General features: G+C 62.8%; 50 protein-coding genes, 2 tRNA genes and 1 riboswitch (1 of these 53 cut by a window edge). Of the genes, 19 read left to right on the top strand and 33 right to left on the bottom strand.

What is annotated here, in order from left to right; all coding sequences use genetic code 11:
- Positions 1-21: 21 nt before the first annotated feature.
- Complete coding sequence (gene pdeM / locus ASD52_RS13865) at positions 22-747, top strand: ligase-associated DNA damage response endonuclease PdeM (protein WP_025425829.1); 726 nt, start codon at positions 22-24, stop codon at positions 745-747.
- 36 nt (positions 748-783) lie between these two features.
- On the opposite strand, the gene ASD52_RS13860 is transcribed toward pdeM, so the two are convergent.
- The 5 genes from ASD52_RS13860 to ASD52_RS13840 form a co-directional block, all read right to left on the bottom strand.
- Positions 784-1,362 (bottom strand): dihydrofolate reductase family protein, encoded by a 579-nt coding sequence (locus tag ASD52_RS13860; RefSeq protein WP_025425828.1) that lies wholly within the window; start codon positions 1,360-1,362, stop codon positions 784-786.
- 203 nt (positions 1,363-1,565) lie between these two features.
- On the bottom strand, positions 1,566-1,802 hold the full coding sequence (locus tag ASD52_RS13855; protein ID WP_025425827.1) for an Lrp/AsnC ligand binding domain-containing protein: 237 nt from the start codon (positions 1,800-1,802) through the stop codon (positions 1,566-1,568).
- 184 nt (positions 1,803-1,986) lie between these two features.
- Positions 1,987-2,790 carry a TIGR02186 family protein gene (locus ASD52_RS13850; protein ID WP_025425826.1) on the bottom strand — a complete coding sequence of 268 codons (804 nt, stop codon included), beginning with the start codon at positions 2,788-2,790 and terminating at the stop codon, positions 1,987-1,989.
- Positions 2,790-3,716, bottom strand: coding sequence for a sulfite exporter TauE/SafE family protein (locus ASD52_RS13845; protein WP_025425825.1), 927 nt, complete (start codon positions 3,714-3,716; stop codon positions 2,790-2,792). Before ASD52_RS13845 ends, ASD52_RS13850 begins: the two co-directional genes overlap by 1 nt.
- A 247-nt stretch (positions 3,717-3,963) precedes the next feature.
- On the bottom strand, positions 3,964-7,752 hold the full coding sequence (locus tag ASD52_RS13840) for an SEL1-like repeat protein (protein WP_057224645.1): 3,789 nt from the start codon (positions 7,750-7,752) through the stop codon (positions 3,964-3,966).
- A 434-nt stretch (positions 7,753-8,186) separates the two neighbouring features.
- Between ASD52_RS13840 and ASD52_RS13835 the strand changes: the two genes are divergently transcribed.
- From ASD52_RS13835 to ASD52_RS13820, 4 genes are all read left to right on the top strand, one after another.
- Complete coding sequence (locus ASD52_RS13835) at positions 8,187-9,983, top strand: acyl-CoA dehydrogenase C-terminal domain-containing protein (RefSeq protein ID WP_025425823.1); 1,797 nt, start codon at positions 8,187-8,189, stop codon at positions 9,981-9,983.
- A gap of 170 nt (positions 9,984-10,153) precedes the next feature.
- The gene (locus tag ASD52_RS13830; RefSeq protein ID WP_025425822.1) at positions 10,154-11,362 is read left to right on the top strand and encodes an acetyl-CoA C-acetyltransferase; all 1,209 of its coding nucleotides are present in this window, start codon (positions 10,154-10,156) and stop codon (positions 11,360-11,362) included.
- A gap of 2 nt (positions 11,363-11,364) precedes the next feature.
- Positions 11,365-11,775, top strand: coding sequence for a YbaY family lipoprotein (locus tag ASD52_RS13825; RefSeq protein WP_057204262.1), 411 nt, complete (start codon positions 11,365-11,367; stop codon positions 11,773-11,775).
- An 11-nt stretch (positions 11,776-11,786) separates the two neighbouring features.
- Entirely contained in the window at positions 11,787-14,003 is a 2,217-nt protein-coding gene (locus tag ASD52_RS13820) for an FAD-dependent oxidoreductase (protein WP_025425820.1), read from the top strand.
- 120 nt (positions 14,004-14,123) lie between these two features.
- Here ASD52_RS13820 and ASD52_RS13815 read toward each other — a convergent pair whose 3' ends face one another.
- Positions 14,124-14,408 (bottom strand): GIY-YIG nuclease family protein, encoded by a 285-nt coding sequence (locus tag ASD52_RS13815; RefSeq protein ID WP_025425819.1) that lies wholly within the window; start codon positions 14,406-14,408, stop codon positions 14,124-14,126.
- A gap of 690 nt (positions 14,409-15,098) precedes the next feature.
- Complete coding sequence (locus ASD52_RS13810) at positions 15,099-15,983, bottom strand: DMT family transporter (RefSeq protein ID WP_025425818.1); 885 nt, start codon at positions 15,981-15,983, stop codon at positions 15,099-15,101.
- Between the two features lie 300 nt (positions 15,984-16,283).
- Here ASD52_RS13810 and ASD52_RS13805 point away from each other — a divergent pair, with 300 nt between their 5' ends.
- The gene (locus ASD52_RS13805; RefSeq protein WP_225906201.1) at positions 16,284-16,868 is read left to right on the top strand and encodes a threonine transporter RhtB; all 585 of its coding nucleotides are present in this window, start codon (positions 16,284-16,286) and stop codon (positions 16,866-16,868) included.
- Positions 16,869-16,894: 26 nt separating this feature from the next.
- Here the strand turns inward: ASD52_RS13805 and ASD52_RS13800 are convergent, their stop codons facing one another.
- On the bottom strand, positions 16,895-17,368 hold the full coding sequence (locus ASD52_RS13800) for an SRPBCC family protein (protein ID WP_025425816.1): 474 nt from the start codon (positions 17,366-17,368) through the stop codon (positions 16,895-16,897).
- Between the two features lie 136 nt (positions 17,369-17,504).
- Here ASD52_RS13800 and ASD52_RS13795 point away from each other — a divergent pair, with 136 nt between their 5' ends.
- A complete protein-coding gene (locus tag ASD52_RS13795) occupies positions 17,505-18,014 on the top strand; it encodes a helix-turn-helix domain-containing protein (protein WP_025425815.1) in 510 nt (169 codons plus the stop codon).
- Positions 18,015-18,017: 3 nt separating this feature from the next.
- Here the strand turns inward: ASD52_RS13795 and ASD52_RS13790 are convergent, their stop codons facing one another.
- Positions 18,018-19,106, bottom strand: coding sequence for a calcium:proton antiporter (locus ASD52_RS13790; protein ID WP_025425814.1), 1,089 nt, complete (start codon positions 19,104-19,106; stop codon positions 18,018-18,020).
- Positions 19,107-19,289: 183 nt separating this feature from the next.
- Here ASD52_RS13790 and ASD52_RS13785 point away from each other — a divergent pair, with 183 nt between their 5' ends.
- The 4 genes from ASD52_RS13785 to ASD52_RS13770 all read left to right on the top strand — a co-directional run bounded on the left by ASD52_RS13785 (position 19,290) and on the right by ASD52_RS13770 (position 22,193).
- Positions 19,290-19,934: a helix-turn-helix transcriptional regulator gene (locus ASD52_RS13785; RefSeq protein WP_025425813.1), complete on the top strand. Its 645-nt coding sequence runs from the start codon at positions 19,290-19,292 to the stop codon at positions 19,932-19,934.
- A gap of 13 nt (positions 19,935-19,947) precedes the next feature.
- Positions 19,948-20,778 carry a thermonuclease family protein gene (locus ASD52_RS13780; protein WP_025425812.1) on the top strand — a complete coding sequence of 277 codons (831 nt, stop codon included), beginning with the start codon at positions 19,948-19,950 and terminating at the stop codon, positions 20,776-20,778.
- A gap of 93 nt (positions 20,779-20,871) precedes the next feature.
- On the top strand, positions 20,872-21,282 hold the full coding sequence (locus ASD52_RS13775; protein WP_025425811.1) for a tellurite resistance TerB family protein: 411 nt from the start codon (positions 20,872-20,874) through the stop codon (positions 21,280-21,282).
- 98 nt (positions 21,283-21,380) lie between these two features.
- The gene (locus ASD52_RS13770) at positions 21,381-22,193 is read left to right on the top strand and encodes a sterol desaturase family protein (RefSeq protein WP_025425810.1); all 813 of its coding nucleotides are present in this window, start codon (positions 21,381-21,383) and stop codon (positions 22,191-22,193) included.
- Between the two features lie 87 nt (positions 22,194-22,280).
- Here the strand turns inward: ASD52_RS13770 and ASD52_RS13765 are convergent, their stop codons facing one another.
- From ASD52_RS13765 to ASD52_RS13755, 3 genes are all read right to left on the bottom strand, one after another.
- Complete coding sequence (locus ASD52_RS13765; protein WP_038575856.1) at positions 22,281-23,114, bottom strand: transporter substrate-binding domain-containing protein; 834 nt, start codon at positions 23,112-23,114, stop codon at positions 22,281-22,283.
- Between the two features lie 185 nt (positions 23,115-23,299).
- Positions 23,300-23,374, bottom strand: a tRNA-Gly gene (locus tag ASD52_RS13760).
- A gap of 80 nt (positions 23,375-23,454) precedes the next feature.
- Positions 23,455-24,552, bottom strand: coding sequence for a 2'-deoxycytidine 5'-triphosphate deaminase (locus tag ASD52_RS13755; RefSeq protein ID WP_025425808.1), 1,098 nt, complete (start codon positions 24,550-24,552; stop codon positions 23,455-23,457).
- 74 nt (positions 24,553-24,626) lie between these two features.
- A riboswitch (SAM riboswitch) is annotated at positions 24,627-24,705 on the top strand.
- A 44-nt stretch (positions 24,706-24,749) separates the two neighbouring features.
- Between ASD52_RS13755 and ASD52_RS13750 the strand changes: the two genes are divergently transcribed.
- Entirely contained in the window at positions 24,750-25,934 is a 1,185-nt protein-coding gene (locus ASD52_RS13750) for an O-succinylhomoserine sulfhydrylase (protein ID WP_057204268.1), read from the top strand.
- A gap of 42 nt (positions 25,935-25,976) precedes the next feature.
- Here ASD52_RS13750 and ASD52_RS13745 read toward each other — a convergent pair whose 3' ends face one another.
- A complete protein-coding gene (locus tag ASD52_RS13745; RefSeq protein WP_025425806.1) occupies positions 25,977-26,591 on the bottom strand; it encodes a CDP-alcohol phosphatidyltransferase family protein in 615 nt (204 codons plus the stop codon).
- Positions 26,592-26,702: 111 nt separating this feature from the next.
- Between ASD52_RS13745 and apaG the strand changes: the two genes are divergently transcribed.
- Positions 26,703-27,095 carry a Co2+/Mg2+ efflux protein ApaG gene (apaG, locus tag ASD52_RS13740; RefSeq protein WP_025425805.1) on the top strand — a complete coding sequence of 131 codons (393 nt, stop codon included), beginning with the start codon at positions 26,703-26,705 and terminating at the stop codon, positions 27,093-27,095.
- Positions 27,096-27,101: 6 nt separating this feature from the next.
- On the opposite strand, the gene ASD52_RS13735 is transcribed toward apaG, so the two are convergent.
- From ASD52_RS13735 to ASD52_RS13725, 3 genes are all read right to left on the bottom strand, one after another.
- Positions 27,102-28,091, bottom strand: a complete 990-nt coding sequence (locus ASD52_RS13735; protein ID WP_057224642.1) for an Hsp33 family molecular chaperone — start codon at positions 28,089-28,091, stop codon at positions 27,102-27,104.
- Between the two features lie 346 nt (positions 28,092-28,437).
- Positions 28,438-29,355 (bottom strand): ornithine carbamoyltransferase, encoded by a 918-nt coding sequence (gene argF / locus ASD52_RS13730; protein WP_025425803.1) that lies wholly within the window; start codon positions 29,353-29,355, stop codon positions 28,438-28,440.
- Positions 29,356-29,484: 129 nt separating this feature from the next.
- Positions 29,485-30,684: an aspartate aminotransferase family protein gene (locus ASD52_RS13725; RefSeq protein WP_025425802.1), complete on the bottom strand. Its 1,200-nt coding sequence runs from the start codon at positions 30,682-30,684 to the stop codon at positions 29,485-29,487.
- 421 nt (positions 30,685-31,105) lie between these two features.
- Between ASD52_RS13725 and ASD52_RS13720 the strand changes: the two genes are divergently transcribed.
- Positions 31,106-31,627, top strand: coding sequence for a GcrA family cell cycle regulator (locus ASD52_RS13720; RefSeq protein ID WP_025425801.1), 522 nt, complete (start codon positions 31,106-31,108; stop codon positions 31,625-31,627).
- 168 nt (positions 31,628-31,795) lie between these two features.
- Here ASD52_RS13720 and phoB read toward each other — a convergent pair whose 3' ends face one another.
- The 7 genes from phoB to phoR all read right to left on the bottom strand — a co-directional run bounded on the left by phoB (position 31,796) and on the right by phoR (position 39,778).
- Positions 31,796-32,479, bottom strand: coding sequence for a phosphate regulon transcriptional regulator PhoB (phoB, locus tag ASD52_RS13715; protein WP_025425800.1), 684 nt, complete (start codon positions 32,477-32,479; stop codon positions 31,796-31,798).
- A 303-nt stretch (positions 32,480-32,782) separates the two neighbouring features.
- Entirely contained in the window at positions 32,783-33,493 is a 711-nt protein-coding gene (phoU, locus tag ASD52_RS13710; RefSeq protein WP_025425799.1) for a phosphate signaling complex protein PhoU, read from the bottom strand.
- Between the two features lie 56 nt (positions 33,494-33,549).
- On the bottom strand, positions 33,550-34,365 hold the full coding sequence (gene pstB / locus ASD52_RS13705; RefSeq protein ID WP_025425798.1) for a phosphate ABC transporter ATP-binding protein PstB: 816 nt from the start codon (positions 34,363-34,365) through the stop codon (positions 33,550-33,552).
- Positions 34,366-34,378: 13 nt separating this feature from the next.
- On the bottom strand, positions 34,379-35,701 hold the full coding sequence (gene pstA, locus ASD52_RS13700; RefSeq protein ID WP_025425797.1) for a phosphate ABC transporter permease PstA: 1,323 nt from the start codon (positions 35,699-35,701) through the stop codon (positions 34,379-34,381).
- Entirely contained in the window at positions 35,698-37,182 is a 1,485-nt protein-coding gene (gene pstC, locus ASD52_RS13695; RefSeq protein WP_057204270.1) for a phosphate ABC transporter permease subunit PstC, read from the bottom strand. Before pstC ends, pstA begins: the two co-directional genes overlap by 4 nt.
- Positions 37,183-37,277: 95 nt before the next feature.
- On the bottom strand, positions 37,278-38,312 hold the full coding sequence (locus tag ASD52_RS13690; RefSeq protein ID WP_025425795.1) for a substrate-binding domain-containing protein: 1,035 nt from the start codon (positions 38,310-38,312) through the stop codon (positions 37,278-37,280).
- 194 nt (positions 38,313-38,506) lie between these two features.
- Positions 38,507-39,778, bottom strand: coding sequence for a phosphate regulon sensor histidine kinase PhoR (phoR, locus tag ASD52_RS13685; protein WP_025425794.1), 1,272 nt, complete (start codon positions 39,776-39,778; stop codon positions 38,507-38,509).
- Between the two features lie 131 nt (positions 39,779-39,909).
- On the opposite strand from phoR, the gene ppk2 reads away from it, so the two are divergent.
- On the top strand, positions 39,910-40,806 hold the full coding sequence (gene ppk2, locus ASD52_RS13680; protein ID WP_025425793.1) for a polyphosphate kinase 2: 897 nt from the start codon (positions 39,910-39,912) through the stop codon (positions 40,804-40,806).
- A 161-nt stretch (positions 40,807-40,967) separates the two neighbouring features.
- Here ppk2 and ASD52_RS13675 read toward each other — a convergent pair whose 3' ends face one another.
- Positions 40,968-42,131 (bottom strand): hypothetical protein, encoded by a 1,164-nt coding sequence (locus tag ASD52_RS13675; RefSeq protein ID WP_057224641.1) that lies wholly within the window; start codon positions 42,129-42,131, stop codon positions 40,968-40,970.
- 415 nt (positions 42,132-42,546) lie between these two features.
- On the opposite strand from ASD52_RS13675, the gene ASD52_RS13670 reads away from it, so the two are divergent.
- From ASD52_RS13670 to ASD52_RS13660, 3 genes are all read left to right on the top strand, one after another.
- Complete coding sequence (locus ASD52_RS13670; protein ID WP_025425791.1) at positions 42,547-43,557, top strand: nitronate monooxygenase family protein; 1,011 nt, start codon at positions 42,547-42,549, stop codon at positions 43,555-43,557.
- A gap of 78 nt (positions 43,558-43,635) precedes the next feature.
- A tRNA-Thr gene (locus ASD52_RS13665) sits at positions 43,636-43,711 on the top strand.
- Positions 43,712-43,828: 117 nt separating this feature from the next.
- Complete coding sequence (locus ASD52_RS13660; protein WP_025425790.1) at positions 43,829-44,179, top strand: hypothetical protein; 351 nt, start codon at positions 43,829-43,831, stop codon at positions 44,177-44,179.
- Between the two features lie 75 nt (positions 44,180-44,254).
- Here the strand turns inward: ASD52_RS13660 and ASD52_RS39980 are convergent, their stop codons facing one another.
- Both ASD52_RS39980 and ASD52_RS39975 read right to left on the bottom strand, forming a co-directional pair.
- Positions 44,255-44,977 (bottom strand): MFS transporter, encoded by a 723-nt coding sequence (locus ASD52_RS39980; RefSeq protein WP_051509152.1) that lies wholly within the window; start codon positions 44,975-44,977, stop codon positions 44,255-44,257.
- The gene (locus ASD52_RS39975; RefSeq protein ID WP_057224639.1) at positions 44,977-45,333 is read right to left on the bottom strand and encodes an MFS transporter; all 357 of its coding nucleotides are present in this window, start codon (positions 45,331-45,333) and stop codon (positions 44,977-44,979) included. Before ASD52_RS39975 ends, ASD52_RS39980 begins: the two co-directional genes overlap by 1 nt.
- 360 nt (positions 45,334-45,693) lie before the next feature.
- On the opposite strand from ASD52_RS39975, the gene ASD52_RS13645 reads away from it, so the two are divergent.
- Positions 45,694-46,917: an alpha/beta hydrolase gene (locus tag ASD52_RS13645; protein ID WP_244494167.1), complete on the top strand. Its 1,224-nt coding sequence runs from the start codon at positions 45,694-45,696 to the stop codon at positions 46,915-46,917.
- Positions 46,918-46,956: 39 nt separating this feature from the next.
- On the opposite strand, the gene ASD52_RS13640 is transcribed toward ASD52_RS13645, so the two are convergent.
- The 7 genes from ASD52_RS13640 to ASD52_RS13610 form a co-directional block, all read right to left on the bottom strand.
- A complete protein-coding gene (locus ASD52_RS13640) occupies positions 46,957-47,649 on the bottom strand; it encodes a response regulator (protein ID WP_025425788.1) in 693 nt (230 codons plus the stop codon).
- Positions 47,646-50,342, bottom strand: a complete 2,697-nt coding sequence (locus ASD52_RS13635) for a sensor histidine kinase KdpD (protein ID WP_025425787.1) — start codon at positions 50,340-50,342, stop codon at positions 47,646-47,648. The genes ASD52_RS13640 and ASD52_RS13635 overlap by 4 nt, the downstream gene beginning before the upstream one ends.
- Before the next feature lie 45 nt (positions 50,343-50,387).
- A complete protein-coding gene (gene kdpC, locus ASD52_RS13630; protein WP_025425786.1) occupies positions 50,388-50,957 on the bottom strand; it encodes a potassium-transporting ATPase subunit KdpC in 570 nt (189 codons plus the stop codon).
- A 2-nt stretch (positions 50,958-50,959) separates the two neighbouring features.
- Complete coding sequence (gene kdpB / locus ASD52_RS13625) at positions 50,960-53,086, bottom strand: potassium-transporting ATPase subunit KdpB (RefSeq protein WP_025425785.1); 2,127 nt, start codon at positions 53,084-53,086, stop codon at positions 50,960-50,962.
- Positions 53,087-53,097: 11 nt separating this feature from the next.
- Positions 53,098-54,807 (bottom strand): potassium-transporting ATPase subunit KdpA, encoded by a 1,710-nt coding sequence (gene kdpA / locus ASD52_RS13620; protein WP_057204271.1) that lies wholly within the window; start codon positions 54,805-54,807, stop codon positions 53,098-53,100.
- A gap of 450 nt (positions 54,808-55,257) precedes the next feature.
- Positions 55,258-56,418: an AI-2E family transporter gene (locus tag ASD52_RS13615; protein WP_025425783.1), complete on the bottom strand. Its 1,161-nt coding sequence runs from the start codon at positions 56,416-56,418 to the stop codon at positions 55,258-55,260.
- Positions 56,419-56,698: 280 nt separating this feature from the next.
- A protein-coding gene (locus ASD52_RS13610) for an MFS transporter (RefSeq protein ID WP_025425782.1) crosses the window boundary here: on the bottom strand, positions 56,699-57,046 show its end. Its footprint extends 876 nt past the window's final position; only the last 348 of its 1,224 coding nucleotides appear in the window; the start codon falls outside the window, past its right edge; it ends in the stop codon at positions 56,699-56,701.

Genomic DNA, 57,046 nt, shown 5'->3' with positions numbered 1-57,046 from the left:
ACAAGGACGGTGAAGAGACGCATGCACAGGCTCGCTCACGCACTATCGGCTCCGACAGACGGCACGGCGGCTTCCGCGCGCGCCATCGTCCACGGCGTCGAAGCGGTCTGCGATCCGCTCGGCAGCCTCTATCTGCCGGAGACGAGAACGCTTGTCGTTTCCGATCTGCATCTCGAGAAGGGATCGGCCTTTGCCCGGCGCGGCATGATGCTGCCGCCCTACGACACCCTTGCCACCTTGCGCGTGCTCGAAGCGGCGATAACCCGCCATGACCCCAGATTGGTCATCAGCCTCGGCGACAATTTCCATGACCGGGTCGGATCCGCGGCGATGCCCGATACCTTCCGCCACATGATCGCCGCGATGGCGATGGGACGGGAATGGGTCTGGATCAATGGCAATCACGACCCCGATGGCGCCTCGGGTCTGCCCGGCATATCGCTGGACGAATTCCGACACGCCGGCCTCACCTTTCGTCATGAACCATCGAGGGGCGAGGCATCGGGGGAAGTTGCCGGCCACCTGCACCCGGCAGCGACGGTCGTCCGGCGCGAGAAATCGGTGCGCCGCGCCTGCTTTGCTACCGATGGGAAACGGCTGCTGATGCCGGCCTTCGGCGTCACCACCGGCGGCCTCGATCTGCGCCACCGGGCAATGACCGGCCTCTTCGATCGCGCCAAGCTGGTCGCCCACATGCTTGGTCGCGATCGGATCTACTCGGTCCGCTTCACAAACCTGATCGCCTGAGGCGCACCGGACTTCACGCCGGCGACGTTCGGTGTTTCAGGCCGCAACAGGTTGCGGCGCGTAACGCAGGATCACGCTGCCGGTAGAAAGCGGTCGCGCTTCCAGAAGCGCCATCGACATCGCGTTTTCGGCACTCTTGAAGAACGGCGTGCCTTTGCCAAGCCGGAGCGGAACGACGCACAGCATGATCTCGTCGATCAGATTTTCCGGCAGCAATGAATCGACCAGTTCGGCACTGCCGAAAATATAGAGGTCTTTCGCGGCTTCCTGCTTCATCCGCCGCAGTTCGCCGGCGATATCGCTGACGACACGGCTGTTGTTCCATTCTGCCCTATCCATCGTTCGCGATGCGACGATCTTTGGCAGAGCGTTCATATAGGTCTTGACCTCGCCCTCCTCCTCGGTCGTCGACCAATAGGCGGCCATGCCTTCGTAGGTCACGCGACCGAAGACCAGCGCCTCGGTCTTTTGTCCAAACTCACGGCTGAGTTCGTCTAGTTCAGGACCCCAGGCACTGTTGTGGAAATCGAGATCCCATTTCTTCGCGCCTTCGAAGTAACCGTCGAGCGTCACCAGATTCCAGACGATGAGTTTTCCATTTTTCCGCTCTTTCAAAACTGGCTGCATAATTGAAGCAGTTTGACGATATCAAACTGATATCAAATTGCAAGCAGTTTTGACCTTCGGAAAAATCGAACAGCCGTGGGTGCTCCGCCGACGGGCTGTGCAATGATCGCGGATTGTTTTCGTACAGCGCGAGAGGCGTGCCTCACCGTCGAGCGTGAGGCCTGCCGGGTAAAGCGGGGCCGCCCGCTAGCTCAGAACGCGTTGAAGGTCAGCGTCGTCAGCGAGCGGGAGATGCCCGCAACCGTGGCAATGTTGTCGTTGATGAACTTGCCGATGTCCTGGCCTTCTTCGATGTAGATCTTGAGCAGGAGGTCGTAGTCGCCGCTCGTCGAATACATTTCCGAAACGATCTCCTTGCGGTAGATCTCGTCGGCAACCTCGTAGGTCTTGCCGGGAGCGCACTGCAACTGGACGAAAATCGCTTTCATGGAGTTTCCTCTGGTTCTGCCTTGCAGCGCCGCGCGACAAGAATGACGCGCTAAGGCCGCTGCAACGCTTTAAACTGCTGCATCGTTTTCTCCTTAAATCGATTCCGATTTAAGGAACTATTCAGTAGGCCTTCTTTACCCGTCCGGCGCCCAAAAGGGAACGTCGGCCGATTGCCGCCGAGGACTATTCCTTGCGGAAGAGCAGGCTCGCGCCCCAGCCGGTGATGACAGCGAGCAGCACGGCAAAAACGCCGTAGAACAGCGGCTGCCCATGCGCCGTCTCGGTGATCACCTGCTCCAAACCCGTCTTGACCACGCGCAGCGGCAGCGCCTTGGCGGCGACGAAGGTGCCGTCGCGGAAGAGATAGGCGCGCACAACATGCACCCCGTTCGGCACGTTGGCAGGCAGGCGCACCGACGCCTTGAACAGGCTGGAGCTGATGAACTGCACACCACCGGGATCGCGCTCATAGACGCCGCTCGTCTCGCGGATGCGGCGGAAGGCATTGCGGAACTCGCCGAGATTGCTGCCGTCGCCGACGAAGCCGAGGGGCACAAGCCGCATGTGGTCGACCCCGATGCCCATGTTGCCCATTTCACCCGGTGGGGCGATCGTCTCGATGTCACGCGTGCTCGACAGCGAATAGGATTCCGGCACCAGCTCGAAGGTCATGGAGCTGGTGTTTACCCAGATTCCGAAGACGCGTTCCTTCTTGCGCACCGTCGCATTATCCTTCGGCCCCTCGAGCGAAACGATGATGTTGTATTTGCCCTGCGCCAGGAGATTGGGATTGAAACCGTCGACCGCGCCGAAGATCGTCAGATCCGCGCCGCGGAAATCCGAGGTGATGGCGATCTCGTCGGTCGAGATGCCGATCTCCAGCTTCTCGGTGAAGTCGTTGGCGTTCTCGTCCTGCAGCTGGGCACTGGCCGGAGCGGCGAAGGAGAGCGTCAGGGCTGCGAGGGCGATATTGATGAGGCGGCGCATCAGAAGCCGAACCCCGCTGACACGACCGAATAGATGTCCTTCGGCGGAATGACGAGTTCGATTGCCAGACGAATGCCGACGGCAAGCACCAGCAGCGCCAACAGCGCGCGCAGCTGCTCGCCGCGCAGCTTCTGGCCGACCCGGACGCCGTATTGCGCACCGACGACGCCGGCAATCATCAGCACGAAGGCGAGCACGATGTCGACGGTATAGTTGGTCGAGGCCTGGACGATGACCGTGTAGGCGGAGACGAAGATGATCTGGAACAGCGAGGTGCCGACAACCACATTGGTCGGGATGCGCAGGAGGTAGATCATCGCCGGGACCATGATGAAGCCACCGCCGACACCCATGACCGACGTCAGGACACCGATGCAGAAGCCGAGGGCAGCGACGGGAATGACGCTCAGATAGATCTTCGATTTCTTGAATCGCATCTTCAGCGGCAGCCGGTGAACCCAGTTGTGCTGCCCGGGACGGCGCAGCGGCGTCGCCTGGTTCTTGGCCGCCTTGCGCATGGCGCGCACGCTCTCCCACAGCATCAGGCTGCCGACCGAGCCCAAAAGCACGACATAGAGCAGCGAGATGACCAGATCGAGCTGACCGACGCGACGCAAGAGCGAGAACAGCCAGACGCCGACCGTTGCCCCGGCAAGGCCGCCGCACAGAAGCACCGTGCCGAGCTTGATGTCGATCGTGCCGCGCCGGAAGTGGGTGATGGCACCCGAGATCGAGGAGGCCACGACCTGGTTGGCGCCGGTCGCAACGGCAACCACGGGGGGAATGTTGTAGAAGATCAGGAGAGGCGTGATCAGGAACCCGCCACCGACGCCGAACATGCCCGATAGAAAGCCGACGGCCGCACCCATGCCGAGGATGATGAGTATGTTCACCGACAACTCTGCGATGGGCAGATAAATCGTCACGCCGGACCTCAATATGCCAACGGCCCGCGGTGCGGGCAAAAAACGTCACAGTGGCAAGTAATTCACCACGGAGGGGGGATTATCTCTGAAAGCCGACACCCCTCCCGAGGGCGAGGTGGCATAGGCTTCCGTCATGCGCTCCTGGGCCGGAGCTGTCAACCTTTTCAGCCACATGGCGTACAGCTTCGGCTCCGCGAACCGTGTCACCCGGTTCTGCGGCTTTATTGCGGCGGCAGACCCTGCCGGATCAGGAATTGCGCTTGAGCAATTCCTTCACCAGCTGGTCGGTGATTTCACCGGTCGGCTCCTGGCCGACGGATGTCTGGAAGGCCTTGATCGCGGCAACCGTCTTCTTGCCCATCTGGCCGTCCGGCTTGCCGGCGTCGAAGCCGTTATTGTTGAGGATCGCCTGGATGTTGCGAATGGCCTTGCTCATGTCGATCGAGGCGGTCTTGTTGGCCGGTCCTACCCAGGCATCCGGCACGTCGACCGTGTTCGCCTTGGCGTCGACCGCCTGCGGCTTCCATGCGTCGGCCTTGGCCTTGGCGCTCGAAAGTTGCTCGGGCTTCATCGCCTTGGCCACGTCGTCGCGCTTGGCCGCAGCATCCATGTCGCCCTCGCGGGCGGCGGCGGAAAACCACTTGTAGGATGCTTCAAGATCCTGCGGCACGCCGTTGCCGCGGGCATAGAGGACAGCCAGATTGAACTGGCTGTCGCGGATGCCGAGCTCGGCTGCCTTGGCAAACCATTTCGTCGCCTCGGCGAAATCCGGCGAGCCATCGCGGCCGCTGGCCAGCATGACCGCGAGATTGTGCATGGCGCTGGCATTGCCCTGCTCGGCGGCCTTCAGGTAGAGAACCTTGGCCTTGGCAGCGTCGCGCGTCAGACCCGAGCCTTTCTCATACATGCTGGCGAGCCGGTATTCGGCCGGCACGACGCCGGCGTCGGCGGCGCGCTGATACCATTTGGCGGCTTCCGCCAGATCTTCATTGACGCCGCGGCCTTCTGTGTAGCGCGCACCGATCTCGTAGAAAGCCAGGGGATCGCCACCCTTGGCGGCCGTCACCAGCGCAACCGGGCCGAAACCATCGGGCAGGACGACTTCGGCAGCCTTTGCGACCGGCGCAAAGGTTCCGGCCTGCGCGGCATCGACTGGGGCGGCCTGGAACGTCGAAGCGGCGACCGGCCCCTTGGCTTCCGGCACGGGCTGGAGCAACGGCGCCTGCGTTTCGTTTACCGCCTTCGTCGATGCGGATGTGTCGGCCGGTGGCGTCGCGGCGGCTGGCGTCTCAACGGCGCTTGACGGCTGCTCGACGGAATCGAGCGGCGCTTCGGGAATGGGCTGCAGCGCTTCGACCGGTGTTTCGGTCGCTACGGCGGCTGCCGCCGGTGCCTGGTCGCCCGCGACCTTGGTTGCGTTGGCGATCGCCGGCTGTTCAGCGACGGGCGCCAACTGCTGTTCGATGATCGCCACCGGTTCGGCAACGGGCGCATCGCTGCCCTTCAGCATGGCGCCGACGAGCGGATAGGACATGATCGCAAGCAGCACGGCGCCGACGGCCATCAAGATCGGGCGGCGATGGCGGGCAAAGGCACCACCAACGCCGCTGGCAACGCCACCGTCCTTGGTCTTGTTGAGCGTATCGGCTTCCTCGACCGCCAACTGCGCTGCCCGGCGGGCGGCGGCGATAAAGTCCGCCTTGTCGCCGTCTGCCGCCTGTTTGCCGCCGCGGTTCATCTGGCCGGCGCGAACACGCTCGAGAATCTTCTTGACGTCGGGAACACCAGAGCCCGGCTCGAGCAGCTGATTGGCCTCTTCGGGTGCCAGCATTTCGGATGGGTCGATGGAGGGGGCGGGCTCGACCAGTTGTCGTGCCAGCTCCTGTGCGGGCTCGGCACGCTTCCCGGAAAAGCGCCGGGTCAGGCCAGCAAGCAGGCCCGTGCGGGCGGTAGCCGGCCGTTCGCGCGCGCCATCGGGCTCGATGGTCGAAACCTGACCTTCGTCACCGGCGAACGCAGTCGCATGCGCAGATGCGGTGGCGGCGGCAATGACGCCGTCGTCTTCCGCCTGGAGCGCGCGGACGTTGCGCTGCAGATCCTGATAGCGGTCATCGAGATCGGCGCCGCTGAACGGGTCGTTGAATTCCGGTTGAGCTGCCTTGGGGATCGCAGCAATTTCGCGCGCCACCGGCGCCTCGTAATGCGCCGCGGCCATGGCGGGCTCGCGGCCCTCGATACGCTCGAGCTTGTCGGCGATGTGAACGAGGGTTTCATGCAGGGCTTCAAAGGTGCGCGCCGTGCGCTCGTCGCTGGAGCGGCTCAGATCTTCGAGCGTGCGCAGGTCTTCCGCCAGCGCCGAGATCGCCGCGAGATCGCCGCCACCGGCCGACTGAGGCATGCCCTTCCTGGAATATGCCTCCATCACCGCCTCGGCCGCCTGCCGCGCGGCCTCGACGATGTACTCGTCGCTGGTGGCGAGATAGTCTTCGAGCGCATTCATGCGGCTCTCGAATTCCACCGGCATGGCGGCACCCGCCTCACTGCGGGGCTGGCTGACCAGGGTCGACAGGTTGGCGATCTGCGCTTCGAGGTTGTGCAGCGCGGCGCGGTCGTCGAACGGCGCCGCATAGGTTTCTTCCAGCCGCTGCGCGATGCCAGCGAGGCGATCTTCAAGACGGTCGAAACGCGGATCGGCGACGGGGTGTGCGCTGAGCGTGTCGAGGTCGTCGATGCGGCGGGCGAGATAGTCGAGCCGCTCGGCCAGAGCATCGTTGACGCTGCCTTGATCGAGCGCTTCGATCTTGCGGGAGATGTCGTTGAGGTAGTTCGTCAGGTCCGGTTGGACATTTCGGTGGCTGCGCTCCATCAGCATGGAAAGCTGGTCGAGGCGTTCTTCCAGTCCGGCCGCAGCCTTCTCGCCGGCGAGATCCTCAACCCGTGCGGCCAAGGCTTCGAGGCGGGCACCGAGACCGGAATCAACAGGGCGGGACAATCCGTCGATCTGCCGCGAGAGGTCGCCGAGCCTGGTCTCCAGGCGATTGGCGAACCCGCCCTCGAGGCCGCTGGCACTGCGGCTGTTGGCGGCAATCGCCCGGCTGATTTCGTCAAGCCGCGCGTCGAGGTCAGCGAACTGCGACACGAGGCGCCGGTCGTCCGGCTGTATCTGGCGGCCGAGCATCTCGATCGCCTGGGCGACCGCAATCATCTTGTCTTCAAGCACGTCGACCGCAGAGCTGTTGCCCAGCGCCCCGATCTGCGACTTGATCTCGTCGAGACGGTAGGCCAGCGCCACCAGCTCGTCGTCGCGGTTCTGGTCAAAGGCGATCAACCGATCCTCGACGCCGTTCCAGCGGCTTTCCATGCGGCGAACGCTGTCTTCGCGCGCCAAGCCGTCGATCATCGCCCGCAGATCGTCAAAGTCGCTGCGCAGCGCATCCGCCTGGGCAGGCGACGCCTGGCGGCCGAGCTGCTGGATGCTGTCGGCAAGGCGCTGCATGTCGCCGCGCACGTCCTCGGCGAAGCTGTGGTCCTGGGCCTGCACCTTGATGCCGCGAATTTCGGCGCGCAGGGAGTTCATCTCGCGGGTGACGCCTTCGGTGATGTCGCGCTTGAGGTCCTGGCGCAATCCGACGAGTGCCTCGGCGATATCGTTGACGGCCGCCGCCGGCCGGGCGACGGGCGCACGTACCGGCTGGGGCCGTATATCGTCGACGTAACGCTCGGGCTCGCGCTGGGCCAGGCGATCCGGCTCGCGTTGCGGCAAACGGTCTCTCAAGGGTGGCCGCTCGCGCGACGTGCTAAGCGCCCGCTGGCGCTGCATGATTTCGGAGACGGCATCACGCGGGGATGGGATATCGCGGGGGGCGACACGCTCGCGCTCGACTGGACGGGCCGGCGGCTCGCGTCCCGCTCCGTTCATCAGGCCTTCGATCCGGGCTTCAAGCCCTTCAATCGTGCGGTTCAGGGCGTCCAGAGAGGGCCGCTCGCCATAGCTCTGGCTACCAGCGCGCTGAGGATTTGATCGCGATCCATTCATTGTGCTCTTCGCCCCTGTCCGTCGGCCATCTCGAAAGTCGCCACGGAAGGAAACGGCTTCCTTCACCCCTGCGGCACTTGCGACGTGGGCAAAGCTACAACAATGCGAGGACCGGACCGGTTGCAGCTTTGACCATCTCAACACGCACCTTTCATTAAACGTGGTAAACAAGCCGTTAACCGGCGCGGATTTTTTAACGATTTGACAGTGCTAGCTGATGGAGAGTGTTGTGCGGCGGCGATTTCACCGCGCCTTTTATCCGCAAGCGAAACTTCGATCGGGCGGTATTTTTGACGTTTACGCAAACGTCAAAATTTTGTAGCATCCTGCCAACGATGCGAGACCGCCCTCAGATGGCGGCGCATTCGGCATGTTGCAACCGGACGTCGGCCGCTTGGAGGCGGCGATCCGAAAGCGAAAAAGGCGAGGAAAGAATGCCCACCTACAAGGCACCGGTCGACGATACTCTCTTCATTCTGAACGACGTGCTCGGCATCGAGCGATACAACAACCTTCCCGGCTTTGCCGATGCGACGCCCGACATGATCGAAGCAATCGTCGGCGAAGCCGCCAAGCTTGCGGAAGAAGTGCTGTTTCCGGTCAATCTTTCCGGCGACCAGGAAGGCTGCAAGCGGCACGACGACGGCTCGGTCAGCGTGCCCAAGGGCTTCAAGCAGGCTTTTGATCTCTACCGCGAAGGCGGCTGGCTCGGGCTTTCGGTGCCAGAGGAATTCGGCGGCCAGGGCCTGCCCTACACGCTGCACACCGCCGTCGGCGAATATATGTCCTCGGCCAACATGGCGCTGACGATGTATCCCGGCCTGACCCAGGGCGCGATCGCTGCGATCCTCGTCCATGGCTCGGATGAGCAGAAGCGGGCCTATCTGCCGAAGATGGTGGACGGCACCTGGACCGGCACGATGAACCTGACGGAGCCGCATTGCGGCACCGACCTCGGCCTCCTGCGCAGCAAGGCCGTGCCCGATGGCAACGGCGCCTACAAGATTTCCGGCCAGAAGATCTTCATCTCCGCCGGCGAACACGACATGTCGCAGAACATCATCCATTTGGTGCTTGCCCGCATCGAGGGCGCGCCGGATGGCGTGAAGGGCATTTCCCTGTTCATCGTGCCGAAGTTCAAGCTCACCGCCGACGGCGAGCCGGGCGAGCGCAATGGCGTCTCCTGCGGCGCCATCGAGCACAAGATGGGGATTCACGGCAACTCGACCTGCGTCATGAACTATGACGAGGCGGAAGGCTACCTCATCGGCACGGAGAACAAAGGCCTCAACGCCATGTTCGTGATGATGAACGAAGCCCGTCTCGGTGTCGGCCTGCAGGGCCTGTCGGTCGCCGAAATCGCCTACCAGAACGCCGCCAACTATGCCCGCGACCGCATCCAGGGCCGCTCGCTTTCCGGCCCGAAGGCGCCGGACAAAAAGGCCGACCCGATCATCGTGCATCCGGATGTGCGCCGCACGCTGATGACGATCCGCGCCTTCAACGAGGCCGGACGCGCCTTTACCCTTTGGACTGCTCTCAAATCCGATATCGCCCACCGCTCCGACAATGACGCCGACCGCCAGACGGCCGACGACATCCTCGGCCTGATGACGCCGATCCTCAAGGGCGTCCTGACCGACAAGGGCTTCGACCACGCGGTCATGGCGCAGCAGATGTTCGGCGGTCACGGCTACATCGAAGAACACGGCATGAGCCAGTATGTCCGCGATGCCCGCATCGCGATGATCTACGAAGGTGCCAACGGCATCCAGGCGCTCGACCTCGTCGGCCGCAAGCTCGGCCTCAACGGCGGCCGTGCCGTCATGGCGCTGTTCAAGGAAATCGGCGATTTCTGCGAGGAAAACCGCGGTAACGAGAAGCTTTCCACCTACACCAAGGCGCTGAAGAAAGGCCTCAACGACCTGCAGGCGTCCACCATGTGGTTCATGCAGAACGCCATGGCCAAGCCCGACAATGCCGGCGCCGGCTCGACCGACTACATGCACCTCTTCGGTCTGGTCGTGCTCGGCTACATGTGGGCGAAGATCGCCAAGACCGCCGAGGAAAAACTGGCCTCTGGCGAAACGGCACGCGCGGACTATCTGAAGAACAAGCTGATTACCGCGACGTTCTTCATGGAGAGAATTCTGCCGGAAACGGCGCTGCGCAAGGCCCGCATCGAGACTGGCGCCGACACGCTGATGGCGCTCGACGCGGCGGCGTTCTGATTTCGCCGCGTTCCGATTTCTACTGCATGATTCCTTAAATCGGATCCGATCTAGGCGTAAAATTATGCAGCAAGTTTAAAGTGTTACAGCGTCCTTAGCGCGTCTGACGCGCCGCGCTGTAAGTGTTTGACGGGCGGCACCATCAGGTGCTGCCGAAAGGGAGATGAGACATGACGAAAGTCTTCGTTTACGACCACGTGCGCACGCCGCGCGGCCGTGGCAAGAAGGACGGCTCGCTGCACGAAGTGCCGTCCGTTCGCCTTGCGGCCAAGATGCTGGAGGCCGTGCGCGATCGCAACGGGCTCGATACGTCAACCGTCGACGACATCATCATGGGCTGCGTCGATCCGGTGATGGATGCCGGCGCGGTTATCCCGAAGGCAGCCGCCTTCGAAGCAGGCTATTCCACCCGCGCGCCCGGCATGCAGATCTCGCGCTTCTGCGCGTCGGGTCTCGATGCCGTCAACTTCGGCGCGGCGAAGATCGCCCAGGGCGCCGACGACATCGTCATTGCAGGCGGCGTCGAGAGCATGTCGCGCGTCGGCCTCGGCATGTCCGGCGGCTCCTGGTTCATGGACCCGTCCGTCAACCTGCCGGCCTATTTCATGCCGCAGGGCGTCTCGGCCGACCTGATCGCCACCAAGTACGGCTTCAGCCGCGACGACGTCGATGCCTACGCCGTCGAAAGCCAGAAGCGCGCAGCGCATTCCTGGGAAAAGGGTTACTTCAAGAAGTCGGTCGTGCCGGTGAAGGACCAGAACGGGCTGACCATTCTCGACCGCGACGAGCATATGCGTCCCGGCACCGACATGCAGGCGCTCGCCTCGCTCAACCCGTCGTTCCAGATGCCGGGCGAGATGGGCGGCTTTGAAGCCGTCGGCATCCAGGCGCATCCGGAAATCGAGAAGATCAACTACGTGCACCATGCCGGCAACTCGTCGGGCATCGTCGATGGCGCCGCGGCCGTGCTGCTCGGCTCCAAGGCCGGCGGCGAAAGCATGGGCCTCAAACCCCGCGCCCGCATCCGCGCCTTCGCCAATATCGGCTCCGACCCGGCGCTGATGCTGACCGGCCCGGTCGACGTGACCGAGAAGTTGCTTAAGCGCGCCGACATGAAGCTCTCCGACATCGACCTCTTCGAGCTCAACGAGGCGTTTGCCGCGGTCGTGCTGCGCTACATGCAGGCCTTCGACATTCCGCACGACAAGATCAACGTCAACGGCGGCGCGATCGCCATGGGCCATCCGCTCGGCGCTACCGGTGCGATGATCCTCGGCACGGTGCTCGACGAGCTGGAACGGCGCGATCTCAACACCGCGCTGGTGACGTTGTGCATCGGCGCCGGCATGGGCACCGCAACGATCATCGAAAGGGTCTGACGATGGTAGCCACGCGCCGCACGCTTCTCGGGCTGATGGGGCTGGGGCTGCTTGCAGTCTCAGCTTGCGTCTCCGAAGACGAAGGCGGCGACAGCTTCACGCTGACCGGTGCGATCTCCAATGTCGCCAACGGCCCGGTTCCGGCAGGCACCGTCACCATCCGGCTCGAGGAGCAGGGCGTGATGGATGTGGCCGCCAAGCTGATCGCCGAAACGTCCGTTTCGAGCGACGGCAAGGCAAACCGTGTGCCCTTCGTGCTGCAGGTGCCGAAGCCCGAACTCGACAAGGCCGCCGATGCCGGCTTCACCATCAGCGTCGAGCGCGACGGCAGGCTGATCGCCACCAACACCACCAAACAAAGTTACAGCGGCGGATCGAATATCTCGCTGCGCATCGAACCCATTCTCTACTGAGGGGGAGAACCATGACGAAGTATACCAATTTCAAGATCGAGACCGATGCCGACGGCATTGCCCTGGTCACCTGGGACATGCCTGAGAAGTCGATGAACGTCTTCACCCAGGAGGTGATGGAAGAGCTGAACGCCATCGTCGACGAGACGACGGCCGATGCCGCCGTCAAGGGCGTCGTCTTCACGTCGGGCAAGTCGTCGTTCTCCGGCGGCGCTGACCTCTCGATGATCAAGTCGATGTTCACCTTCCAGCAGGAAGAAAAGAAGAAGGACCCTGATAACGCCGCCCAGAAGCTTTTCGACCTCGTCGGCCGCATGACCGGCTTGTTCCGCAAGCTCGAAACCTCCGGCAAGCCGTGGGTGTCGGCGATCAACGGCACCTGCATGGGCGGCGCCTTCGAGCTTTCGCTCGCCTGCCACGGCCGCGTCGCCTCGAACTCCAAGTCGGTCAAGATCGCCCTGCCTGAAGTCAAGGTCGGTATCTTCCCCGGCGCCGGCGGCACCCAGCGCGTGCCGCGCCTGACCAACGCACAGGACGCGCTGCAGATGATGACCACCGGCTCGTCGCTGACCGCGGCGCGCGCCAAGGCGCTTGGCCTGGTGCATGAAGTCGTCGACGCCGACAAGCTGGTCGAGGCTGCCAAGGCGATGATCAAGAACGGCCTGAAGCCGGTCCAGCCCTGGGACGAAAAGGGCTACAAGGTACCCGGCGGCGGCATCTGGACCCCGGCCTCGGCCCAGCTCTGGCCGGCTGCCTCCGGTATCCTGCGCCGCGAGACGCAAGGCAACTACCCAGGCGCGATCGCGATCCTCAAATGCGTCTATGAGGGCCTGCAGGTCCCCTTCGACACGGCTCTGAAGATCGAACAGCGCTACTTCACCGAGATCCTTCAGACGACCGAAGCCTTCTCGATGATCCGCTCGCTGTTCGTCTCGATGCAGGAACTCGGCAAGGGTGCCCGCCGCCCGGCCGGCGTGCCGAAGTCCGAGTTCAAGCATGTCGGCGTCGTCGGCGCCGGCTTCATGGGCGCCTCGATCGCCTATGTGACGGCCGCCGCCGGCATCGCCGTCACGCTGATCGACCGCGACATGGAAGCGGCGACCAAGGGCAAGGCCCATTCGGAGGGCCTGGTCAAGGATTCGGTCGGCAAGGGCCGCCTGACCAAGGAAGAAGGCGAAGCGCTGCTTGCGCGCATCACGCCCTCCGCAGACTACAACGACCTGAAGGATGTCGGGCTCGTCGTCGAAGCCGTGTTCGAAGACCGCCAGGTCAAGAAGGACGTGATCGAGAAGGTGGAAGCGGTGATCGGCGAAGACACGATCTTTGCCTCCAACACCTCGACGCTGCCGATCACCGGCCTTGCGAAGAACTCGAAGCGTGCCGGCCAGTTCATCGGCATCCACTTCTTCTCGCCGGTCGAGAAGATGATGCTGACGGAAGTGATCCTCGGCAAGGAGACCGGCGACAAGGCGCTCGCCGTCGCGCTCGACTATGTCGCCGCGATCAGGAAGACGCCGATCGTCGTCAACGACACGCGCGGCTTCTACGTCAACCGCTGCGTCTTCCGCTACATCCACGAAGCCTATGACATGCTGATCGAGGGCGTGCCGCCGGCGATGATCGAAAATGCCGCCAAGATGGCCGGCATGCCGGTTGGCCCGCTGTCGCTCAATGACGAAGTGGCAATCGACCTCAGCCAGAAGATCCTGAAAGCCACCGTCGCCGATCTCGGCGAAAAGGCCGTCGATCCCAAGCACATGGCGCTGATCAACAAGATGGTCGACGACCTCGACCGTCGCGGCCGCAAGAACGGCAAGGGCTTCTACGAATATCCGGCAAAGCCCGCGAAGAAGTACCTGTGGCCGGAGCTGAAGACGCTCTATCCGCAAGAGAATGCCGACAAGATCGACGTCGAGGTGCTGAAGCAGCGCTTCCTGGCAACGATCGCGCTCGAAGCGGCCCGCACCATGGAAGAAGGCATCGTCACCGATCCGCGCGAAGCCGACGTCGGCTCGATCCTCGGCTTCGGCTTTGCGCCCTACACCGGCGGCACTCTCTCCTACATCGACGGCATGGGCGCCAAGGCCTTCGTCAAGATGTGCGAGAAGCTTGCCAAGGACTATGGCAGCCACTTCAAGCCGACGGCACTGCTGAAGGAAATGGCCGAACGCGGCGAAACCTTCTACGGCCGCTTCGACCCCTACGGCGAGAAGAAGCAGGCGGCGTAAAAGATCCCACCGAACATGCAGACAGGCTCCTCACGGAGCCTGTTTTCGTTTGTTGGAAATCTCAGATGAGTTGGCTACATCGCGACATAAGGTGCCGCAGAAGCGACCCTCGCCAATTTGTCACCACAATTCCTCATAGAGATCGCGCCAGTCCGGATTCATGCGCTCGATCAGGTCGAGTTTCCATTGGCGATACCAGCGCTTCAGAGATTTCTCACGCTGGATTGCAGAGCCGATCTGAAGGTGCTCTTCGTACCAAACCAACCGGGCGCACCCGTATTTTGAAGTGAACCCGGGCATCAAGCCTTCGCGATGCTCATAGATCCGGCGCGCAAGATCGGATGTTACGCCGATGTAGAGCGTCCCTTTCTTCTGATTGGTCACGATGTAGACATAGCCCGCCATGCGCGCGAATAGTGATGGCCGCTGCTCGTTCTGGTCAAGTCCAGATCGGAGTGGCGAGATGCATTGGTGATGCGGGAAAACAACCGGGATAAGAGAGGACCAATGATCCTCGCAATACACCCTTGCGTTATTGCTCGGGCGCATGGATCCTCGGGTCAAGCCCGAGGATGACTGTCGGAGGACGAGCCGATTTCCTTTTGATCCGAGAATAGGTGCGTCTTCTACTCTGGCAGGCTTCCCTTGGTGCCTGTCCGCGTCGCGAACGCTGGCGCAGAGAAACGTCTTCCCGTCGGGGAAAATGAAGCGTTCCGGCACCGCGACATGGGGCACTGAACGCACTTTGAGCATCACTTCGGTAGCATTTGTCTTCAGCCGGCCCTCCACCCGTCATCCTCGGGCTTGACCCGAGGATCCAGACCCGTTCGCGGCGCTAACCGATCGGTCCTTGCGTCAAGCCCGAGGAGCGCGGAGGAGAGAACGTTGCCGCGCGCCGGCAATCTTCTGCGCAGTCACTGCTGCCGTCGGGCGCTACCAAAGCACCGGCGCATCGGCGCGATTGGCCGGATCGGCCCAGTAAAGCGACGTCAGGACTTTGGCGAGGTGGCCGAATTCGGTGTAGCAATGCTGGAGCAGACCGGGCCGATGGCATCATGCCAGCTGGACAATCGAGCTACCGCTGCTTGAGGCGGGCTAAACCTCGGCAACCACCCGCCGATGGGCCAAGCGCTCGCCGACAATGATCGTCAGTCCGGCGACGAAGATAAGGCCGGCGCCGGCAAAGACGTTGCTCGCCGGAATATCGCCCCAGATCAGGAAGCCGAGGCCGAAGGCCCAGACGAGTGAGGTATATTCGAACGGTGCGATCACCGAGATCGGCGCCCGGCGCATGCCCTCGAACAGCGCATATTGCGCGATGCCGGCGATCACCCCCGTGCCCGCCATCAGCGCGAGATCGAACAGCGCCGGCGGCGTCCAGTAGAAGCCGACGGCAAGCCCGGTCATTGCGATGAAGAAGACGTTGGAGATCGTCATCTGCGTCAGTGTCGTCTCCTGGAGCGCGGTCTTGCGCAGCATCACCGTACCGATCGCCCAGAACACGGCGGCCATCAGCGCCAGGAAAACCGGCAGCGAGAGCCTCATGCCCGTTCCAAGCGGATCGCAGGCGATCAGCACGCCGATGAAGCCGAGCAGCACCGCGAACCAGCGGATTGGTGGCACGTCTTCCTTGAGGATCGGGACGGCCAGCAGCGTCACCACGATCGGCGCGGCGTAATAAAGCGTGGTCATTTCGGCAAGGGCGAGATCGCGGGCCGCATTGAAATAGGAAAGCCAGGCGGCCAGCAGCAACAGGTTGCGCACGAACAGCGGCTTGACGACGGGCGACGAGATCGCGCGGCGCACGAGCCTGCCCCGGCCGATCACCAGACACAGGAGGAGAATGGTGATGCTGCGGGTAAACAGGATCTGCCAGACCGAATAGCCGACCACCAGCCATTTGACCGACGCATCCTGCAGCGAGAACAGCAAATAGGAAAACGTCGTCATCACGATGCCGGAAAGCACTGTCTTGTTCATGGAAAGCCCCGATGGCAGCCGGGAGAAAAGGCGGCAGCGCCCGTCTGATAGCGCGCCGCCGCTCAAGGCGGAAGAGGTGGCGGCAGCCTGCGCTGTGGCGAAATCTTGGAGTGTGTTCGTACTTTCGCTTGATGGAGATCAAGGCCCCGGACCGGCCTCTTCGCTACGCATGAAGCAACCAGGTCGGGGTCGGTCCCGGGAGTTATGCAGAAAGTCTCAGTGCGGCGGCAACAGGAGCGTATCCAGATTGATGCGCGATGCTGTACATGACCGCAATATCGCCGCGAAACCGGATCCTCGATGATGCAACCGCTCGCCTTCACCCTTTCCGCCCTCGTCCTCTTGGCGACGCCGGGCCCGACGAACACCTTGCTCTGGCTCTCCGGCGCCGCGGTCGGTTTTCGGCGCTCGGCGCAGCTGCTCCTAGGCGAACTCGGCGGTTATCTCGCGGTGATCATTCCAGCCGTGGCGCTGCTTGCGCCATTTCTCGCGGCGCATCCGCAGATCGGGCTCGCGCTCCGGATCGTGGCTGCCTTCTGGGTCCTTTTCCTCGCCTATGCACTGTGGACCACCGGTGACGACAACCGGGCTTCGCCCGAGATCACCACCCAACGGGTGTTCGTTACGACGCTTCTCAATCCCAAGGCCCTGATCGTAGCCCTGGTGCTTTTGCCGCAGACCGGACTGGTGGCGACGATACCGTGGATCACAGGGTTTTCGCTGCTCGTCGTTGTCGCCGGCTCGTTCTGGATCGGCGCCGGCGCCATGCTCATCCGGCTGTCGCGCGGCGCGCACATGTCCAATCTGCCGCGCCGCATTGCCGCCGTCTGTCTCGCGGTGTTCTCCTTCGGCATCGCCGGCAGCGCGCTGGCAACGATGCTTTAATGCCGCAGATCCGCAGCGATGGCAGATCAGGCGGCTTCCGCCGTCTCGCCGAGTTCGGTGCCAAGCGCGGCGATCAACTCTTCCCAGCCCTCACGCCGATAGGCGACCTGGTCGAGCCCATCAAGAAAGGCCGCCTGCTCGGTGAAGACGATACGCGTGCCGGCGCCGTGCGGCTGGATATCGACGGTTGCCACCGAAGCGGAAATCCGCCGCTCGTTCTCAGCCATCGTATAGGCCGAGATGATGCGCCGGTTCTCGACGATATCGAGGTAAACAGTGTCGTTGTGATAGAAGGTCTTGCCGTCCTTGCTGAAGCGGCCGCTCTCGCGCCCGCCGACGCGGAAGTCGTGGCTATATTCGGCGACCGGCCACCCGTCCGCCTTGACGAACCAACGGTCGTGCGCCGCCGGATCGGCGAAGGCGCGAAAGACCTGTTCGGGCGTCGCCTTGAAAACCCGTTCGATGGTGAAGCTCGCATGTTCCACGGAATTGGCACTCATGATCTTCTCCTCTTCGATCCATTTGCGCAGACGCACCAGCGCTTCCGCGCGCAGCCAGATAACTGATTTCATTTTGAAAGCAGTTGCAAGATAATTCCACTGATGCAATAATGCAAGCAGTTTTGAAAGGACCCCAATGAAAGACGATCATCGCTCCGGCTGCCCGATCAATCTCTCGCTCGAGGTCTTTGGCGACAAATGGAGCCTGCTGATCGTCCGCGACATGATCTTCGGGGGCAAAAGGCACTTCCGCGAACTGCTGCGATCGCAGGAGGGCATCTCGTCGAACATTCTTGCTGATCGGCTGAAGATGCTTGTCGAGCAGGGAATGCTGACCAAGACGGATGACCCGACGCACAAGCAGAAGGCCATCTACAGCCTCACAGAAATGACCATCGCGCTGGTGCCGATCATGGCGCATCTCGGCGCCTGGGGGCGGCGCTACCTGCCCGTCAGCGAAGAGCTCAGCATCCGGGCCGAACTGATGGAAACCGGCGGGCCTGAGCTCTGGAACCGCTTCATGGACGAGCTTCGCTACGAGCATCTCGGACTGGCCCTCGATGGTCCGCCGCGCGTGCGCGCGACATTGCAGGCAGCCTTTGAGGATGTCGTCGCCCGCAAGACCAGGGAAAACGCGGTCGCTTGAGGACTACAAACCGATAGCCGAAAGCATGACGAAGGTGGAAAACAGCACGAAATGCGTCATGCCCTCGATGGCATTGGTTTGACCGTCGTTGAGATTGATCGCTGCAACGATCAGCGTGATCGCCACCATCACCGTCTGCACCGGCGACATCGCCATGATGAAAGGCTGGCCGGTGTAAAGCGCAATCGCCTCCATCACCGGCACGGTCAGGATCACGGTCGACAGCGATGCTCCGAGCGCGATGTTGACGACCGCCTGCATGCGATTGGCAAGTGCTGCACGCATCGCCGTCATGATCTCGGGCGACGCCGAGATTGCGGCGACGACGATGGCGGCGACGGCCGGCGGCGCGCCGCTCCCCTTGAGGCCTGAGGTCAGCAGCCCCGACATGATTTCGGCAAGCGCGCCGATCAGCACCACGCCAATGAGCAGGATCACGATCGACGGCAGCACCGGCTCGTCGGGTTCACCGGCATCATCAATCCCGTCGCTCCTCGCCCGGGGGTAGCTGTAGCTGAAGAAGTAGCTGTGCACCCCCACCTGCATGCGCAGGAACAGCGTGTAGAGCATGATCATCGCGCCGATGGTGAAGGCGGAATAGAAGTGCCACCTCGCGGCCGGCACGAATTCGGGCACGACCATCGAAATGCCCATCGCCGTCAGGATCATGACGCTGTAGGTGCGCGCGGAATTGTCGTTGTAGGGTTGCTCTCCGTGTTTCAGCCCGCCAAGCAGCGCGGCAAGACCGAGAATGCCGTTGATATCGAGCATCACGGCGGAATAGATCGTGTCGCGCACCAGCGTCGGCGAACTCTCGCCGGTCATCATGATCGCCAGAATGATCACTTCCACCAGCACGGCGGACAGCGTCAGGATCATCGTGCCATAGGGGTCGCCGACCTTGGCCGCGAGGACTTCGGCGTGATGGGCGACCCGCATCGACGCCAGCACGATCGCACCCACCAATGCGGCCGCCCCAACGAGCGAAGCTACCTGCCCCATTTCGAGCAAGGGGTGCTCCAGCACAAAACCGGCAATCGCGGCAACCAAGGCGGCGAACAGCAGACGTTCGGATTTCAGCACCGCCAACAAATGAGCCCCCTCGCCGGCTAAACTCAAGCAACGACAAGGACTATAGAAGCGGGCCACTCTATTTCAATCGGAACGACCAAGGATTATTTTCCTCCCTGTTCTTTACCACCCTGGCCGGCTTGGTTAATCTACTGTCGAATAAGGACGTGCGGCCGTCGCCGCCCTGCCGCGGAACAGACATTCATGCTGTCACACGACACCATCTGGCACGCCATCGATGCGTTGGCCGAGCGCCACCAGCTCTCGCCGTCCGGGCTTGCGCGCCGCGCCGGGCTCGACCCGACGTCCTTCAACAAATCCAAGCGCCAGTCCGCCGATGGCCGCGAGCGCTGGCCGTCGACGGAATCGATCGCCAAGGTGCTGGATGCGACCGGTGCGACCATCGACCAGTTCATGGCGCTGATGCGCCCTGACGCCGCCCGAACCGAGCCGTATAAACCCGCCATACCGCTGATCGGTTTTGCCCAGGCTGGCGCTGGCGGCTTCTTCGACGATGGCGGGTTTCCGGCCGGCCAGGGCTGGGACGTCGTCGATTTCCCGGCGGCGGCCGAGCGACGCGCCGGCATCTATGCGCTCGAGATCCAGGGCGAAAGCATGCTGCCGCTCTATCGCGACGGCGACGTTCTGATCGTCGACCCGGGCGCGCAGGTCCGGCGCGGCGACCGTGTCGTGGTCAAGACCCGCGAAGGCGAGGTTATGGCGAAAATCCTGGTGCGGCATACTCCACGCAATATCGAACTGCTATCGCTCAATCCGGAACATCCCAACCGGAGTTTCGAGATGAGCGAAGTCGAATGGATTGCCCGGATCATCTGGGCCAGCCAATAGGACATCTTTCCTGATGCGGCAGCAACTGGTCACCCTGGCAGGCGGGATTGCCGCCATAGCGCTCTATACCGGCATCCTCTATGCCGGCGCCACGACGATCCGCGACCGGGAAAGTGGCGCCACGCCGGACTTCGTGCTCGAAACGCCCGACATGGGGGAAACGCAGCCTGAGGTCGGCGCCGAAGACGTGCCGTTCGACATGACGGCCCCTGAACAGAACGACACGGTGCCTGATGGTGGCCAGAGCGAAAGCAGCTCCCACTCGACCGAGACCACTGCCCGCGCCATCGAACCGCAACAGTTTGGTCTGCCCGACGAAGTCACGACGAAGCCACTCGAACGCATAGAACCGCGAACGCCGCTGTCGGATACCGACAGGGACAAGCCGAAGGCGCCGACGGTCCTCCAACAGCCGATGGCGCTCGCCGCCGGGCTCATCCGCTTCGGCAAGATAACACTGCAACTCGACGGCATCGAGCCGGAAGCGGCGGAACGGACCTGCGAAAGCGCCGGCAAAAGCTGGCCCTGCGGCATGGTCGCCCGGACCGCCTTCCGCAACTTCCTGCGTGCCCGTGCGGTCAACTGCGACATCCCCGGAGACGGAACGGGCGAGACCGTCACCGCCCGGTGCACCGTCGGCGGCCAGGATCCTGCCGCCTGGCTGGTTGCCAATGGCTGGGCGACACCGTTGCCGGGCTCGGTGCTTGAAGAGCAGGCCGAAGCGGCACGCAAGTCAAGGCTTGGCTTCTACGGCGATGACCCGCGCGATTTTCGCCAAACGCCGATGCCGTTCGACGATCCGAGCGCCGCTGCAACGATGGACGAAGCGGCACCGGACTTGTAAGGAACGGCGGAACACACCAGTTCTTCCTACAGCGCCGCGCGTCTTATTAGACGCGCAGACGTCGCTGCAGCAGACACTTTGCGGAAAGCCTCCATGCCACCCAACCTCAGCCAGCACGAAGCCCTTGTCTATGTCATGGTGATGATGTCGGCGGTCGACCGGGAGATGAGCGACGACGAGTTCGCGCGCATCGGCAGGCTCGTGCAGTTTCTTCCCGCCTTCGAAGGCTTCGACGAGGACCAGCTTGTGCTCGTCGGCCACGAATGCTCAGCCCAGCTTGCCGCCCCTGAAGGCCTCGACATCGTGCTTGAGATCGTTCGCGAGGCGCTGCCGGAGAGGCTTTACGAGACGGCTTATGCGCTCGCCGTCGAGATTGCGGCCGCCGACCAGCGCATCCGCAACGAGGAGATCCGCCTTTTGCAGTTGCTGCGTGATCGCCTCGGCCTCGACAAGCTTACCTGCGCTGCAATCGAACGCGGCGCGCTCGCCCGCTTCCGCAGGTAACGGCGGGCCGATCCGGCCGGTTCACGTCAACGTGTCTTGGCGCTCTCCTGCCGAAGCGTGATATCGCTTCACCGAAAAACGGCAGCGAGGCCTGAGGGATGCAGCTTTTCGGCGTGACCGAACCCATGTGGCGCCTTTTGGCCTTTCTCTCGGTCTTTGCCGCCATGGCGGCGCTCGAGCTTCTGCACCCGAGGCTGGAGCGGCCGGAACTGCAAAAGGCGCTGAAGGCGCGCCGCTGGTTTACCAACCTCTCTATCCTGGTTCTGTCCTCGCTTTCGCTGCGGCTGATCTTCCCGGCCGCTGCCACGGGCGCGGCACTCTGGGCTGAAGCGCGGGGATACGGCCTGCTGCCGGCATTGGGCGTTCCTCCGCTCGTGGCCGGCGCAATCGCCTTCGTCTTGCTCGACTTCGCCGTCTGGCTGGAACATGTCGCCTTTCACAAGGTCCCCGCCCTATGGCGAATGCACCGGGTTCATCACGCCGACCCGGGCGTCGACCTGACCACGGCGCTGCGCTTTCATCCGCTGGAGATCGTCGTCTCGATGATCTGGAAGATTGCCGTCGTCGTCGCGCTCGGCGCACCTGCCGTCGCCGTGCTGATGTTCGAGATCGTGCTGAATGCCGCTGCCATGTTCAACCATGCCAATCTGCGGCTGCCACCCCGCCTCGACCGGGCGCTGCGGCCGCTGATCGTCACGCCCGACATGCACCGCATCCACCACTCGACCGAGCGCTCGGAAACGGATTCGAACTACGGCTTCAACCTGGCGATCTGGGACCGGCTGTTCTCGACCTATACGGATCGGCCGCGACGGGGCGACGATGCGATCGAAACGGGGTTGACCGCCTATGGCCGCAGCGAGCCGACCAAGCTTTTGTGGTCGTTACTCCTGCCCTTCCGTCGCAGTTGATTTGGAGCATGTCCGCGCAAAGTGTGCGGCGGTTTGGCGACATAAACTGCAGAGCGTTTCTGTCTCAGAGGAGCCGCTGAAACGCTCCTAGTAAATTCCGTTCGGGAAATAGCGCAGGTAGATCTCGTCGAGCCGCCCACTGCGCGAAAGCGCCAGCAAGGCGTGATCGATCGCCTGCGTCAGCGCCGGCTCGGCCTTGCGGTTCATGATCGTCAGGCCCTCGCCAAGAAAGCGTTGCGAGAAATAGGCGCCGTCGACAAGCGCGCAGCATCCGGCGGCAGCGCTGCCGGACACCCAGAAGGAAAGCTGCATGCCGTCGGAAAAGACGGCTGCGACCTCGCCCTTCTGCAGAGCGGCGAGCATGGCATCGCGATCGGGAAAGATCCTGGCTTCAAGCTTGGGGAAAAAGGCCCTGAACATCACCTCATGCGTGGTGCCGGAAACGACGCCCACCGCCTTGCCCTTCAGGCCCGACGGATCGGAGACGGCGCCGGCTGCCTTGGTGTTGACGGCGAAGCGCGCAGGAAGCCGTATGAACGGCCTGGAGAAGCCGAAGCGCTGACGCAGTTCCGGACTGACGGAGATGCCGGCGGCGACCGCCTCGCCCTGTCCCTCTTCCAGCGCCGGGAGCAGCTCGGCATAGGTGACCGCCTGGATCTGGCATTTGGCTTCGATATCGAGTTCGCGGCAGATCTCGCGCACCAGGTCGACATGGAAGCCCGAAAGCTTGCCCGATTGGTCGATGAAGTTGAACGGCGGGAAATCCACCGTGGTCAGGAACCGTAGGCGCGCAAGGCCGGTCAGATCCGGCTTGGCAATGCGCTCGCGCGCATCGAACAGATTGGGCAGATCCCTGGGCTGGGCGGCAAGCGAACCGGCCATCAGATACACGCACAGAGCCAGCAGTCGGTGGATTTTCATGGGCAATGGCCAGCGCGTCTCTTGGTGGTACCGCACGGCCAGCGCGGCCGCAGATGATTCATGGGTGATGACAAGATTAGCCGGATGGAACCGGGCTGGCTACTGGCTTCGGCGTCCGACGGTTCGGGCCGTCGCACGCAGGAGTGCCGGCTCAAAGCGCGATGGGCTGACATTGAAGAAAAAAGTGGAGCGGGTGATCGGGATCGAACCGACGACATCAAGCTTGGGAAGCTGGCGTTCTACCACTGAACTACACCCGCAGCGCTTCGGAAACTTCCTCAACCGCATGCATCTGTCAAGGACCGTTGCGCCGCGTTGCCGCGCAACGGCACTTTTTCTGTTACTCCGCGTGGAAATGCTTGGAGAGCTTGAGACCCTGAGCCTGATAGTTGGAGCCAAGACCGAGGCCGTAAAGTCCCTCCGGGCGTTCCAGCATATGTTCATAGACCAGCCGGCCGACGATCTGGCCATGCTCGAGGATGAAGGGAACCTCGTGGCTGCGGACTTCGAGCACCGCTCGGCTGCCGCTGCCGCCGGCAGAGGCATGGCCGAAGCCCGGATCGAAGAAGCCGGCATAATGCACGCGGAATTCACCGACCAATGGATCGAACGGCGTCATCTCGGCAGCGTAGAGCGGCGGAACATGCACAGCTTCGCGCGAAACGAGGATGTAGAATTCGTCGGGATCGAGGATCAGCTCGTCGCGGCCACGGCTATAGAGCGGCTCCCAGAAGTCGAACACGGCATGCTGCGCCTTCTTGTCGACATCGACGACCGCGGTGTGATGCTTGCCGCGGTAGCCGATCAGTCCGTCCGGGCCCGTACCCTTGAGATCGATCGAGAGCGCGATCCCGCCGCCGCTGACATTGGGCTTGTCGCTCGCAACCAGCATATCGCTTTCATGCAGCGCCAGCAGTTCCTGCTCGGAGAGCAGCGACTGGCCGGTGCGGAAGCGGATCTGCGACAGGCGCGAACCGCGCCGCACGACGATCGGGAAGGTGCGCGGGCTGATTTCGAGGTAAAGCGGTCCGCGATATCCAGCCGGGATCTTGTCGAACTCCTGGGCGCGATCGGTGATGACGCGGGTGAAGATGTCGAGGCGACCGGTCGAGCTCTTCGGATTTGCCGAAGCCGACATGGTCTCCGGCAGATCGAGGCTTTCCATCAGCGGCACGATATAAACGCAGCCGGTTTCCAGCACGGCGCCGTCGGAGAGATCGACGACATGCAGTTTCAGCCGGTCGAGCTTGTCGGCAACGAGATGCGCCGGCCCCGGCATGAAGCTCGCGCGCACGCGAAATGCCTTGGCGCCGAGGCGCAGGTCGAGGCTTGCCGGCTGGATCTGATCGGTATCCAGCGCCTTTTCGCTTTTCAAGCGTCCGGTCGCAAACAGCGCGGCGATCGCGCGGTCGGCCAAAATCCCAGTCTCGCGGCCCATTTCGATCCTCTTTTCAGTTGCGAGACAAAACCAAACTCCAGGAATTGACGCAAGCGCACCCAAGCAGTATTGGAGCTTTATCCCGTGGTGATTTGGCCGGTCGGCTTGCAGCCACGTTAAACAAGTAGCTAAAAAGGCCGGGTTTCAAACCGGCCCTTCACGCGGCCGGTTTTTTTGTTTTTGAAGGTGATCGTCACATGAGCAAAAACTGGCGCCCGGCAACCCAACTCGTCCACGGCGGAACGACCCGCTCCCAGCACGGCGAGACGTCCGAGGCGATCTTCCTCACCCAGGGCTTCGTCTACGAGACATCCGAGGCGGCGGAAGCACGCTTCAAGGGCGAGACCGAAGGCTTCATCTATGCCCGTTACGGCAGCCCTACCAACGACATGTTTGAAAAGCGCATGTGCATGCTGGAAGGCGCCGAAGACGCGCGCGCCACGGCATCAGGCATGGCTGCCGTCACTGCCGCCATTTTATGCCAGCTGAAGGCCGGCGACCACATCGTTGCCGCCCGCGCCCTCTTCGGCTCCTGCCGCTGGGTGGTCGAGACGCTGGCCCCGAAATACGGCATCGAATGCACGCTGGTCGACGGACGCGATCTCGCGAACTGGGAAAAGGCGATCCAGAAGAACACCAAGGTCTTCTTCCTGGAAAGCCCGACCAACCCGACGCTGGAAGTGATCGACATTTCAGGCGTTTCTCGGCTCGCCAACCAGATCGGCGCCAAGGTCGTGGTCGACAACGTCTTCGCCACGCCGCTGTTTCAGAAGCCGCTGGAACTCGGCGCGCATATCGTCGTCTATTCCGCCACCAAGCATATCGACGGCCAGGGCCGGTGCCTCGGTGGCGTGGTTCTGTCCGACAAGGACTGGATCAACGAGCATCTGCATGACTACTTCCGCCACACCGGCCCGGCGATGTCGCCGTTCAACGCCTGGACGTTGCTGAAGGGCATCGAGACGCTGCCGCTGCGCGTCAAGCAGCAGACCGAAAACGCCCGTCGCGTCGCCGACTTCCTCGCCGAGCGGCCGCAGATCGCCAAGGTGATCTACCCCGGCCGCGCGGACCATCCGCAGGCCGACATCATCGCCAAGCAGATGACCGGCGGTTCGACCCTTGTCGCCTTCGAACTCAAGGGCGGCAAGGATGCGGCCTTCGCACTGCAGAACGCACTGCAGATCGCCCGCATCTCCAACAATCTTGGCGATTCCAAAAGCCTGATCACCCATCCGGCGACGACGACGCACAAGAACCTGACGGACGAAGCTCGCGACGAGCTCGGCATTTCCGCCGGCACCGTTCGTTTCTCCGCCGGTATCGAGGACAGCGACGACATCGTCGAGGACTTCGCCCGCGCGCTGAAGACCGTCAAGGCCTGATACCCACGAACAAGACGGCCGCCCCGAGATCGGCGGCGGCCGCTACTCGACGTCGCGAAAACGCGTTCGCGCGAGCACAATGCGCGATAGCGCGGTGTAGAGGCAGACGACCGCAAACAGCGCCGCCAGCAGCGGAAACCACGTCGGGAACAGGCAGAAGGCCAGGAAGGCGGCGATCGTCTCCGTCGCCTCGGCAAGCCCGGTGGTGAAGTAGAGCGATTTTGCCCCCCGCACATCCGTCGTCATCGCTCGCTTTTCGGCCATAATGGCATAGGCGAGAAAACTCGATCCGTTGACGTAGAACGAGAAGAGCAGCAGACCGCCGACAAGACCGTTGGCCTGCGGATCGGCGCCGATGAAGCCGAGCGGGATGGCACCGTAGAAGGCGAAGTCGAGCACGATGTCGAGGAAACCACCGAAATCGGTTTTGCGCGTGGCGCGTGCCACCGCACCATCAAGTCCATCGCAAAGCCGGCTAACGACGATAACAATGGCGGCGGCAAGGTAGTATTGTCCGGCAATGAGGACAGCGGCAACGAGGCCGAGCGCGAGGCCGGTGATCGTGACCGCATTGGCACCGACACCCCCGCGGGCAAGTGCTGCACCGAGCCGATCCAGTATCGGATCCAGATGTTTTCTCACCGCGCCATCAAGCATCGGCCTCGCCTTTCCGCAGACTTGCCGCCGACGCATGCAATCCTGCCGTTATTCTTGACGAAACCATCTTGCTGTAGAATACCCTGAAAGACTTGAAACAAGGTGTTGCTCATGTATCGCGCGCTCACTCGCGACATAGAAGTTACGGTGGAGCCTTATTATCTGGAAGAGCAATCTGATCCGGATGACAGCCGCTATGTCTGGGGCTACCGCATCGTCATCGCCAACCATTCGGCCGAGTCGGTTCGGCTGATGACACGCTACTGGCATATTACCGACGAGAACGGCCAGGTGGACGAAGTCAGCGGGCCCGGTGTCATCGGAGAGCAACCGTTGCTGAACCCCGGCGATACCTACGAATATTCCTCCGGATGCCCGCTCGATACGCCGTCCGGCGTCATGTTCGGCCACTACAGCATGGAATCGGAAGGCGGAGAACACTTCAACGTGGCAATCCCCGCCTTCTCGCTTGATTCACCAGGGCTCGTTCGAACCCTGAATTGAGGCATCCTACTGCTGGCGGACCTCGCTTGCCTCGAAGCGATAGGTGGTCGAGCAGAACTCGCACGTCACCTTGATCAAGCCGTCCTCGATGGTGCTCTCGATATCGTCGGCGTGCAGTCCGGTGAGCACCGAGCGGATCTTTTCGCGCGAACAGCTGCAGCGATCATAGACCGCCTGCGGCTCGTAGACGCGAACGCCGCGCTCGTGGAACAGCCGATAGAGCAGACGTTCCGTGCCGACCATCGGGTCGGTCAGTTCGTCGGCATCGATCGTCTCGACCATGACCTTGGCTTCCGCCCAGAGATCGTCCTCGTCGAAGAGATCCTCGTTGTCGTCGCCGTCACCCCCCGAAAGATCCGGTTGGCGCATGCGCTCCGGCGCATCCGGCAGGAACTGCGCGACCATGCCGCCGGCGCGCCAGCGATGGCGCGGCTTGCCGTTCTCGTCGCGGTCGAGCAGTTCGGCAACGCCGAGGCGCACCTTGGTCGGGATCTGCTCCGACTGGCGGAAGTAGACGCCGGCAATCTCCTCGAGCGTGGCGCCATCGAGCGCAACGATGCCCTGATAGCGCTGGGTATGGGCACCCTGATCGATGGTGAAGGCGAGAACGCCCTTGCCCAGCAGCTCATGCGACTGGGTGCGTCCGTCCTTCAGAGCTTCCTCCAGCGCTTCCTCGTTGAAACGGGCATAGGCGCGCACCCGATCGGGCGTGGCAAAATCGGCGACGACAAGATCGACCGGGCCGTCGCTCTTCGTCTGGACGATAAGCTTGCCGTCGAACTTCAGCGACGTTCCGAGCAGCACGGTCAGCACCACGGTCTCGGCAACCAGCCGCGCGACCGGAAGCGGATAGTTGTGGCGGTCGAGGATCGCATCGAGCATCGGGCCGAGCTGAACGGCGCGGCCACGCACATCGAGGCCCTCCACCTGGAAGGGCACGACATGATCGTCACCGGCAAAGTCGAATTCGCCAAGTCCTGGTGCCATCTCAGTCATCTGCTGCTCCTTACGTCACTAAAGCGCGTCGCGATCGCCAGGATTCGCTGACTGCGCTTCAAGTTTTTGTTCTTGCGCATATCGTTATCGCAAAACCGCTGCGCACTTTTCCGCGACATGCTTGGGAGAGGGCCGCGCAGAGAACATAAACATCCTCCGGTGCAGCCTGCCCGTTATCCTATTCGATCCCGCCATAAACGGATTTGTCTAGCAGGCATGTGCCGTTTTGCCGGCCGATCATGCGCTGCCTGTCGTCAGGTAACGTCCGTTGTTTCCACCCCGGAACGTCCCGCATTCGGCCTAAATCGTGTCGCATGCGGGAAATTTCAATAGGCAGACGCGCCGATCAGACGAGCCCCATGCACCAGGCGATGATCGACTTCTGTGCGTGCAGCCTGTTTTCCGCCTCGTCGAATACCACCGACTGCGGCCCGTCGATGACCTCGTCGGTCACTTCCTCGCCGCGATGCGCCGGCAGGCAGTGCATGAACAGTGCGTCCGGCGAGGCGTGCCTCATCAGCGCGTCGTTGACCTGGAAGGGCTGGAAGACGTTGTGGCCGCGAGCGCGATGCTCCTGGTTCATGGAAATCCAGGTGTCGGTAACGACGCAATGCGCGCCGGCAACGGCCTGCTCGGCCTCATGGCAAAGCAGGATCTCGCCGCCATTGTTGCGCGCCCAGTTGAGGATCTTGTCGTGCGGCTCGGAACCGAGCGGCACCGCCATGTTCATGCGGTAGCCGAAACGGGCCGAGCCCTCGATCAGCGAGTGAAGCACGTTGTTTCCGTCGCCGGTCCAGGCGATGGTCTTGCCCTTCACCGGGCCGCGATGCTCCTCGAAGGTCATGATATCGGCCATGATCTGGCAGGGATGGGTGTCGTCGGTCAGGCCGTTGATGACGGGCACCGTGGCGTGCTCGGCAAGCTCGAGAAGACGGCGATGATCGGTGGTGCGGATCATGATCGCATCGACGTAGCGTGACAGCACCTTGGCAGTGTCGCCGATGGTCTCGGCGCGGCCGAGCTGCATTTCGGTGCCCGAGAGAAACAGGGTTTCGCCGCCGAGCTGGCGCATGCCGACGTCAAAGGAGACGCGCGTGCGGGTCGAAGGCTTTTCGAAGATCATCGCCAACATCTTGCCGGCGAGCGGCTTTTCGGCGGTTCCGGCCTTCGTCGCCGTCTTTCGCACGCGTGCGTCATCGATGATCGTGCGCAGATCGGCTGCCGTCATGGCCGAAAGATCGATGAAATGTCTTGTGCCTGCCATCGTAGTCAATTCCTGTCTCAGAATGGCCCGTGGAGCGCGACCGGTGTCGAAGAGCCAAAAGAACGCTCGACACCTTGGGCTCGCGCATGGACCCTTGGGAAAATCGCTGCCGATCTCCGGGTTCACAAATTAGGCTGCGGCGGTACCGCTGCTGCTTCTCACGGCTTCGGCCGCGCGCTCGATCCGCGCCAGGCCTTCGCGCGCTTCCGCGGCGGTCACCGTCAGCGGCGGCAACAGGCGCAGGACGTTTTCGCCGGCCGGAACAGCCAGCAGCTTCTCCGCGCGGATCGCCTTCAGGAGATCGGCCGAAGGGCCTTTCGCCTTGATGCCGAGCATCAGGCCGTCGCCGCGGATATCCTCGATCACATCGGGGAAACGGTCCTTCAACGACGCGAGGCCCTGGCGGAAGACCAGGGCCACGTCGCGGACATGCTCCAGGAAACCGTCGGCCAGGATGACGTCGAGCACGGCGTTGCCGACAGCCATGGCAAGCGGGTTGCCGCCATAGGTCGAACCGTGCGTACCGGCGACCATGCCGGCAGCCGCCTCTTCGGTCGCAAGGCAGGCACCGAGCGGGAAGCCGCCGCCGATGCCCTTGGCGACAGCCATGATATCCGGACGGATGCCAGCCCATTCATAGGCGAAAAGCTTGCCGGTGCGGCCGACGCCGGACTGGACCTCGTCGAGGATCAGCAGCAGACCGAACTCGTCGCAAAGCGCGCGCAGCTCCTGCATGAATTCCTTGGTGACCGGGCGGATGCCGCCCTCGCCCTGGATCGGCTCGATCAGGATCGCCGCCGTCTCGTCGGTGATCGCATCCTTGAGCGCCGTGATATCGCCGAAGGGAACCTGATAGAAACCCGGGGCCTTCGGGCCAAAGCCCTCGATGTACTTCTGCTGACCACCCGCCGCGATGGTCGCGATCGTGCGTCCGTGGAAGGCACCCTCGAAGGTGATGATGTGGAACTTCTCCGGATTGCCCTTGGCATAGTGGTAGCGACGCGCAGTCTTGATCGCGCATTCGAGCGCCTCGGCACCCGAGTTGGTGAAGAAGACACGATCGGCGAAGGTGACGGCCGTCAGCCGGCGTGCAAGGCTCTCCTGGCCGGGGACCTCATAAAGGTTGGACAGGTGCCAGACCTTCTCGGCCTGCGCCTTCAACGCCTCGACCAGATGCGGATGCGCATGGCCAAGCGAGTTGACGGCGACGCCGGCGGCGAAGTCGAGATAGCGCGAGCCGTCTTCGGCGATCAACCAGACGCCCTCTCCTCGCTCGAAACGCAACGGCGCACGCATGTAGGTGTCGTAAAGCGGCGTGGTTGCAGTCATGGCGAGCCTCTCCTTCATTGCTATCGGCATCGATCCGAGCCCCTGTTGAGCGCGGCAAAAAATTAAAAATGCCGCCTTGCGGCGGCGCAGGCACTATTCCTATTTCGCAGCGCAATGTCAACAAAACCAAGCTTTGCAGTGCGGTCGGACGGGTCTGATCCATGCGACGAAAAAATCACGCGACGGGGCTTGCAAAAATGCAACGCCCACCGAGCAAGTTGGGGAAAACCAAGAAATCGATTCGGCGCGATTCGCGGGACTCTTGCCACGGAGTCCGCCGGTCAGTAGGTTAATGTTCAATTACTAGACGCATGCGGCGGGCCTAGTCACCAAAAGTGTTATCGCGTTGCAGCTCCGGAGCCTGTCCGGAGCGTGGTGAGAGATTCTGTCATCGCCAACGCTGAGAACGGAGAGTGCAGAAATGAACTGGACTGACGAGCGGGTGGAAAAACTGAAGAAGCTTTGGTCCGAGGGCCTGAGCGCGAGCCAGATCGCGGCACAGCTCGGCGGCGTCAGCCGCAATGCGGTCATCGGCAAGGTTCACCGGCTGAGCCTGCCCGGCAGGGCCAAGGCTGGCGGAACCACCGCCGCGACCCGGCCGAAGCAGCGCCCGACTTCGGCGCCGCGCGCTCCGAACTACGCTTCGCGCGTCACGACACGGACGGTTACCCGTGCGGCCGGCGCGACCGTGCTCAAGGAAGAGGTCGAAGTCGATCTCGTCGCCGAACAGGATTTCCGCATCCAGACGGATGTGGTCGTGCCAATGTCGCGCCGCCTGGAGCTGACGCAGTTGACCGAGCGCACCTGCAAATGGCCGATCGGCGACCCGCTCAAGGAAGAATTCCACTTCTGCGGCAACGATTCCCCGGAAGCTTCGCCCTATTGCACATTCCATGCGCGGCTTGCCTATCAGCCGACCTCCGAGCGCCGTCGCGCTCGCTGAGACGACCGAAAACCACATGCAGAAAAGGGGCCGCACGGCCCCTTTTTTATTGGCTGCTGCATGTTTCCCTGGTTCGTATTCGCTTCAAGGAAACATGCCGCAATTCAAGATGCAACAGCGACCTTTGCGCGTCCATTAAGATGCGCGGCGCTGCAGTGGCCGGCTGGCTCAGCTTTCGAGCGAGTAGCCGGCACCGCGAACGGTGCGGATGACATCAGGCATGCTCGAGAAATTCAGTGCCTTGCGCAAGCGACCGACATGCACGTCGACGGTGCGCTCGTCGACATAGATATCGTGGCCCCAGACGCCATCAAGGAGTTGCGAGCGCGAGAACACCCGGCCCGGCGACGACATCAGGAATTCGAGCAGGCGGAATTCCGTCGGACCAAGGCGGACCTCGCGGGTGCGGCGATGCACGCGATGGGTCTCGCGATCGAGCTCGATGTCGCCGCAGCGAAGCAGCGTCGAGAGGACCTCGGGCTTGGCGCGCCGCAGCATCGCCTTGACACGGGCCATCAGCTCCGGGGTCGAGAACGGCTTGACGACATAATCGTCGGCGCCGGTGGCAAGGCCACGAACCCGCTCGCTCTCCTCGCCGCGCGCCGTCAGCATGATGATCGGCAGGCGCTCGGTTTCCGGACGTTGGCGCAGCCGGCGGCAAAGCTCGATGCCGGAAACGCCCGGCAGCATCCAGTCGAGGATCAGGAGATCCGGGAGGCGCTCCTGTAGGCGGATCTCCGCCTCGTCTCCGCGCAGGATCGTATCAACATCGAACCCTTCGGCTTCGAGGTTATAACGCAGCAGGACACTCAGCGCCTCTTCGTCTTCGACAACGGCGATTTTCGGCAACATCAGGCAACGTCTCCTTACCCAGAGCGTCTCGCGTTCGATCGAACGCAAAGAGATGCTCGAACATATAGAATCTGGAGCACTCCGCGCGTTTTCATAGGCACGCGCGAAAACGTATAGCTTCAGACGCAGTAGAGCAGGGCCGCAACCAGGGCTGCGACCGGAGCAGGTTCATAAGCAGGCACTCGAACGTATCCGGGTCTTAAAGCGCGTCGCGATCTCTAAGATGCGCTTGTTGTGCTTTAAGTTCTTGTTTTTGCACATGTCGTTATCGCAAAACCGCTGCGCACTTTTGCGCGACATGCGTTAGTCCTTCACGGCACCCAGCGTCGACGTATTGTCGTCCTTCGGACGCTCGCCTTCCGGCTGCGCGCCCGTCGCCATGTAGTAGATCGTCTCGGCGATATTGGTGGCGTGGTCGCCGATACGCTCGATGTTCTTGGCACAGAAGAGAAGATGCGTGCAGGGCGTGATGTTGCGCGGATCTTCCATCATGTAGGTGAGCAGCTCGCGGAACAGCGAGGTGTAGATCGCGTCGATCTCCTCGTCGCGCTCGCGGATGCTGTTGGCCTTCTCCGGCGAGCGGGAAGCGTAGACGTCGAGGACTTCCTTGAGCTGCACCAGCGCAAGCTCTGCCAGGTGTTCAAGACCGCGCGCCAGCTTGCGCGGGATGCCGGAGCCGGCAACCGCGATGACACGCTTGGCGTTGTTCTTGCCGAGGTCGCCGACGCGCTCCAGATCGGACGCGATGCGGATCGATCCCATGATCTCGCGCAGGTCGGCAGCAACGGGCTGGCGCTTGGCGATGGTGACGATTGCCTTTTCGCCGATCTGGCGTTCGGCTTCATCGAGGATGGTGTCGTCGGAGATCACCTTCTGCGCCAAGGCGAGGTCAGAATTGACAAGCGCACGAACGGATTCGCCCACCATCTGCTCGGCAAGCCCGCCCATCTCGGAGATGCGGCGCGTGAGATATTTCAGTTCTTCGTCGTAGGCGGACATTATGTGCATGGACATAGTCTTCGATCCTTGCGGGCGCGTTCAGGAAACGGGGTGAAGAGGAGCTTCGGCCATCAACCGAACCGGCCCATGATGTAGTCCTGGGTACGCTGGTCATCCGGATTGGTGAACATCTTGTCGGTGTCGTTCTCCTCGACAAGATTGCCGAGGTGGAACATGGCAGTGCGCTGCGAAACACGCGCCGCCTGCTGCATCGAGTGGGTGACGATGACGATCGTGAAGTTGGTACGCAGCTCGTGGATCAGTTCCTCGACCTTGGCCGTCGCGATCGGATCGAGCGCCGAACAGGGCTCGTCCATCAGGATCACTTCAGGGCTGACGGCAACGGCGCGCGCGATGCACAGACGCTGCTGCTGGCCGCCCGAAAGACCGGTGCCCGGCTCCTGCAGGCGATCCTTCACCTCGTTCCACAAACCAGCCTTCTGCAGGCTGGTCTCGACGACTTCGTCGAACTCAGACTTGGTGCGGGCAAGCCCGTGGATGCGCGGGCCGTAGGCGACGTTGTCGTAGATCGACTTCGGGAACGGGTTCGGCTTCTGGAACACCATGCCGACGCGGGCTCGCAGTTCCACGACGTCGATCGTCGGGTCGTAGATGTCGTCTTCATCGAGCGTGATCTTGCCGGTGACGCGGCAGTTCTCGATGGTGTCGTTCATGCGGTTCAGCGTGCGCAGGAAGGTCGACTTGCCGCAGCCCGAAGGGCCGATCAGCGCTGTCACCGTGTTCTCGCGGATATTGAGATTGACGTCGAAAAGCGCACGCTTCTCGCCGTAGTAGACCGACACATCCTTGCCGATCATCTTGTAGGGCACGGTGTTCATTTTCTGATCCAAGGCTTTTTCGACTGCTGCTTCTGACATGATGTTCATAGTAATTACCTCACTACCAACGGCGCTCAAAGCGACGTCGCAACAGAATGGCGCCAAGGTTCATGACGACGAGGAAGATGAGAAGAATGATGATCGCGCCGGATGTGCGCTCGACGAAGGCGCGTTCCGCCTCGTTGGCCCACATGTAGATCTGCACCGGCAGCGCGGTCGACGGCTCCATCGGCGAGCCGGGATAATCGACGACGAAGGCGACCATGCCGATCAACAGCAGCGGCGCGGTTTCGCCAAGTGCATGGGCGAGACCGATGATCGTGCCGGTCAGGATGCCCGGCATCGCCAGCGGCAGGACGTGGTGGAAGATGGTCTGCATCTTCGACGCACCGAGACCGAGCGCTGCCGAGCGGATCGACGGCGGGACCGCCTTCAACGCTGCACGGGTGGCGATGATGATCGTCGGCAGGGTCATCAGCGTCAGCACCAGGCCGCCGACGAGGGCGGCCGAGCGCGGCATGCCGGCGAAGTTGATGAATACGGCCAACCCCAAGAGACCGTAGACGATCGACGGAACGGCGGCGAGATTGTTGATGTTGACCTCGATGAGATCGGTCAGCCGGTTCTTCGGCGCAAACTCTTCGAGATAGATCGAGGCGGCAACGCCGATCGGCAGCGACAGCACGAGCACGATCAGCATCATGAACAGCGAACCGAGGGCGGCAACGCCGACGCCTGCCGCTTCCGGACGGCTCGAGGCACCGAAGGTGAAGATGCCGGTGTTGAAGCTCTTCTTCAGGACGCCGGCGCTTGCAAGCTCGTTCATCCAGGTGACCTGCTGGTCCTTGACCTTGCGCTTGCTCTCATCGACCTTCAGGTCGATCTGCCCCTTGAAGGCGGAGTCGACATTGGCTTCGGCGAGCAGTGTCACCGGTATGGTCTTGCCGATAACCGACGGGTCGGCGACGACGATGTCGCGCAACAGCGTGCGGGAGCTTGCAGACACCATGTCGGTGGCCCGCTTGACCAGCGGACGATTGCTCGGATCGATGCCGAGCTGCTTGATCAGCGCATCGCGGACCAGCAGCGGATAGTTGGCCGCCACCAGCACCTTGCCGTCGGTCGCGCGCTCACCCTTGGGATCGATGACCTTTTCGGTGAATTCGATCGGCAGCGTGATCGTCGTCTGCTGGAACGCGGTGTAGCCGTTGGAGATCACCGTCCACAGCAGCAGAGCGAGGAAGAACAGGCCAAGACTGATGGCGCTGATGCCATAGGCACGGAACCGACGCTCGGCCGCGTAGCGACGCTTGATGCCGATATCACGCTTGGCGGATGCGGGGCGGACGGAGATCCGGACGGCCGGGGAAGCGATGTCGGTCATTCGTACTGTTCCCGATATTTGCGCACGATGTAGAGCGCGTAAATGTTGAGGCCGAGCGTGATAACGAAGAGCGTGATGCCGAGTGCGAAGGCAACCAGCGTCTGCGGCGAGGTGAACTCAAGGTCACCCGTCAGCTGGTTGACGATCTTCACCGTCACCGTGGTCATCGGCTCGAAAGGATTGATTTGCATGCGGGCCGCGACACCGGCGGCAAGCACCACGATCATCGTCTCGCCGACGGCACGCGAGGCGGTCAAAAGCAGAGCGCCGACAATGCCCGGAAGTGCTGCGGGAAGGATGACCTTCTTGACTGTCTCGGAGCGGGTGGCACCAAGGCCGAGCGAACCGTCGCGCAGGGCCCGCGGTACCTGGGTAATGATGTCATCGGAAAGCGAGGACACGAACGGGATCAGCATGATGCCCATGACGATGCCGGCGGTCACGACGCTCTGTGCCTGGATGAAGTTCTGATAATTGCCGGTGACGAGACCGTTCAGTTGGGCAGAGATATCGCGCAGGAATGGGCCGACGGTCACAAGTGCGAAGAAACCGTAGACGATGGTCGGGATGCCGGCGAGCACTTCGAGCAGGGGCTTTGCCGTCGAACGCAGTCGTGGGCTGGCATATTCCGCCATGTAGATGGCGGCAAACAGGCCGATCGGCACCGCAAACAGCATGGCGACGAAGGCGATGTAGAGCGTACCGGCGAGAAGCGGGATCAGGCCGAACTGGCCGGAGGAGCCACCGCTTCCGGCGGCAGCAAACCGGGGGTCCCAGACCGTGCCGAAGAAGAACTCGAAGGGTGAAACCATCGTGAAGAAGCGGCCGGCTTCCGACAGCATAGAGGCGATGATGCCGACCGTCGTCAGGATGGCGATCGAGGACGCTACGATCAGCGCGCCGAGCATGACGCGCTCGACCTGGTTGCGGGCGCGGAAGCGGGTGGCGATGTTGCGGATGGCATAAAAGCCGCCGGCAATCGCGATCAGCAGGACGACGGCGCTCATCAGCCAGCGATTGGTGGCGCTCATCGCGTTGAAATGCTGGGCGGCGGTGATCATGTAGGGTTCGCCCTCGCCGGCAAGAGCCACGCCCTTGGCCGCAAGCGTCGAGCGAAGATTGGCCGAACCGCTTTCAAGCGCCGAAACTTCTTCGGCCGTCAACCGCTTCAGGCCGCCGGCGACCGACTTGACCTGGCCAAGCGCCAGCTCGACCGTGGCGCCGCCCTGCGTCTGCACCGTCTCGGGCAAGGTCGCCCGGGTGCTGGAGTCGATATACATGGGCGCGGCGACGAGCCAGGCGCCGAGTACGAGCGCCGCTGGAAGGATCGCCCAGATGGCGACATAGCTGCCGTGATAGCCGGGTAAGGAATGCAGATTGGAGAGCTTGCCGCCAGCCTGTGCGAAGGAGCGCGCACGACCCCCAAAATAAGAAACAAAACCAATTACAACAATGAGCAAAAGAAGAAATGAAGTACTCATCGGCACGTCTCCGCGGCGTGACGCTCAATGCGCTGCCGGCAGTTCGGATGGAGGCATGCCCCGGCGCGAGACCATCGCGCCGGGGCTTGTCAGTATCAGAGCATGTTGCCGGCTGCGAAAGCCTTGCGAACTTCTTCGCGCTCGGCGTCCGGAGCAGCGACGAGGCCGTATTCTGCAAGCGGGCTTTCCGGGCCGATCATCTGATCGTCGAGGAAGAACTCAACATATTCCTTGAGGCCCGCGATAACGCCGAGATGTGCCTTCTTGACGTAGAAGTACAGCGGGCGGGAAACCGGGTATTCGCCGGAAGCGATCGTTTCGGTCGACGGAACGATGCCGTTGACGGTGGCGACCTTCAGCTTGTCGGCGTTGTTTTCGTAGAAGGACAGGCCGAATACGCCGATGCCGTTCTTGTTGGCAGCGATACGGGCCAGCGTTTCGGTGTAGTCGCCGTCGATGTCGACAGCCATGCCGTCCTTGCGGACTGCGACGCACTTGCTGTGCTGCTGCTTCTCATCGGCAACGGCGGCCTTGATGACGTCAATGGCGCCAGCTTCCTTGCAACCTGCGGCCAGGATCTTCTCTTCGAAGACTTCGCGCGTGCCGTGCTTTTCGCCCGGGATGAAGGCGGCGATGTCGGCGTCCGGCAGAGCGGAGTTGACTTCAGACCACTTCTTGTAAGGGTTGGCAACGAGCTTGCCGTCGACGACGATTTCGGCAGCCAGACCCTTGTAGAGATCAACGGGCTTCAGGGCGAGGTCGGCGTTGCCGGCGTCGGTTGCGAAGACGATGCCGTCATAACCGATCTGGATTTCCTGGATCTCGGTGACGCCGGCGGCCTTGCAGGCCTCGACTTCGCTGTCCTTGATCTTGCGGGAGGAGTTGGCGATGTCGATGGTATCAGGGCCAACGCCCTTGCAGAATTCCTTCAGGCCGGCCGAGGAGCCGCCGGATTCGACAACCGGGGTCTTGAAGTCCGGGAACGTTTCGCCGAACGTCTCGGCGACGATCTTTGCGTAGGGAAGAACGGTCGAGGAGCCGGCGACCTGAACCTGATCGCGCGCGGCAGCCACGCCGGCGAATGCGGCGGATGCGACAAGCGCCGCTACGGTGAGTTTAAGAGCTTTCATAAAAGTTCTCCCGGAATGGGCTGGTGTTGAGTGCGCCAAGCGTTGCAGCGCTCTTCGCCGTTTGATCGGCTGCCCCTAACTAGCCGCCGATAGCCACACCTTTTATGTCAGTTTCGCGAAACATTTATGACAGCTCATGTCATTGAAAATAATAATGAAAAATGAACACAGCGGCATTATCCCGCGCCAATATGTCAAAAGCGCACGGTAAACACCGTGCCCTTGCCCAACTCCGAGTGGATCAGGAGCCGCGCGCGGTGGCGGGTCAGGATGTGCTTGACGATCGCAAGGCCGAGACCGGTGCCCTTTTTCGAGCGGCTGGCCTCCACATTGACGCGATAGAACCGCTCGGTGATGCGCGGCACATGCTCGGCCGGAATGCCGGGGCCGTAGTCTCTGACCACGACCTCCGCCTGCCCGCCGTCGTCGCCGGAAAGCTCGACATCGACCCTCTTGCCTTCCTGGCCGTATTTGCAGGCATTCTCGATCAGGTTCTCGAAAACCTCGATCAGTTCGTCGCGATCCCCCTGAACGACCACAGGCGTCTCGGGCATTGTCAGCGTGATCGTCACGTCAAGATCGCCCGCAAGCGGAGCAAGACTGTCGCGGACATGGCCGAGCAGCGGCCGCAGATCGATCGTATCGTCTGGCGCGATGTGCGATTTCAGCTCCAGCCGCGACAGCGACAGGAGGTCGTCGACGAGGCGGCTCATGCGCGTCGCCTGCTCGTGCATGATGCCGAAGAACTTCTCCTGCGCCTTCGCGTCGTTGCGCGCCGGGCCTTGCATGGTTTCGATGAAGCCGCGCAGCGACGCCAGCGGCGTGCGCAACTCGTGGCTGGCGTTGGCGACGAAGTCAGAGCGCATGCGATCGATGCGGCGGGCCTGCGAAATATCGCGGTAGGTCAAGAGAAAGATCCGGCGCCATGGGCCATCGCCACCGATTTCGGCTGGCGCCACCCGGACCACATAGACGGCATCGGACGGCAGCCGCTCGGTGTGCTCGATCTGGTTGATCTTGCCGGTCGCGATCGTCTCGCGGACCATATCGAGAATGCCGGGCGAGCGAACGCGGGCGGCAAGATAGCTGTTGGGCGGGATGGTGCCGAAAGCCTTTTCGGCAGCGATGTTCTGGAAGACGACCGTTTCATCGACAGCCACCACCAGCACCGGCATATCGAGCGCGTTCAGGGCTGGGATCAGGGCGTCGCTGGCCGCGCCCGCAACCGCGGCCACCTTTGCCGCTTTTGCGGCCTTCGGTAGCACCGAAGGCGCGCTGCGGTTGAGCAGGGCTGCGGCAAGCACGATCCAGAACGGCAGCACGACGAGGAAATGAATGCCGGCGACGGTCGCAAGCGCGGCGAGCAGCGCCGTCAGGCCGAGGAGCCAACGTTCTGCCTTCAGTCGCGGCACGAGCATCCGCCAGAACGCCTTGGAACCGTCCAGCACGATATCCTCATGAATCACTTTGTCTTCCTCCCGACCCTAAATGGTCGAGAGATAGCGACCGTTCATGACATGATTTTCACGACGCGCTTGAATCCGCAATGCAATTGTGGCCTCCTCACAGGAAATCGCTCGGGCTGGAGGAAGACCAAATGGCGTCAACGCAGGCAGCAACGAAGACCGAAAGCCGGGCGGTAGAACTCGATATCGGCGGCAAGAAGCGGCTCTTCGACATCGACAATCCCGAATTGCCGAAGTGGATCGACGAGGCCGCGTTCTCCTCCGACGACTACCCCTACAAGAAGAAGCTCGACGACGATGAATACCTGAAGACGCTGGAAAAGCTGCAGATCGAACTGGTCAAGCTGCAACTCTGGCAGCAGGCAACCGGCAAGCGCATCATCGCCCTGTTCGAGGGCCGCGACGCGGCCGGCAAGGGCGGCGCGATCCATGCGACCAGCGGCAACCTGAACCCCCGCTGGGCGCGCGTCGTCGCGCTGACGAAGCCGACAGAAACCGAGCGTGGGCAATGGTACTTCCAGCGCTACATCGCGACGATGCCGACATCAGGCGAACTCGTTCTCTACGACCGCTCTTGGTACAACCGCGCCGGCGTCGAGCCGGTCATGGGCTTCTGCACGCCCGAGCAGCACGAGCAATTCCTGAAGCAGGTGCCGCGCTTTGAAAAGATGATCGTGCACGAAGACATTCAGTTCTTCAAATTCTGGATCAACATCGGCCGCGAGATGCAGCTCAAGCGCTTTCACGACCGCTGCCATGATCCTCTGAAAATCTGGAAGCTGTCGCCGATGGATATCGCCGCACTCAACAAATGGGACGATTATACCGATAAGCGCAACCAGATGCTGAAAGAGACCCATACGGACCAGGCGCCATGGACCGTGGTGCGTGGCAACGACAAGCGGCGCGCCCGTCTCAACCTCATTCGGCACATGCTTTCCAAGCTCGATTATGAGGGCAAGGACAAGGACGCCATCGGCGAGGTCGATGACAAGATCATCGGCTCGGGCCCCGGCTTCCTGAAATAGGCCCGCGGCCTGTCGCGCAAAAGTGCGCAGCGATTTTGCGACAACGACATGCGCAAGAAAAGACGCGCGGCGCTGTAAAGCGCAACAAGAGAACACTTGAGATCGGGACGCGCTTTAGCGTCAGCCGGCCGCCCGTCGGTCTATACCCACCTGCGTTGGGATTATTGACCCGGCAGGACGCGGATGGCGTAAAGGTTCATGCCCTTGCCGCCGCCGCTGATGTCGCTGTTGATGACGATCTGCCCGGCAGCACTCGGCGCAAGGCTGCGATCGAAGGTGACCTTGAACAGCATGTCGACCCGTTCGTCATGCAGGGTGAAACGGTGGCGACCGCACTCGCCCAGCGAAGAGAAGTTGCACTCCACCGCAAACTCGGTCGACTTGCCAGGTGCGGCCTGGACGGTCAACGCCAGTGTCGACGTCTTGCCTGAAAGCTCGGCCAGGATCGCGGCCGGGATCTCGATGGTCACGTCACCGTCGGCATCGGCATTCCCAGATGTCAGCAGGGCGCGCGGTCCGCCATCGTCGTTGACCTGTTCGGCGGTCGCCTGCGGGCCGGGCGTGATCGCGCCTGTCTTGCCGGGCGCATACACCTCGACCCAGTCGCCGGTGAAGCCTTCCTGGGCACCGAGGGTCTGCAGACCGGCGGCACCGTCGAAATCCTGCGATGCCACTGTTGCCGGCGGGTTGGCGACATTGGTATCGCGCGCGGCCGGCGACTGCAGCAGATTGTTGGTCTCGACCCACCAGACGGCAGCCACGACCGCGGCGGCAAGCGTCGCAACGACCATGGCGAGCGAAAGCAGACGCCCCCGCTTGCGACCGTCCGTCGCGCGCGCTTCCGGCGCAACTGCGCCTCGGCCTTCATGCGACTGCCTGGCCGCGACCTCGCCGGCCGCTGCCGTCGAGACAACGGGGCCATCGCGGTCGGCGCGAAGGCTGCCAAGCCCACCGTCATTCGGCGCATCGCGCGGTGCCTGGCCGGCGAAAGCCGGCTCGCGGCGGCCGCTAGCGGGCGCGGACGGCTGCAGCTCGGGCCTGCTCGTTGCTGTATCGCGTGGCGTGACCGCGTCGTCGAGGCTGACCGAAGGGGTCGGCGCCGGGCGTGCCTTCAACGCCGCGCGCTCCTCGGTTTCGATCGCATGGATGACCGCTTCCAGCCGATGGCGCTGCTGGGCGACGACGTTCTGATCCTCGATTCCCTGCTTCTGCAGCCCGGTTTCCAGCGCCTGTCGCGCAGATTGATAGATGCGCGCCCGCGTTTCGGCGTTGGTTCTGTCGGAGCGCTCCAGCGCATTTCGGATTGCAGTTTCGAGTCCGCTCACGTCAAATCCTTCTGTGCACACCGGGCCTTACAGCGCCGCGCGTCAAATATGACGCGTAAAGGACGCTGTAACGCCTTAAATCTGCTGCATAATCCTATCCCTGAATCGGATCCGATTTAAAGGATTATGCAGTAGCCCCCGCCGGCGCTCGGCATTCGATCGGTGCCTTTTTCATCATCCGCAAGCTCTTATCGGTTAATTCCGGATGCACGCCGTTGGTTTTGTTAACAATTGCGTAACCGCTGCTTTCAAAATCCGCAAGTCCGACGCGCCGGCAGCCCCGGCAACGGCGGGGAAAACTGCTTCCGAACCGTCGCTTCGCTTCGAAAATCCGCATCTTTGCAAGCGCGCAACTTGCTGCTATCTATTTTGACGTTTACGCAAACGTCAAAAATTTCATGGGATGGAGAACTCGATGTCGCTGCCGCCAATTCTTTCCGGAACGACGAGACTGCCTGTTGTCGGCGCACCCTTGTTCATCGTCTCGCATCCCAAACTGACGATCGCGCAGTGCAAGGCAGGAGTGGTCGGGTCCTTCCCGGCATTGAACGCCCGCCCGCAATCGCAGCTCGACGAGTGGCTTGCCGAAATCACCGAAACGCTGGCCGACCACGACGCCAAGAACCCCGGCCGTCCGGCTGCCCCCTTTGCCGTCAACCAGATCGTCCACAAGTCCAACACCCGCCTCGAACAGGACCTGATGCTCTGCATCAAGTATAAGGTGCCGGTGGTGATATCATCGCTCGGTGCCGTGCCCGAGGTCAACGCCGCCATTCATTCCTACGGCGGCATCGTGCTGCACGACGTGATCAACAACCGCCACGCCAATTCGGCGATCCGCAAGGGCGCCGACGGCCTGATCGCCGTTGCAGCGGGCGCGGGCGGCCATGCGGGCACGCTCTCGCCTTTCGCCCTCGTCCAGGAAATCCGTTCCTGGTTCGACGGCCCCTTGCTTCTCTCCGGCGCGATCGCCAATGGCGGCGCCATCCTGGCAGCCCAGGCGATGGGCGCCGACATGGCCTATATCGGCTCGCCCTTCATCGCCACGCAAGAAGCGCGCGCCAGCGACGCCTACAAGCAGATGATCGTCGACAGCAATGCCGCCGACATCGTCTATTCCAACTACTTCACCGGCATTCACGGCAACTACCTGAAGCCATCGATCTTGGCGGCTGGCATGGACCCGGAAAGCCTGCCGGAAGCCGACCCGTCGAAGATGGACTTCGCCCAGGCCACCGAGGGCGCCAAGGCCTGGAAGGACATCTGGGGCTGCGGCCAGGGCATCGGCGCGGTCCGCGAGGTCACTTCGGTCGCGCATATGGTCGATCGGTGGGAGCGCGAATACGACGCCGCGCGCGCCCGCCTCGGGCTCCGCCCCGCCCCCACGATCGCCGCCAACAAGGAATTTTCAAGTTCTCGAAACTGATGGCTTGAAATCTTGGCGCTTTGCGTTTATCAGCGCCTCACACTTCGTTCCGCGGACTTTTCGCGGAACCGCCTCAGGGCCGCTTTAGCTCAGTTGGTAGAGCACATCATTCGTAATGATGGGGTCAGCAGTTCGAGTCTGCTAAGCGGCACCATTTTCCTTCAAAGAAATGAGCACTGTAGCGGGATGAAAGTCTGAAGCTGGCCGAAGGTCAGCTCGTCTTGCCACGCATGAGCGGCCGGCAAGAGGTCCATTTCGAGGAAGCCGATCGATGTCGCTTAAAGTCAGCCGTTTTCAAGTTCACGAGGATGCCGTCCAGGCCAATGTCTCCGGCCGGACCTGTTCCTTGTCGGCGCTGGAGATCGGCGGCGAGGTGTTTGTCGTGCTCACCTGGCTCGGAAACAAGGACGCGGGCCTGCGCCGTCCGGAATACGTGCTGCCGTTGGCGTCGATACCGCATCAATCGCGCGAACCGGATGCCGGCTCGCCCTATCGCTGGATCCTGACAGGGACGTTGCCAATGTCGCTGTTCGACGGCAGCGCATCGCGGCAGGTCCGCCGACAGCACGGCGTCAGCCCCGGCCCGGCGCTCAACCTGCCGCTACCCGGCGCCACATCCTGATCTGCAGTCAAACGACAGCCTACTGCATGTTTCCTTAAATCCTATTCGATTTAAGGACAAAAGACATGCAGCAATTCAAAGTGCTACAGCGACCTTTGCGCGTCTAATAAGACGCGCGGCGCTGTCGACCGCTCGCTCACGCCGCCGGCTGGCGATCGGCCCTTTCCGGCGCTGGCACACGCCATGTCGCGCGAATGCCGCGACCACGGCAAGGCCCGCCAGAATCGCGGCTGCGGCCGGAAGCACAGATGGCGAGGCCGCTTCGACAAGCAGACCGCCGATGCCCGTGCCCAGCCCGACGCCGACATGCATCGCCGACAGGTTGAGACCGATGCCGGCTTCCGCCGTCTCGGGGCTCTGGCTGATCAGAAAGCTCTGCACCACGGGCGAAATCATCCAGCTGATGCAGCCCCACAGCATCATCACCACTAGGAACAGCAGGCGCATCTCGGACATGAAGGGTACGGCGATCAGCGCAAGCAGGTAGGCGAGCGGCGTCAACCGGATCGCCAGCCGCGGCGGAACGGCATCGCTGAACCGGCCGCCGAGATATCCACCGCAGACGCCGGCCACGCCGAAGGCGAAAAAGGCTGTGACGACCTCATCGCCCCGCATCCCGACGATCTCGGCCAGATAGGGTGCGAGATAGGCGAACAGGATGAAGTGACCGCCGATCATCAGCACGGACACGAGCTGCGCGCAGACGCAGGGTAGCGAGCGCAGATGGCCGGCATAGGAGCCACCGTGCGCCGGCTTCGACCGACCGCCCCCCGGTACGAACCAGCCACATGCCAACATCACGCAGGCCGCAAACAGCTCAAGGCCGATAAAGACGCTGCGCTCGCGGCCGCCATGCCGATGCGGGCGGCAACCAGGACGCCGTAATTCGGGCTGGCAGCGGCCACGACGTTGCTTGTGATGAAGAGCCCCAGCGTCACTAAAAGCAGGGTCCTGCGCTCCAGGCGCGCCGTCAGCATGAGGGCTGCCGGCGCCGCCAACGCGAATGTCACGGAGAAGACCGACGTCAGCTGCCCGGCGAGGCCGATCGAGACGCCGAGCCCTGACACCACATCGGGCAGGATGCCGATGACGAGATTTTCCGCCGTGCCGGTGGCGAAGGTCGCCAATGCGAGGAGAAGAAGGGGGATGTTCATGTTGCCTTTCCCGATCGGTGGACGCCACGATCGGAAAAGGTCTTCCCGGTGTGGCGACTGGTTGCACACCGGGTTTCGAGGCAGAGCTTCGGTTATCCCTTTGACCGCGCTCCTAGCACGGATCGGCGCCTGCGAGAAGCGCCAAGGTCCGCCGGCTGGGCCGCCGCCTAAGCAGCCGCTATCTGCACAGCGCCACCATAACGCGAGAACCCGGGAAGTACCCGCTTGCATCCGCCGGCCCGGAATGCTGTCATCGCGCCGTCGCGAAAGCACAGTCTGATGCGGCTCGTTTTGTTTCTGCGTGGGGCGCCGATGATTGAGAATGCGCGTATTAAGATCTCGACGGCGCGGATGCCGGCAATGATGACGATCATCCTCCCCGTTGTCCTCTCGCTGGGGCTTGCCGGGTGCGGTGGCAAGCCCAAGGGCGTGATGACGCCGGTCGCCCTGACGGCACAAACACCGAAAACCTCACAGGTGGACATGCTGGTCGCAACGACCCGGCAGCCTTCCGGCGATCCTGCGACTCTGTTTTCAGGCGAAAGAGACGTCAACACCTTCATGACCGATGTTTCGGTATCGATCCCTCCGGATTCGGTGCGCAAGCCCGGCACCGTGCAATGGCCGCGCAAGCTGCCGCCCAATCCGGCGACCGACTTTGCGGTAACGCGGGTGCGGGAACTCGACACACTTGCCGACGGCAAGGCCTGGTTCAGGCAGCACAGTGTCGGCGGCCACACCTTCGTTTTCGTTCACGGCTTCAACAACCGCTACGAGGATTCCGTCTTCCGGCTTGCGCAGATCATCCATGATTCCGGCGCCCAGACAACGCCGATCCTGTTCACCTGGCCGTCGCGCGCCAATGTGTTCGAATACAATTACGACAAGGAAAGCACGAACTACTCGCGCACCGCACTCGAGGATACGCTGCGCATCCTCGCCGACGCGCCTGATGTCAAGGACATCACCATCCTGGCCCATTCCATGGGCACCTGGCTGACGATGGAATCGCTCAGGCAGATGGGTATTCGCGACGGCAACGTCCCCTCGAAGATCCAGAACGTGATCCTAGCCTCTCCCGATATCGACCTCGACGTCTTTGCCAAGCAATGGGTGGAGATGGGCAAGAAGAAACCGAAGTTCACGATCTTCGTCTCGCAGGACGACCGTGCGCTCGCGCTTTCGAGTTTCATTTCCGGTGACGTTTCTAGGCTCGGCGCCATCGACCCATCGAAGGAACCCTATCGCACGGACCTGGAGAAATCCGGCATCACCGCCATCGACCTGACCAAGGTTGAGACCGATGACGGGCTGCATCACGGCAAGTTCGCCGAAAGCCCGGAGATCGTGCAATTGATCGGCCAGCGGCTGATCAAGGGCCAGACTCTGACCGATTCCAACATTTCGGTCGGCACGGGCATTGCGGCCGTCGTCGCCGGCACAGCCAGAGGCGTCGGCAACGTCGCTGCGACAACGCTGTCCGCGCCGGTCAGCATCATCGAGAATCCACGCCCGACGAAAAAGCGGCAGGTGGTCGGCGACACGCTGTCCGAAGACCAACCGAAGCCGCTGGTGATCAACTGAGTGGACGTTTCGAGGGCCGACCGGAAAAACCGGTCGGCCTCAGTCGTCGTCGCCGACGAAGCGGTAACCGACACCAGGCTCGGTGCGGATAATCTTCGGGTCGGCCGGATCGCGCTCGATCTTGCCGCGCAACTGGCCGATGAAGACGCGCAGATAATGCAGGTCCTCTCCATGCGCCGCGCCCCAGACCGAGGTCAGCAGCGTCTTGTGGGTGACGACGCGTCCGGCATGGTGCGCCAGCATGACGAGCAGATCATACTCCTTCGGCGTCAGACGCACCGGCTCGCCGTCGCGCGTCACCAGCCGCTTGATCGTATCGATCGCCACGCCATCGGCCGAGAGCTGGGTGTGGCCGCCCTCCATCTGGATGCGGTGGCGAAGCGCTGCCCGGATGCGCGCCGTCAGCTCGCCGATGCCGAAAGGTTTTTCGATATAGTCGTCGGCGCCGAGGTCGAGGGCAGCGATCTTTTCGCTCTCGCGGTCGCGAGCCGACAGGATGATGATCGGCACCTGCGACCAGGCGCGGATGTTGGCGATCACATCCTTGCCGTCCATGTCGGGCAGGCCGAGATCGAGAATCACCACATCGGGCGCGGTGGTCGCCGCCGCCTTCAGCGCCTCGGTGCCCGTCAGCGCCTCAAGCACGTCATAGCCAGCGGCACTCAACGCCGGTCGCAGAAAACGCTGGATCTGGGGTTCGTCGTCGACAACGAGGATGCGCTCCACGCTCATGCACGGTCCTTTTCAGAAATTTCTGCTTCGGCGGCGGGAAAACGCATGGAAATGCGCGTTCCGCGACGCCTCAAAGCCGGGCTCTCAGCCTTGATGCGGCCGCCCATGGCCTCGACGAAGCCTTTGGCGATCGACAGTCCGAGGCCGGTGCCCGGCGTGCGGCCATCCACCTTGCCCCGCCGGAAGAATTTTTCGAATACGTGTTCGAGATCACCGTGAGCAATCCCCTTGCCGAGATCGGTGACCGACAGCACAATCTCGTTGCCGTCCCGCCTGGCATAGATGCTGACCGGCTCCTCGCCGCCGTATTTGTTGGCGTTGTCGAGCAGGTTGAAGAGCACCTGGCCGAGAAGCACGCTGTCGCCGCGCATCAACGGTAGTTCGGGCGCGATGCTGGTTTCGATCTCACGGTCCGGAAAATACTTACGCGCCCGATCGACGGCTGCCCGCACGGCGTCGGCGACATCCACCCAGTCGCGCTTGGCATTGACTGTCCCCGCTTCGATGCGGGTCATGTCCAAGAGGTTGGCGACGAAACGCGTCAACCGTGCGCCCTCCTCCTCGATCGATTGCAGCAGGTCGTCGCGGCTTTCCGGCGGCATGCGGTCGCCCAGCTGGCGCAGGCTGGTGACGGCGCCGGTGATGGTGGCAAGCGGCGTGCGCAGATCGTGCGAGATCGATGACAGCAAGGCAGCGCGAAACCGCTCGCCCTCCAGCTTGGCGGCGTGATCGAGGCTCTCGCGCGAAAGGCGCGCCCGGTCGATGGCGATCGCCGTCTGGTCGAGGATGGCGGCGAGCGCCCGCTCTTCGTTGATCTCCAGCGGCTTGCCGGCCTGGGCGAAACCGCAGACGCCGACGACGCCATGCGGGCTGGTCAACGGTCGGAAATGGAAGGGGCTGTTCGGCAGCGTACCGGTGCCGTTGCCGGCCGCCTCCTGCTTGTCCATCGCCCAGCGCGCTGCCATGGTATCGGTGACATCGAGCTCGGTGTCCGGAGGCCACGCGGCCTTGAGCTGCAGATCGCCCTCCTCCGGCAACAGCAGCGCGACATTGCGCTTCAGCGTCGTCTGCATCTGGGTCACCGCCGCCCAGAGCACATCGTCGACATTGGCGGTACCCGAGAGCTTGCGGGAGAAATCGTAGAGCGCCTGCGTCGCCGCGGCACGGCGTCGCGCTGATTTCGCCTGTTCGCGCACCCGGGAGGCCAGACTACCGGCAAGCGCAGCCGCGACCAGGAAAATGAACAGCGCGAAGACTTCGTGCGGTTCGGCGACCGTGAAGGTGCCGACCGGATCGATGAAGAAGAAGTTGTAGGCAAGAACCGAAAACAGGGCAGCCGCGATCGCCGCGACGTGGCCGGCATAGGTCGCCGACGCCAGCACCGCCAGCAGGAACAGCAGCGATATATTCGGCAGGATGATGAAGCGCTCGATCAGGACGCCAAGTGCAGTCGCCGCCGCCACGGTGACGGCCGCGATCGCGAGCGCCCGCCCGAAGCCCTCCGGCATTTGCCGCTTGACGCTCAGGCGACTTTTCGGACGCGGCTGCTCCTTGTCGGTAACCAGATGAATGCCGACGCCGGTGATGCGTTCGGCCAGCGCGTCGGGAAGCGATTGCCGGAACAGCCGTAGCGGGAACCGCTGGCGCCTGATGCCGATGACTATCTGCGTCGCATGCTCGCGACGGGCGAGCTTGAGGATCTCCTCGACGAAATCGTTGCCGACGATGCGGCGGGTTTCGGCGCCGAGCTGTTCGGCCAGGCGAAAAGTCTCGTCAAGCCGTCGCGCCGCTTCGCCATCGCCGCTTTCGCGGTCGGCCCGCTCGATGAAGACGACGATCCATGGCGCATTCAGCCCCGAGGCCAGGCGGCTGGCGGTGCGCACGACCTTTTCCGACAGCGGGTCGGGCCCGATGCACACCAGCAGACGTTCGCCGCTCGCCCAGGGGCCTTCGATGGCGTTCTGCTTGAGATAGTCGACCATCTGGTCGTCGACGCGGTCGGCCGTCCGCCGCAGCGCCAGCTCGCGTAGCGCCGTCAGATTGCCGAGGCGGAAGAAGCGCTCGATCGCGCGCTTGGCGCTGTCAGGCAGATAGACCTTGCCTTGGTTCAGCCGCTCGATCAGTTCGGCCGGCGGCAGGTCGACGAGCAGCACGTCATCGGCACGGCTGAGAACCGTGTCGGGCACCCGCTCGCGCACCGGAACGCCGGTGATCTGGGCAACGACATCGGACAGGCTTTCCAGATGCTGGATGTTGAGTGCCGTCCAGACGTCGATGCCGGCGGCAATCAACTCTTCGACATCCTGGTAGCGCTTCGGATGGCGGCTGTCCTCGGGGTTGCTGTGCGCCAGTTCGTCGACGACGATGATCCGCGGACGGCGGGCGAGCGCCGCGTCGAGATCGAATTCGGAAAGCACACGGCCGCGATGGTTGACATCGCGGCGCGGCAGTATCTCCAGCCCTTCGACGAGCGCGGCGGTCTCGCCGCGCCCGTGGGTTTCCACCAGACCGATGACGATGTCGACGCCATCGGCCTTCAACCGACGCGCCCGCGTCAGCATCGTGTAGGTCTTGCCGACGCCGGGGGCTGCGCCGAGAAAAACCGTGAGCTTCCCCTTTCGCCCCTGCCCGGCCAGCGCCAGCAGTGCGTCCGGGTCCGGACGGCTTTTCGATTCGCGGTCGGTTTCAGGCATTCAGGGTCTCTGGCAGCGTCTCTGGCCGCATCTCAGGCTTCACACTCAGCTTCTCCGGGCATCCAGAGCGAGGTTGAGTTCTAGCACATTGACGCGCGGCTCGCCTATGATCCCGAGCAGACGACCTTCCGTCGCCTGTTCGACCAGGCTCGCCACGTCGGCTTCCGCAAACCCGCGGGCCTTGGCAACACGGGACACCTGCTCGCGGGCGAAAGCCGGCGAAATATGCGGATCGAGGCCGGAGCCGGACGCGGTGCCGCCATCGGCGGCGATCTCGCCTGTTATACCGCTGGCGCGCAGCTTCTCGACGTCGGCGGCAACCCGGTCCTTCAGTTTGACCGAGGTCGGGCCGAGGTTGGATCCGGTCGAGCCGCCGGCGTTGTAGGCTTCGGGCCCGGTCGCGGAGGGGCGCGGCCAGAAATATTTGTCGGCGGTGAAGTTCTGCCCGATCAGATCGGAGCCGACGATCGCGCCATCGATGCGGATCAGGCTGCCATTGGCCTGCGCCGGCATCAATGCCTGGGCAACGCCGGTGATCGCGAAGGGATATGCAAGGCCGGTGATCGCAGTCAGCAACAAGGCCATGACGATTGCGGGACGAAGTTGGTTCAACATGATTACACCAGATTGAGAGCAGAGACGACGACGTCGACGAGCTTGATGCCGGCAAAGGGCAGCAGGAGGCCGCCGAGGCCATAGACCAGCAGGTTGCGGCGCAGGAGTGCTGCGGCGCCGACCGGGCGATACTTGACGCCCTTCAGCGCCAGCGGGATGAGCGCGACGATGATCAAGGCATTGAAGATGACCGCTGACAGGATTGCCGATTGCGGTGACGACAGCCCCATGATGTTGAGCGCGGCCAGCGCCGGATAGGTGGTGATGAACAGCGCCGGGATGATGGCGAAGTATTTTGCCACGTCGTTGGCGACCGAGAAGGTCGTCAGCGAGCCGCGCGTCATCAACAGTTGCTTGCCGATCTCGACGATCTCGATGAGCTTTGTCGGGCTGGAATCGAGATCGACCATGTTGGCCGCCTCGCGCGCCGCCTGCGTGCCGGTCTGCATCGCCACGCCGACATCGGCCTGGGCCAGCGCCGGCGCGTCGTTGGTGCCGTCGCCGCACATGGCAATCAATCGGCCGCCCTGCTGTTCCTTGCGGATATAGCCGAGCTTGTCTTCCGGTGTCGCTTCGGCGAGGAAATCGTCGACGCCGGCTTCCGAGGCGATTGCCGCTGCCGTTACCGGGTTATCGCCGGTCACCATCACGGTGCGTATCCCCATGGCACGCAGTGCCGCGAAGCGCTCCTTGATGCCAGGCTTGACCACGTCCTTGAGGTGGATGACGCCGAGCAGGCGATTGCCGTCCGCAACGGCAAGCGGCGTGCCGCCGGTGCGCGCGACCTGGTCGACGGCACGGCGGAATTCGGCCGGCACGTTCTCGTCGCGAACGCCTGCAAACTTCAGGATCGAATCCACGGCGCCCTTGCGCAGCCGGCGTCCGCCGAAATCGACGCCCGACAGTCTCGTTTCGGCGGCAAAGGGCACGACGGCATCAATTGCCAAGGCACCTGTTTGAACCGAGCCGCCACCGACAGCCAGAGCCACAACCTCGCGGCTCGTCTGCTTGTCGGAAGCTGGCAGCGATACGGCTGGCGTCTGACGACCGAATTCGCCGGTCGCAAGGGCGGCAATCGAGCGGCCCTCGGGGGTCTCATCGGCAAGGCTTGCCAGCAGCGCGGCATCGGCAAGCTCGGCATCCGTCACGCCGGGGACCGGCATGAAGTTGGCGGCCATGCGGTTGCCGAAGGTGATCGTGCCTGTCTTGTCGAGCAGCAGCGTATCGACGTCGCCAGCCGCCTCGACGGCGCGGCCGGATGTGGCGATGACGTTGAACCGCACCAGCCGGTCCATACCGGCGATGCCGATGGCCGACAGCAGGCCGCCGATGGTGGTCGGGATCAGCGTGACGAGCAGGGCTGCAAGAACCGTGACCGACAGAACCGTGCCGGAGTAGCCGGCAAGACCCCAGAGTGTCACGACGGCGACCAGGAAGACCAGCGTCAGGCCCGAGAGCAGGATAGAGAGCGCGATCTCGTTCGGGGTCTTCTGGCGCTGCGCGCCTTCGATGAGCGCGATCATGCGGTCGACGAAGGTGTCGCCGGGCGCCGTGCCGATGCGCATCTTGATCCAGTCGGACAGCACCTGCGTGCCGCCGGTGACGGCGGAGCGGTCGCCGCCGGACTCACGGATGACGGGTGCGGATTCGCCGGTGATGGCGCTTTCGTTGACCGAGGCGACACCCTCGACGACGTCGCCGTCGCCGGGGATCAGTTCCCCGGCTTCGACCAGCACGAGATCGCCGACCTTCAGCGATGTCGCCGGAATGGTCTGCGTTTCCCTGCCTTCGGCCGAGACAAGCTTGCGGGCCGTCAGTTCGGACTTGGTGCGGCGCAGGCTGTCGGCCTGCGCCTTGCCGCGTCCTTCGGCGACCGCTTCGGCGAAGGTGGCAAACAGCACCGTGAACCACAGCCAGGCGGCAATCTGGCCCGAAAACAGCGGCGTGCCGGTTCCAGTCGCAAGATCGCGAATGAAGAAGACCGTGACCATGGCTGCCACCACCTCGGTGACGAAGATCACCGGGTTGCGGACAAGCTGGCGCGGGTCGAGCTTGGTGAATGCGGCCTTGAAGGCCGGTAGCAGGATCGCCGGGTCGAGAAGGCTTGGGGCGACGGGTTTCGAAGACATTGTCTGTTCCTTCAGAAGGTCTGGCCCGAGAGCATGGCGAACTGCTCGACGATGGGACCAAGCGCGAGGGCCGGGAAATATTGCAGCCCGCCGAGGATGAGGATGACGCCGATGAGCAGGCCGACGAAGAGCGGCGTGTGCGTCGGGAAGGTTCCCTGGGAAGCCGGAACGCGGGTCTTGGCGGCGATTGAGCCGGCTATCGCCAGCACCGGTATCGCGTAGGCGAAACGGCCGAGCAGCATCGCGAAGCCGAGCGTCGTGTTGTACCAGGGCGTGTTGGCCGAGAGGCCGCCAAACGCGGAGCCGTTGTTGCCGGTAGCAGAGGTATAGGCGTAGAGGATTTCCGACAGGCCATGCGGACCTGACGTGCCGATGCTGGCGACAGCCGAGGGCATGACGGCAGAAATCGCGGTGAAGCCGAGGATCGAGGCGGGCAGGATGAGGATCGCCAGCATCGCGTATTTCATCTCGCGGCCTTCGATCTTCTTACCGAGCAGTTCGGGCGTGCGCCCGACCATCAGGCCGGCGACGAAGACGGCGAGGATCGCGAAGACGACCATACCGTAAAGGCCGGAGCCGACGCCGCCCGGCAGCACTTCGCCAAGCTGGATCAGCAGCATGGGGACAAGGCCGCCAATGCCGGTGAAGGAGCCGTGCATGCCGTTGACCGCACCGGTCGAAATGCCTGTGGTCACGCCGGCATAAGCCGCCGACATCGCTTGGCCGAAGCGGACTTCCTTGCCTTCCATATTGCCGAGAGACGCCTCGAGGCCGAGGCCGTGCAGGATCGGGTTGCCGTAGCTTTCGGCCCAGTAGATGACGCCGATACCGGCGATCAGCAACGTTGCCATGGCAGCGATGAAGGCCCAGCCCTGGCGGCGGTCACCGACTATCTGGCCGAAGGTGTAGACCAGCGCCGAGGTGATCGACAGCATCGCGAAGATCGACAGGTAGTTGCTGAGCGCGCTCGGGTTTTCGAACGGGTGCGCCGCATTGGCGTTGAAGAAGCCGCCGCCATTGGTGCCGAGCTGCTTGATCGCCTCCTGGCTTGCGACCGGACCAAGCGCGATCGTCTGCTGCACGCCCTCGAGCGTGGTGGCGCTGACGGAAGCGTGGAACGTCTGCGGCATACCCATCGCGACGAAAGCGAGTGCAACGAGAACTGCCAGCGGCAGCAGCACATAGAGGGTCGAGTGGGTCAGATCGACCCAGAAATTGCCGAGTGTCGCGGCGCCGGAGCGGGCAAAGGCGCGGGTGACGGCAAGCGCGATGGCGATGCCCGTTGCAGCCGACACGAAGTTCTGCACTGTCAGGCCGGCCATCTGGCTGAAATGGCTCATGGTGGTCTCGCCGCCATAGGACTGCCAGTTGGTGTTGGTGAGGAAGCTGACCGCCGTGTTGAAGGCGAGGTCTGGCGGGACGTTGGCAAACCCCTGCGGGTTCAGCGGCAGCGACCCCTGGAAGCGCAGGATGACGTAGAGAAGCGCGAAGCCGGCCGCGCTGAAGGCGAGCATCGACAGTGTATAGGCGAGCCAGCCCTGCTCCTTCCTAGCATCGACGCCAGCCGCGAGATAGAGCCCACGCTCGACGGGTCCGAGAACCGGAGAGAGGAAGTTGCGCTCGCCAGCGAAAACCCGGGCCATGTAAAGGCCCAATGGCTTGATCGCGAGGAAGACGGCGAGAAAGAGGAGGCCGATCTGCAGCCACCCGATAATAGACATGAGGAATTCTCCGCAAAATACGGCTGAACGATCAGAACCGTTCCGGTCGAACGAGGGTCACGATGAGATAGGCCGCGAGCGCAAAGGCGACGGCGAGGCCAATGAAGGCTTCGAACATCGACGCCTCCTAGAGCCGGCTGAGCGTGCGCGCGTAGAGCGCAAACACGACAAGGCCGCCGAGACCGGCGGCAAGAAAAAGGAAATCGGACATGTGCATTCTCCGGAACTGTTTATGGCCGGATGATGCACCCTCAGCGGGTCAATTATCGATTGCGATGGTTTCGCGCGCGCATAAGGAAAAGATAAGGATACTGCCACCGTCCGAAGGCGGCTGGCGGATTGGTGGCGTCAGAGCGTTTCCAACTTAAACTGAGTAACAGAAACGCTTTAGCTCTTTGTTTTTACGCATTTCCTGGCGAAAAACCGCTTCGCATCTTTGCTGGAAAAACCCTAGCCCTTGATGATCGGGCTTACGGTGGGTGCCGCTTCGGTGGTCACTTCGCGCATCCACTCGCGCCAGATGGCGACGAGCAGTGCCATCAGCACCGGACCGACGAACAGACCGAGAAAGCCCATGGTCTTCACGCCGCCGACGAGGCCGAAGAAGGTCGGCAGGAACGGCAGCTTGATCGGGCCGCCGACAAGGCGCGGACGCAACGTCTTGTCGACGATGAAGAGTTCGGTCGTGCCCCAGGCAAACAGCGCAATGCCCTGGACCGGCGAGCCGCTGGCGACGAGATAGACGGAAACCAGCGTGAAGCAGAGCGGCGCACCGCCGGGGATCAGCGCCATCAGGCCGGTGATGATGCCGAGCGTGACCGGCGAGGGAACGCCGGCCAGCCAATAGGCGACGCCGAGCACGATGCCCTCGCCGATGGCGATGATGCCCATGCCCGTCACCGTCGAGCTGATCGTCAGCGGCACCACGCGCGACAGCCGTTCCCAGCGCATCGGGAAGATGCGTTCGCCGAGATGATCGAGCTGCTTGGAGAAGGAGTGTCCGTCGCGATAGACGAAGAACAGCGTGATCAGCATGAAGAGCAGCGTCAGGAAGGCGTGAAACGCCGACGCGCCGATGACCAGCACGCCGCGATAGATATTGCCGATGTTGGAGCCGCTGACGAGCTGCACCAGTTCGCCGAGCGCTCCGGGATGGCCGACATATTTGACCCATTGCTCGCCGAGCCAGGCACCGGCGACGGGGATCGAGGTCAGCCAGACGGGCACGCCGGCGCCGTTGGCATTGGTTTCAACCGCCCAGACCAGCCAGTCGCGCACTTCGTCGACCGCGTAGACGGCAGCGACCGAGATCGGCACGACGATGAAGGCGACGACGCAGATAATGGCAATGGTCGCCGCCAGTGTGCGGTTGCCGCCGACGGCCGCCAGCAGGCGGCGATAAATCGGCCAGCTGGCAAAACCGATGACGACAGCAGCCAGAACCGGGACGAGGAAGCCGTGGAAGAAATAGACGCCGGCCAGAAGCACGAAGACGAGCATCCAGCGCGCAGCGGTGATCGGACCAACCAGAGCCGAGCGCGACGCCGCCGCATGCCCGAAGAGTCGCGGCTCTACGGGAAGGTTTTCTCGTTCGCGATTGCCCAACTGCACCAACATTCCTCCGTCTCCAGACGACCTTACAACAAACCCGAGGCCTTGCCAGCCTGTACAGTGCCGCGTGTCTCCCACAAAGACGTGCAAAGGTCGCTGTACCAGGATCTGATGCATAATTTTGCGCTTAAATCGATCCGATTTAAGCGCAAAATTATGCAGTGCCGCCCCCATGCCCCCGGTTTACGGTAGTTTCGGGGCCACAGCCGACGCTAGCGGCGGGACATGACAGAAAAATTTAGCGGCGCGCAAGCTCTCAGGCTTCATTTGATGGCAGAAGTCATTCTGCCGCACGTATCGCCGCCCGCTTGGTCGTCTCGGCGCGATCGACGAAAACCGATGCGAGGAAGATACCGAAACCGGCAACCCCCATGACGGCACCGACCAGACCAGTCGAAGTCCAACCATAGCCAGCGGCAATGGACCAGCCGCCAAGCCAGGCGCCGAGCGCATTGGCGAGGTTGAAGGCGGAATGGCTGAGTGCTGCGGCAAGTGTCTGCGCCTCGCCCGACACGTCCATAAGTCGGGTCTGCACACCCGGTACGACGGCAAAGCCGCCGCCGATGAACAAGACGTTGACGATGGCGATCCACGGATTGCCCATGGTGAAATAGAACAGCACATAAGC

The organism is Ensifer sp. Root142 (assembly GCF_001426785.1).
In the GTDB taxonomy this organism is placed as follows: domain Bacteria; phylum Pseudomonadota; class Alphaproteobacteria; order Rhizobiales; family Rhizobiaceae; genus Ensifer; species Ensifer canadensis.
Note: the sequence above shows the minus strand (reverse complement) of the source record. Positions and strands in the feature narration are given on the sequence as shown.

Coding starts and splice junctions, on each gene's coding strand:
- ASD52_RS13785 (WP_025425813.1), top strand. CDS start 19,290: ATGCTGTCACACGACACCATCTGGCACGCCATCGATGCGTTGGCCGAG.
- ASD52_RS13835 (WP_025425823.1), top strand. CDS start 8,187: ATGCCCACCTACAAGGCACCGGTCGACGATACTCTCTTCATTCTGAAC.
- ASD52_RS13745 (WP_025425806.1), bottom strand. CDS start 26,591: ATGCTTGATGGCGCGGTGAGAAAACATCTGGATCCGATACTGGATCGG.
- ASD52_RS13855 (WP_025425827.1), bottom strand. CDS start 1,802: ATGAAAGCGATTTTCGTCCAGTTGCAGTGCGCTCCCGGCAAGACCTAC.
- ASD52_RS13640 (WP_025425788.1), bottom strand. CDS start 47,649: ATGAGCGTGGAGCGCATCCTCGTTGTCGACGACGAACCCCAGATCCAG.
- ASD52_RS13840 (WP_057224645.1), bottom strand. CDS start 7,752: ATGAATGGATCGCGATCAAATCCTCAGCGCGCTGGTAGCCAGAGCTAT.
- ASD52_RS13815 (WP_025425819.1), bottom strand. CDS start 14,408: ATGGCGGGCTATGTCTACATCGTGACCAATCAGAAGAAAGGGACGCTC.
- ASD52_RS13850 (WP_025425826.1), bottom strand. CDS start 2,790: ATGCGCCGCCTCATCAATATCGCCCTCGCAGCCCTGACGCTCTCCTTC.
- ASD52_RS13670 (WP_025425791.1), top strand. CDS start 42,547: ATGTCGCTGCCGCCAATTCTTTCCGGAACGACGAGACTGCCTGTTGTC.
- kdpB (WP_025425785.1), bottom strand. CDS start 53,086: ATGTCTTCGAAACCCGTCGCCCCAAGCCTTCTCGACCCGGCGATCCTG.
- ASD52_RS13660 (WP_025425790.1), top strand. CDS start 43,829: ATGTCGCTTAAAGTCAGCCGTTTTCAAGTTCACGAGGATGCCGTCCAG.
- ASD52_RS13810 (WP_025425818.1), bottom strand. CDS start 15,983: ATGAACAAGACAGTGCTTTCCGGCATCGTGATGACGACGTTTTCCTAT.
- kdpA (WP_057204271.1), bottom strand. CDS start 54,807: ATGTCTATTATCGGGTGGCTGCAGATCGGCCTCCTCTTTCTCGCCGTC.
- ASD52_RS13765 (WP_038575856.1), bottom strand. CDS start 23,114: ATGAAAATCCACCGACTGCTGGCTCTGTGCGTGTATCTGATGGCCGGT.
- ppk2 (WP_025425793.1), top strand. CDS start 39,910: ATGGCGTCAACGCAGGCAGCAACGAAGACCGAAAGCCGGGCGGTAGAA.
- ASD52_RS13755 (WP_025425808.1), bottom strand. CDS start 24,552: ATGGGCCGCGAGACTGGGATTTTGGCCGACCGCGCGATCGCCGCGCTG.
- ASD52_RS13795 (WP_025425815.1), top strand. CDS start 17,505: ATGAAAGACGATCATCGCTCCGGCTGCCCGATCAATCTCTCGCTCGAG.
- ASD52_RS13690 (WP_025425795.1), bottom strand. CDS start 38,312: ATGAAAGCTCTTAAACTCACCGTAGCGGCGCTTGTCGCATCCGCCGCA.
- ASD52_RS13820 (WP_025425820.1), top strand. CDS start 11,787: ATGACGAAGTATACCAATTTCAAGATCGAGACCGATGCCGACGGCATT.
- ASD52_RS13645 (WP_244494167.1), top strand. CDS start 45,694: ATGATGACGATCATCCTCCCCGTTGTCCTCTCGCTGGGGCTTGCCGGG.
- ASD52_RS13725 (WP_025425802.1), bottom strand. CDS start 30,684: ATGACTGCAACCACGCCGCTTTACGACACCTACATGCGTGCGCCGTTG.
- ASD52_RS13635 (WP_025425787.1), bottom strand. CDS start 50,342: ATGCCTGAAACCGACCGCGAATCGAAAAGCCGTCCGGACCCGGACGCA.
- phoU (WP_025425799.1), bottom strand. CDS start 33,493: ATGTCCATGCACATAATGTCCGCCTACGACGAAGAACTGAAATATCTC.
- ASD52_RS13800 (WP_025425816.1), bottom strand. CDS start 17,368: ATGAGTGCCAATTCCGTGGAACATGCGAGCTTCACCATCGAACGGGTT.
- ASD52_RS39980 (WP_051509152.1), bottom strand. CDS start 44,977: ATGTTGGCATGTGGCTGGTTCGTACCGGGGGGCGGTCGGTCGAAGCCG.
- argF (WP_025425803.1), bottom strand. CDS start 29,355: ATGGCAGGCACAAGACATTTCATCGATCTTTCGGCCATGACGGCAGCC.
- ASD52_RS13775 (WP_025425811.1), top strand. CDS start 20,872: ATGCCACCCAACCTCAGCCAGCACGAAGCCCTTGTCTATGTCATGGTG.
- kdpC (WP_025425786.1), bottom strand. CDS start 50,957: ATGTTGAACCAACTTCGTCCCGCAATCGTCATGGCCTTGTTGCTGACT.
- ASD52_RS13830 (WP_025425822.1), top strand. CDS start 10,154: ATGACGAAAGTCTTCGTTTACGACCACGTGCGCACGCCGCGCGGCCGT.
- ASD52_RS13825 (WP_057204262.1), top strand. CDS start 11,365: ATGGTAGCCACGCGCCGCACGCTTCTCGGGCTGATGGGGCTGGGGCTG.
- ASD52_RS13805 (WP_225906201.1), top strand. CDS start 16,284: ATGATGCAACCGCTCGCCTTCACCCTTTCCGCCCTCGTCCTCTTGGCG.
- pstA (WP_025425797.1), bottom strand. CDS start 35,701: ATGACCGACATCGCTTCCCCGGCCGTCCGGATCTCCGTCCGCCCCGCA.
- ASD52_RS13780 (WP_025425812.1), top strand. CDS start 19,948: ATGCGGCAGCAACTGGTCACCCTGGCAGGCGGGATTGCCGCCATAGCG.
- phoB (WP_025425800.1), bottom strand. CDS start 32,479: ATGTTGCCGAAAATCGCCGTTGTCGAAGACGAAGAGGCGCTGAGTGTC.
- apaG (WP_025425805.1), top strand. CDS start 26,703: ATGTATCGCGCGCTCACTCGCGACATAGAAGTTACGGTGGAGCCTTAT.
- ASD52_RS13720 (WP_025425801.1), top strand. CDS start 31,106: ATGAACTGGACTGACGAGCGGGTGGAAAAACTGAAGAAGCTTTGGTCC.
- ASD52_RS39975 (WP_057224639.1), bottom strand. CDS start 45,333: ATGAACATCCCCCTTCTTCTCCTCGCATTGGCGACCTTCGCCACCGGC.
- ASD52_RS13735 (WP_057224642.1), bottom strand. CDS start 28,091: ATGACTGAGATGGCACCAGGACTTGGCGAATTCGACTTTGCCGGTGAC.
- pstC (WP_057204270.1), bottom strand. CDS start 37,182: ATGAGTACTTCATTTCTTCTTTTGCTCATTGTTGTAATTGGTTTTGTT.
- pstB (WP_025425798.1), bottom strand. CDS start 34,365: ATGAACATCATGTCAGAAGCAGCAGTCGAAAAAGCCTTGGATCAGAAA.
- pdeM (WP_025425829.1), top strand. CDS start 22: ATGCACAGGCTCGCTCACGCACTATCGGCTCCGACAGACGGCACGGCG.
- ASD52_RS13750 (WP_057204268.1), top strand. CDS start 24,750: ATGAGCAAAAACTGGCGCCCGGCAACCCAACTCGTCCACGGCGGAACG.
- ASD52_RS13770 (WP_025425810.1), top strand. CDS start 21,381: ATGCAGCTTTTCGGCGTGACCGAACCCATGTGGCGCCTTTTGGCCTTT.